The 57,262-nt window shown below is 54.6% G+C and carries 56 protein-coding genes and 2 tRNA genes (1 of these 58 cut by a window edge); 22 read left to right on the plus strand and 36 right to left on the minus strand.

Annotated elements, in window-relative coordinates; genetic code table 11:
* The first annotated feature begins 135 nt into the window (after positions 1-135).
* Positions 136-438 carry a hypothetical protein gene (locus C6A40_RS22655; protein ID WP_047363209.1) on the plus strand — a complete coding sequence of 101 codons (303 nt, stop codon included), beginning with the start codon at positions 136-138 and terminating at the stop codon, positions 436-438.
* 37 nt (positions 439-475) lie between these two features.
* On the opposite strand, the gene C6A40_RS22660 is transcribed toward C6A40_RS22655, so the two are convergent.
* The 7 genes from C6A40_RS22660 to C6A40_RS22695 form a co-directional block, all read right to left on the minus strand.
* Positions 476-3,319, minus strand: coding sequence for an ATP-binding protein (locus tag C6A40_RS22660; protein ID WP_114191418.1), 2,844 nt, complete (start codon positions 3,317-3,319; stop codon positions 476-478).
* Positions 3,320-3,427: 108 nt separating this feature from the next.
* Positions 3,428-6,358: a DUF1156 domain-containing protein gene (locus tag C6A40_RS22665; RefSeq protein WP_047363206.1), complete on the minus strand. Its 2,931-nt coding sequence runs from the start codon at positions 6,356-6,358 to the stop codon at positions 3,428-3,430.
* Positions 6,359-6,371: 13 nt separating this feature from the next.
* Positions 6,372-6,821 (minus strand): AAA family ATPase, encoded by a 450-nt coding sequence (locus C6A40_RS25360; RefSeq protein ID WP_073970868.1) that lies wholly within the window; start codon positions 6,819-6,821, stop codon positions 6,372-6,374.
* A complete protein-coding gene (locus tag C6A40_RS22675; protein ID WP_114191419.1) occupies positions 6,818-10,360 on the minus strand; it encodes a helicase-related protein in 3,543 nt (1,180 codons plus the stop codon). The genes C6A40_RS25360 and C6A40_RS22675 overlap by 4 nt, the downstream gene beginning before the upstream one ends.
* Before the next feature lie 56 nt (positions 10,361-10,416).
* Entirely contained in the window at positions 10,417-10,656 is a 240-nt protein-coding gene (locus C6A40_RS22680; RefSeq protein ID WP_008325051.1) for an HTH-like domain-containing protein, read from the minus strand.
* A 521-nt stretch (positions 10,657-11,177) separates the two neighbouring features.
* Entirely contained in the window at positions 11,178-11,789 is a 612-nt protein-coding gene (locus tag C6A40_RS22685) for an inovirus Gp2 family protein (RefSeq protein WP_008325050.1), read from the minus strand.
* 404 nt (positions 11,790-12,193) lie between these two features.
* Positions 12,194-12,400 carry a helix-turn-helix transcriptional regulator gene (locus C6A40_RS22695; RefSeq protein ID WP_001547758.1) on the minus strand — a complete coding sequence of 69 codons (207 nt, stop codon included), beginning with the start codon at positions 12,398-12,400 and terminating at the stop codon, positions 12,194-12,196.
* A 437-nt stretch (positions 12,401-12,837) separates the two neighbouring features.
* On the opposite strand from C6A40_RS22695, the gene C6A40_RS22700 reads away from it, so the two are divergent.
* The 13 genes from C6A40_RS22700 (at position 12,838) to ykfI (ending at position 20,064) form a co-directional block, all read left to right on the plus strand.
* Complete coding sequence (locus tag C6A40_RS22700) at positions 12,838-13,764, plus strand: hypothetical protein (protein ID WP_047363202.1); 927 nt, start codon at positions 12,838-12,840, stop codon at positions 13,762-13,764.
* 106 nt (positions 13,765-13,870) lie between these two features.
* Positions 13,871-14,734, plus strand: coding sequence for a GTPase family protein (locus C6A40_RS22705; protein ID WP_001548935.1), 864 nt, complete (start codon positions 13,871-13,873; stop codon positions 14,732-14,734).
* A gap of 91 nt (positions 14,735-14,825) precedes the next feature.
* Positions 14,826-15,647 carry a DUF932 domain-containing protein gene (locus tag C6A40_RS22710; RefSeq protein WP_001548934.1) on the plus strand — a complete coding sequence of 274 codons (822 nt, stop codon included), beginning with the start codon at positions 14,826-14,828 and terminating at the stop codon, positions 15,645-15,647.
* 217 nt (positions 15,648-15,864) lie between these two features.
* Positions 15,865-16,566: a DeoR family transcriptional regulator gene (locus C6A40_RS22715; RefSeq protein ID WP_008324530.1), complete on the plus strand. Its 702-nt coding sequence runs from the start codon at positions 15,865-15,867 to the stop codon at positions 16,564-16,566.
* Positions 16,567-16,602: 36 nt separating this feature from the next.
* On the plus strand, positions 16,603-16,839 hold the full coding sequence (gene ypjK, locus C6A40_RS22720) for a protein YpjK (protein ID WP_001115854.1): 237 nt from the start codon (positions 16,603-16,605) through the stop codon (positions 16,837-16,839).
* Positions 16,839-17,282 (plus strand): YfjS/YafY family lipoprotein, encoded by a 444-nt coding sequence (locus C6A40_RS22725; RefSeq protein ID WP_008324520.1) that lies wholly within the window; start codon positions 16,839-16,841, stop codon positions 17,280-17,282. Before ypjK ends, C6A40_RS22725 begins: the two co-directional genes overlap by 1 nt.
* 22 nt (positions 17,283-17,304) lie before the next feature.
* Positions 17,305-17,772, plus strand: coding sequence for a protein YkfB (gene ykfB, locus C6A40_RS22730; RefSeq protein WP_001547765.1), 468 nt, complete (start codon positions 17,305-17,307; stop codon positions 17,770-17,772).
* Between the two features lie 76 nt (positions 17,773-17,848).
* Positions 17,849-18,088: a DUF905 domain-containing protein gene (locus tag C6A40_RS22735; RefSeq protein ID WP_000194654.1), complete on the plus strand. Its 240-nt coding sequence runs from the start codon at positions 17,849-17,851 to the stop codon at positions 18,086-18,088.
* A gap of 97 nt (positions 18,089-18,185) precedes the next feature.
* Positions 18,186-18,644, plus strand: a complete 459-nt coding sequence (locus C6A40_RS22740) for an antirestriction protein (RefSeq protein ID WP_000211838.1) — start codon at positions 18,186-18,188, stop codon at positions 18,642-18,644.
* Positions 18,645-18,659: 15 nt separating this feature from the next.
* Positions 18,660-19,136: a JAB domain-containing protein gene (locus tag C6A40_RS22745; RefSeq protein WP_000811693.1), complete on the plus strand. Its 477-nt coding sequence runs from the start codon at positions 18,660-18,662 to the stop codon at positions 19,134-19,136.
* Positions 19,137-19,144: 8 nt separating this feature from the next.
* Positions 19,145-19,372 carry a DUF987 domain-containing protein gene (locus tag C6A40_RS22750; protein WP_008324517.1) on the plus strand — a complete coding sequence of 76 codons (228 nt, stop codon included), beginning with the start codon at positions 19,145-19,147 and terminating at the stop codon, positions 19,370-19,372.
* A gap of 12 nt (positions 19,373-19,384) precedes the next feature.
* A complete protein-coding gene (locus C6A40_RS22755) occupies positions 19,385-19,702 on the plus strand; it encodes a type IV toxin-antitoxin system YeeU family antitoxin (protein WP_008324516.1) in 318 nt (105 codons plus the stop codon).
* Between the two features lie 20 nt (positions 19,703-19,722).
* Positions 19,723-20,064, plus strand: a complete 342-nt coding sequence (gene ykfI, locus C6A40_RS22760; RefSeq protein WP_008324514.1) for a type IV toxin-antitoxin system toxin YkfI — start codon at positions 19,723-19,725, stop codon at positions 20,062-20,064.
* 381 nt (positions 20,065-20,445) lie between these two features.
* Here ykfI and C6A40_RS22765 read toward each other — a convergent pair.
* The 3 genes from C6A40_RS22765 to proB all read right to left on the minus strand — a co-directional run bounded on the left by C6A40_RS22765 (position 20,446) and on the right by proB (position 23,001).
* Positions 20,446-20,521 (minus strand) — tRNA-Thr (locus C6A40_RS22765).
* A 111-nt stretch (positions 20,522-20,632) separates the two neighbouring features.
* Positions 20,633-21,886, minus strand: coding sequence for a glutamate-5-semialdehyde dehydrogenase (gene proA, locus C6A40_RS22770; protein ID WP_045335365.1), 1,254 nt, complete (start codon positions 21,884-21,886; stop codon positions 20,633-20,635).
* An 11-nt stretch (positions 21,887-21,897) separates the two neighbouring features.
* On the minus strand, positions 21,898-23,001 hold the full coding sequence (gene proB / locus C6A40_RS22775; protein WP_021242883.1) for a glutamate 5-kinase: 1,104 nt from the start codon (positions 22,999-23,001) through the stop codon (positions 21,898-21,900).
* A gap of 304 nt (positions 23,002-23,305) precedes the next feature.
* Between proB and phoE the strand changes: the two genes are divergently transcribed.
* The gene (gene phoE / locus C6A40_RS22780; RefSeq protein WP_008501878.1) at positions 23,306-24,358 is read left to right on the plus strand and encodes a phosphoporin PhoE; all 1,053 of its coding nucleotides are present in this window, start codon (positions 23,306-23,308) and stop codon (positions 24,356-24,358) included.
* A gap of 136 nt (positions 24,359-24,494) precedes the next feature.
* Here phoE and crl read toward each other — a convergent pair whose 3' ends face one another.
* From crl to gpt, 3 genes are all read right to left on the minus strand, one after another.
* The gene (gene crl, locus C6A40_RS22785; protein ID WP_008500249.1) at positions 24,495-24,896 is read right to left on the minus strand and encodes a sigma factor-binding protein Crl; all 402 of its coding nucleotides are present in this window, start codon (positions 24,894-24,896) and stop codon (positions 24,495-24,497) included.
* A 57-nt stretch (positions 24,897-24,953) separates the two neighbouring features.
* A complete protein-coding gene (gene frsA, locus C6A40_RS22790) occupies positions 24,954-26,198 on the minus strand; it encodes an esterase FrsA (RefSeq protein ID WP_008500250.1) in 1,245 nt (414 codons plus the stop codon).
* Between the two features lie 106 nt (positions 26,199-26,304).
* The gene (gene gpt, locus C6A40_RS22795) at positions 26,305-26,763 is read right to left on the minus strand and encodes a xanthine phosphoribosyltransferase (protein ID WP_003863205.1); all 459 of its coding nucleotides are present in this window, start codon (positions 26,761-26,763) and stop codon (positions 26,305-26,307) included.
* Positions 26,764-27,023: 260 nt separating this feature from the next.
* Between gpt and pepD the strand changes: the two genes are divergently transcribed.
* Complete coding sequence (gene pepD, locus C6A40_RS22800; RefSeq protein ID WP_045335364.1) at positions 27,024-28,481, plus strand: cytosol nonspecific dipeptidase; 1,458 nt, start codon at positions 27,024-27,026, stop codon at positions 28,479-28,481.
* 76 nt (positions 28,482-28,557) lie between these two features.
* Here pepD and dinB read toward each other — a convergent pair whose 3' ends face one another.
* The 8 genes from dinB to C6A40_RS22840 all read right to left on the minus strand — a co-directional run bounded on the left by dinB (position 28,558) and on the right by C6A40_RS22840 (position 35,765).
* Positions 28,558-29,616: a DNA polymerase IV gene (gene dinB, locus C6A40_RS22805; protein ID WP_008500252.1), complete on the minus strand. Its 1,059-nt coding sequence runs from the start codon at positions 29,614-29,616 to the stop codon at positions 28,558-28,560.
* Between the two features lie 108 nt (positions 29,617-29,724).
* Positions 29,725-29,928, minus strand: coding sequence for a (Na+)-NQR maturation NqrM (nqrM, locus tag C6A40_RS22810; protein ID WP_032664049.1), 204 nt, complete (start codon positions 29,926-29,928; stop codon positions 29,725-29,727).
* A complete protein-coding gene (gene nqrF / locus C6A40_RS22815; RefSeq protein ID WP_045335363.1) occupies positions 29,928-31,151 on the minus strand; it encodes an NADH:ubiquinone reductase (Na(+)-transporting) subunit F in 1,224 nt (407 codons plus the stop codon). Before nqrF ends, nqrM begins: the two co-directional genes overlap by 1 nt.
* 10 nt (positions 31,152-31,161) lie before the next feature.
* A complete protein-coding gene (nqrE, locus tag C6A40_RS22820; protein WP_008500255.1) occupies positions 31,162-31,758 on the minus strand; it encodes an NADH:ubiquinone reductase (Na(+)-transporting) subunit E in 597 nt (198 codons plus the stop codon).
* Between the two features lie 6 nt (positions 31,759-31,764).
* Positions 31,765-32,403, minus strand: a complete 639-nt coding sequence (locus C6A40_RS22825) for an NADH:ubiquinone reductase (Na(+)-transporting) subunit D (RefSeq protein ID WP_045335362.1) — start codon at positions 32,401-32,403, stop codon at positions 31,765-31,767.
* Positions 32,396-33,190: a Na(+)-translocating NADH-quinone reductase subunit C gene (locus C6A40_RS22830; protein ID WP_023293210.1), complete on the minus strand. Its 795-nt coding sequence runs from the start codon at positions 33,188-33,190 to the stop codon at positions 32,396-32,398. The genes C6A40_RS22825 and C6A40_RS22830 overlap by 8 nt, the downstream gene beginning before the upstream one ends.
* A complete protein-coding gene (locus C6A40_RS22835) occupies positions 33,183-34,418 on the minus strand; it encodes an NADH:ubiquinone reductase (Na(+)-transporting) subunit B (RefSeq protein WP_045335361.1) in 1,236 nt (411 codons plus the stop codon). Before C6A40_RS22835 ends, C6A40_RS22830 begins: the two co-directional genes overlap by 8 nt.
* A 3-nt stretch (positions 34,419-34,421) precedes the next feature.
* Positions 34,422-35,765: a Na(+)-translocating NADH-quinone reductase subunit A gene (locus C6A40_RS22840; RefSeq protein WP_023326742.1), complete on the minus strand. Its 1,344-nt coding sequence runs from the start codon at positions 35,763-35,765 to the stop codon at positions 34,422-34,424.
* A 298-nt stretch (positions 35,766-36,063) separates the two neighbouring features.
* On the opposite strand from C6A40_RS22840, the gene dpaA reads away from it, so the two are divergent.
* Positions 36,064-36,804, plus strand: a complete 741-nt coding sequence (dpaA, locus tag C6A40_RS22845) for a peptidoglycan meso-diaminopimelic acid protein amidase (protein ID WP_008500261.1) — start codon at positions 36,064-36,066, stop codon at positions 36,802-36,804.
* On the opposite strand, the gene C6A40_RS22850 is transcribed toward dpaA, so the two are convergent.
* Both C6A40_RS22850 and lpcA read right to left on the minus strand, forming a co-directional pair.
* Positions 36,775-37,542 (minus strand): class II glutamine amidotransferase, encoded by a 768-nt coding sequence (locus tag C6A40_RS22850; protein WP_008500262.1) that lies wholly within the window; start codon positions 37,540-37,542, stop codon positions 36,775-36,777. The two genes, dpaA and C6A40_RS22850, sit on opposite strands and share 30 nt — an antisense overlap.
* A gap of 46 nt (positions 37,543-37,588) precedes the next feature.
* Positions 37,589-38,167, minus strand: coding sequence for a D-sedoheptulose 7-phosphate isomerase (lpcA, locus tag C6A40_RS22855; protein WP_008500263.1), 579 nt, complete (start codon positions 38,165-38,167; stop codon positions 37,589-37,591).
* Between the two features lie 239 nt (positions 38,168-38,406).
* Here lpcA and fadE point away from each other — a divergent pair, with 239 nt between their 5' ends.
* Together fadE and C6A40_RS22865 are read left to right on the plus strand one after the other, a co-directional pair.
* Positions 38,407-40,851 (plus strand): acyl-CoA dehydrogenase FadE, encoded by a 2,445-nt coding sequence (fadE, locus tag C6A40_RS22860; protein ID WP_008500264.1) that lies wholly within the window; start codon positions 38,407-38,409, stop codon positions 40,849-40,851.
* A 108-nt stretch (positions 40,852-40,959) separates the two neighbouring features.
* Entirely contained in the window at positions 40,960-41,730 is a 771-nt protein-coding gene (locus C6A40_RS22865; protein WP_045335360.1) for an amidohydrolase, read from the plus strand.
* A 56-nt stretch (positions 41,731-41,786) separates the two neighbouring features.
* Here the strand turns inward: C6A40_RS22865 and C6A40_RS22870 are convergent, their stop codons facing one another.
* The 9 genes from C6A40_RS22870 to dnaQ form a co-directional block, all read right to left on the minus strand.
* The gene (locus C6A40_RS22870; protein WP_045335359.1) at positions 41,787-43,388 is read right to left on the minus strand and encodes a gamma-glutamyltransferase family protein; all 1,602 of its coding nucleotides are present in this window, start codon (positions 43,386-43,388) and stop codon (positions 41,787-41,789) included.
* 9 nt (positions 43,389-43,397) lie between these two features.
* The gene (locus C6A40_RS22875; protein WP_021242873.1) at positions 43,398-44,273 is read right to left on the minus strand and encodes an ABC transporter permease; all 876 of its coding nucleotides are present in this window, start codon (positions 44,271-44,273) and stop codon (positions 43,398-43,400) included.
* Positions 44,274-44,275: 2 nt separating this feature from the next.
* Entirely contained in the window at positions 44,276-45,217 is a 942-nt protein-coding gene (locus C6A40_RS22880; RefSeq protein WP_008500268.1) for an ABC transporter permease, read from the minus strand.
* 18 nt (positions 45,218-45,235) lie between these two features.
* The gene (locus C6A40_RS22885) at positions 45,236-46,750 is read right to left on the minus strand and encodes an ABC transporter substrate-binding protein (protein WP_023343412.1); all 1,515 of its coding nucleotides are present in this window, start codon (positions 46,748-46,750) and stop codon (positions 45,236-45,238) included.
* 2 nt (positions 46,751-46,752) lie between these two features.
* Entirely contained in the window at positions 46,753-47,835 is a 1,083-nt protein-coding gene (locus tag C6A40_RS22890) for an ABC transporter ATP-binding protein (protein ID WP_031275319.1), read from the minus strand.
* A complete protein-coding gene (locus tag C6A40_RS22895) occupies positions 47,832-48,845 on the minus strand; it encodes an ABC transporter ATP-binding protein (protein WP_045335358.1) in 1,014 nt (337 codons plus the stop codon). The genes C6A40_RS22890 and C6A40_RS22895 overlap by 4 nt, the downstream gene beginning before the upstream one ends.
* The gene (locus tag C6A40_RS22900; RefSeq protein WP_021242871.1) at positions 48,842-49,561 is read right to left on the minus strand and encodes a FadR/GntR family transcriptional regulator; all 720 of its coding nucleotides are present in this window, start codon (positions 49,559-49,561) and stop codon (positions 48,842-48,844) included. Before C6A40_RS22900 ends, C6A40_RS22895 begins: the two co-directional genes overlap by 4 nt.
* 386 nt (positions 49,562-49,947) lie before the next feature.
* Positions 49,948-50,024, minus strand: a tRNA-Asp gene (locus tag C6A40_RS22905).
* A 132-nt stretch (positions 50,025-50,156) separates the two neighbouring features.
* Positions 50,157-50,888: a DNA polymerase III subunit epsilon gene (dnaQ, locus tag C6A40_RS22910; RefSeq protein ID WP_025912581.1), complete on the minus strand. Its 732-nt coding sequence runs from the start codon at positions 50,886-50,888 to the stop codon at positions 50,157-50,159.
* Positions 50,889-50,952: 64 nt separating this feature from the next.
* On the opposite strand from dnaQ, the gene rnhA reads away from it, so the two are divergent.
* The gene (gene rnhA / locus C6A40_RS22915) at positions 50,953-51,420 is read left to right on the plus strand and encodes a ribonuclease HI (protein ID WP_008500276.1); all 468 of its coding nucleotides are present in this window, start codon (positions 50,953-50,955) and stop codon (positions 51,418-51,420) included.
* Here rnhA and C6A40_RS22920 read toward each other — a convergent pair whose 3' ends face one another.
* Positions 51,421-52,137: a class I SAM-dependent methyltransferase gene (locus C6A40_RS22920; protein ID WP_008500277.1), complete on the minus strand. Its 717-nt coding sequence runs from the start codon at positions 52,135-52,137 to the stop codon at positions 51,421-51,423. It abuts the gene before it with no gap.
* A gap of 32 nt (positions 52,138-52,169) precedes the next feature.
* Here C6A40_RS22920 and gloB point away from each other — a divergent pair, with 32 nt between their 5' ends.
* On the plus strand, positions 52,170-52,928 hold the full coding sequence (gene gloB, locus C6A40_RS22925) for a hydroxyacylglutathione hydrolase (protein WP_023343408.1): 759 nt from the start codon (positions 52,170-52,172) through the stop codon (positions 52,926-52,928).
* Between the two features lie 68 nt (positions 52,929-52,996).
* On the plus strand, positions 52,997-54,361 hold the full coding sequence (mltD, locus tag C6A40_RS22930) for a murein transglycosylase D (protein WP_023293221.1): 1,365 nt from the start codon (positions 52,997-52,999) through the stop codon (positions 54,359-54,361).
* A gap of 52 nt (positions 54,362-54,413) precedes the next feature.
* On the opposite strand, the gene C6A40_RS22935 is transcribed toward mltD, so the two are convergent.
* The 3 genes from C6A40_RS22935 to C6A40_RS22945 all read right to left on the minus strand — a co-directional run.
* Positions 54,414-55,187 (minus strand): class I SAM-dependent methyltransferase, encoded by a 774-nt coding sequence (locus tag C6A40_RS22935; RefSeq protein WP_045335357.1) that lies wholly within the window; start codon positions 55,185-55,187, stop codon positions 54,414-54,416.
* Between the two features lie 76 nt (positions 55,188-55,263).
* Positions 55,264-56,064 (minus strand): endonuclease/exonuclease/phosphatase family protein, encoded by an 801-nt coding sequence (locus C6A40_RS22940; protein WP_025912579.1) that lies wholly within the window; start codon positions 56,062-56,064, stop codon positions 55,264-55,266.
* Between the two features lie 136 nt (positions 56,065-56,200).
* On the minus strand, positions 56,201-57,262 hold the 3' portion of the coding sequence (locus C6A40_RS22945; RefSeq protein WP_045335356.1) for an MFS transporter. Its footprint extends 114 nt past the window's final position; the window shows 1,062 of its 1,176 coding nt (coding positions 115-1,176); its start codon lies beyond the right edge, outside the window; the stop codon is at positions 56,201-56,203.

The raw sequence follows: 57,262 nt of genomic DNA on the forward strand, positions 1-57,262 counted from the left end.
GCTCTGCTCCCGTGGCGGGTTACTCTGCCTGCCTGACCAGCTTCACTTCGTCAATACGGTTCTCACTGCACGCTTACAGTTAAGTCAACATTTTTGCTAGAATCTGCAGCTTAAATTATGCCAGAAAATCCGACAATGAAACTGCTAAACACCTATGATGACAAAAATGAAGCCGAAGAAGCACTGACGAAGCTCCTCGGTGAAAAACGCCTGGCCAGTGAACGAGATAGCACAGTGGTGATCTACAACCTATTTGGCCAACCTACTTGGGGTAACTTCCATCGTCTTGGCATGTTTAACTTGCCGGAGCTGCAGAAGATGTTGGAGCAGCGCAAGGCCGGGCATGTCATTGACAAAGCCAGACACAGTGAAATTTTGAGTATGCTGCGCTATGCCGCACAATCCTTCGAACTCACTATTCCGCAGCATTGGATGTGAAAAAGGCCGGAAAATCCGGCCTTCATTTTTTTGCGTTTTACTCTTCAAATTCAGCATTACCGAATTTCAGCATACTGCAGTTTTCTTTGATAGCTCGCTGTAAATTTGCATCAAACCCTTTCTCAGAGCGGGCATTAATCTCAATGGAGATCTCTACCTCAACACCGTATTGGCTGGCAAAATTTTGCACCACCTCGTCCATGATATTAGCAAAATCCATTTTGGCTCTGATGGCATCAAGTCGTACTGAACCATAAAACCGTGTTTTCTGGCTCTCTGTTATAATCACTTGACCAGTTCCAGAACCTGTATCCGTGTCCTTGCCGTCACCCGATTCGTCCTTATCGGTCCCATCGTGGCCGTCTTTATCCGGATCAACCCTCTTACGCTCTTCTTCACTCTTTTCACGGGCTTCTTGCTCCAACTTGGCTTGATAGCGCAGCGCAGCATCCCGGCTAATCAGAACGCTGTTCTCATCCAAAAACACGGTGGATGATTTGCCAAAAGCAAACCCTTCAAAGCGATCGTCACGTATACCGGACGCAAAAGCGAAGAAATCGGTACTCTTGACAGCCTCTTCTACAGTTCGACGCAATATTTGGTCATTAACTAAACGAGGCATATAGAGGTACTGACAGGCATCCTGCCAGACCTTCACTGCACTGACTGACTCTGCCCCGTTGGCAAAATAGTACTTTTCCAACAAATTACGCAGATGAACCGGTGACCACTCCTTGATCAACCACTCCTCTTCAGCCAGTTTACTTTCAATTTCCTGAATTAATTTAGGTGAGCTGGAAGAGATTTGCGACACCTCCCACTCTAGCTGCTGACCGGGATCCTGCAGCGGCGCCAGTAGCCACTTATAAGTGTCGCGGACCAAGCTATCAAACTGCTTCTTCGCCGTATCGCGATTACCCTTGGCTTGGGTCAAATGCGCCAGATCCTGATTCAACACTCCGTTTTCGATATCGGTAACGATAGAGTGCCAGGCCAGATACGTTCTCCCCTGATCTTTCAAACGATTCAGACTGTCATAATCGGCAGCGAGAAAGAACAGCCGATTTTGTTTCACACGTGGTTGCTCACCACGTTTAAACAAGATCACTTCGGCTGCTTTGAATGCCTGATTAGTACTGCTACTACGGCTATAAGCAGAAAATGCCGACGGCTCCAGTACCACCAAACGCGGTCCATTGCCGTATTCATCAAGCACATCGCTGGAAGGTGTGAAAACATGTATCCCGGCAAAACAGTGCTGGGAGCCAAAACACGCAGTCACTGACTTCTTAAGCAGCGGCGTCAACTCTTCACGTTCACTGACTTTACTCTTACGGGTTTCCATTTCCCGACGCAGATTAGGCTTAGTATCCAGCCAAAAACGATCTTTATCGCCATAAAGGTAGGTCAGACGATCACGCAGCCGAACCAACACATCCTTAAAGGTGGCCACTGTTTGCCCGGGCGAGCAGGCGCCCAGCATAATCCGCTCAGCCAGCAGGCCGCGATGCATCTGATCGCCTGTACTGGGTGCACTACCCAAAAACAGGGTACGCATCACCCTGCGAGCGGCGTGGAATTGGCCAAAACGGGTATCTTGATTATCGATATCTGCCGCTTCAGAGCGCGAGCCATCCACCTCTTTTTCTATGACCGGTTCCCAGCCTTGTGGCAAATAATGAATGCTCTTGCCACGCACATTGCTGTCATCAAGGGGCAACGACCCCGGCATGATCAGTGCATCGCGGTTATCCGCGACCCACAAGCGATGGATCACTATCGCCATATATTGCAACACCCCACGGGTGCGCTGAAACTTATCCAGCGTCGACCAGTCCTCATAAAGCCGGTCAAATACCTCCGGGTGGATCGGGTATGACTTGCACAGTCGGTCGTAATAGTGGCTGGATTGTGTTTCGTTCGGAAACTCCTGCGCATGCTGGCGATAGAAATCAGCATACTGCTGCGCAATACCCTGCACCTGAGCGGCATCACCAGCCGACTCAAACAAACGACGGCGCACAATCTCAAAGGCCTCTTCAGTGGCTACCGGCTTCCATACCGACTCAACCCGAGCAAAATATTTCTCCAGCGAATCCAGCGCCTTCTGCCCCATAGTGCCACCCACTTCCAAGGCCGACTCAGGCAAAGAAGCCAACAACATGGCATTGGGTACCGACTTCATCGCTTCAGTCAGCGCCTGAATAAAGGTGATATTGGAGTCGAAGGTTCCGGCATTAAACTGCTTGCCCACTTCCAACTGGCGCAAAAAAGCCACCAGCTCATCCATCAACACCACACAGGGTGCCGCCTTGGTCAGCAATTTGACTAACTGCTCTTTGCCTGGTGATGTGCCGTCGCGGTCACTGTCCGCCACTAGCTCATAGCCTTCATCGCCCAAAAGTTGCCAGGCTAACTCCCCCCACAGAGTATTGGCATGGATCACACCGTGCGTACGCGCTTGGCTCACCGACAGGTTAATCCCATCGATCACCGCCACTCGGGCACCAGGTAAGTCATGAATTCCTGCCGCATCCAAAATCGGCGGAATACCCTGCAAGCGATCCGTGGTCACTGTGCGTGAGGCTAAGTGATAGACCGCAAGCATGGTGTGAGTTTTACCGCCACCAAAAGCCGTTTGCAGTTGGATCACCGGGTCGCCGCCCTTGCCTGCCAGCCGCTCGGCGACCGACCCCAATAACAAGCGCATCCCTTCTGTGATAAAGGTGCGCGCAAAAAACTGCTCAGCATCCTGATATTCTGCTGGTGCAGAGCCATTAGCGACCTGAGTAATATCTGCCGCAAATTCCGACTGTTTAAAGGTGCCTTCCAGTACATCGCGATGCGGGCGCGCAATCTCGCGCCAAGGTTTCAGACTCATAATTTCATTATCCGTTTCAATCCAATTCAATATTGGCTTGGGGCTCCAAATTTATTGAGCAAAGAGGTGTCGTTGCCTCTCTGCTCAGGAACCTTCGGCTCCTCGTCTTTAGAGATCCAGGCTATAGCTTTCCCCCACTTGCCCACTGTCGGACATGGCGCTTTGCATCGCATCCCACGCGGTGACGAGTTCGTTATAGGCGCGGGCATCTTGGGCCCAACCTTTACGCTCGCAGAGGGTATAAAGGCGATAAGCCAGGGAGCGGATCGCATCGCTCTTGTCTGAGAGTCTCCCCAGCATGGCACCGGCGCCGCTGGCACCTTCGCTGTTGAGGATACGAATAAGCTGGTGCAGTCCTTCCCATACCGGAGTACGGTTATCGCGCTCTGGCGCCCAGTCAGTGGGCAATTCGGCCCATTTGAGTAGTTGCACCTCACCCTGGCCGCTACTTATCACTCCGGCCTCTTGCAAGCCTGCCACGCTGGTGCCCTTGGCGCGGGCTAATACGTCGGCTTCACCGAACTTACCCACGCGCCAGCCCTGCTGTTCAAACCAGTGCAGGCAGAATTGGGTATCGTTGTCAAAGTCATCTTCGGCCAAGAAGCGGTTAATCAGTTGCAGTGCTGTCTTCACGCTCATCTTGCTGCCATCAGCTTCGAGCACCGCGGAATATTTACTGAAGATGCCCATACCGGGGCCAATAATGGCTTGCGACAAGTCCACCGGCGCCACCGCTGATTGGCTTATCCCCAGGGCATCGATACTGCCCTGGGTCATTTCATCCAGCGCCTCAGGCAATACCCGGTTAAGTTCGCGGATAAACTGACGGCGGCTGATGCTGTCGGCATTCGCCGCGCGCTTATTGCACACCAGCACCACGCTGGAGGCCAACGCATTAGTGCCAGATGCAATCATTCGGTTAGCAAGTTCAGTTCGTATCGGCCAAGTACCGGAGATAGAGAAACCGGCATCGATCACTGCCTGTAAGAAGGTCTCCCAACCGGCGCTGGACGTGCCGTCCACCTTGGTCTCGGACTGTTTAAAGGCGTAATAAATGGTGACCGGAAATGCCGGGTGTGCCTGCTCGGCTAGTTGGCGAATAGCCTTACCCATGCCATCCAGAAAGAAGGCCTCGGCACCGGCTTTGCTGCCATGGCGATAGGGGGTCGCCACCAGTTCCTCAGCTTTAGGTACCGCCATGGTGGCATAGAGCCCGGGGAAGATCGGGCGCAGTGATTTGCGCAGCCAGATATAGAAAAAGTCCGACAAATCGGCATAACCGATATTGTCGTAGTACGGAGGATCGGTTGAGATTACTTTATCACGACTCACTGTCTGGTTTTGGGCATCAGCTTGTTTAGAATACCCTCCAATTCTCACCCCTAGTGGAAATGTTGCACAGAGATTATCTGCTGAATATTTAATGGCATTAATAAAACAGATTGACTTATCAATCATAAAGTTAGACTCAGGGAAATCCCACGTCATCGGCAATGCCTGACGCTTATAAGTCTGCATAACTTGCTCACCAGAGGGCTTCCAGGTCGCAATCGAACTACCGTAGTCTGCTAGACGATCTATTGCAAAAGCCAGATAAACGCCAACAGCCTGTGAATAAGCCGTTGCACCAGAACCGCCAGAATCGAGCCCGACACCATCATCCGCCATCCCAGCAGAAAGAGCATCTTCGCGGCAGCGAGTAATGGCTTCACTCACCAGCTCGGAGAAGGTGTTCAATGCCACCAATTGTCGGGCAGTGAACAAATCGCCGAATTTATCCAAACCGTAATTAGGTGTTTTAAAATCACGGGGGTTATTGGGCAAGGCCATTTCGGGTGACCATTCAGGTCTTGCTTGCAGTGCAACAGCAAGGTGTTCATCGGTCGGAGAGAGATACACTCGTCCCTTTTTACCTTCCGCGATAATCGCCATAAGTCGCTGTCCCATGCGCCCGGCGCGACCTTCACTGCGAATATATTTGTAATCGATAGGCGAGCCAGACATCAGGCAGATAAAAGCCGCCCGCTTGCCCGCGGTGGTGCCGCCTTTAGCCGATTCAGGTGGTGTACCGATCTTAACGGTAAAGTGGTAGCGATCCCCCTGCACCACCGGCTCAACATAGGCCTCTTTACCGGCTTTAGATGACAAAATAAAGGTGGAGGCAAGCGGCACCTCGACATGGGCAAAGGCCGGGCTCGGGCTCTTCACTGTGCGCGCCCACAGCCAGGCAATCACTGTCAACTCATCACCTTGGTAAGGCGCCAGATCCGGGCGCTCGGCGACTATCGCCTCGGTGATCAGCATCTTAGGGTAGAGATGGCCGATGCGCGCTTGCGCCTGCTCGCGCATCCAGACGCCATAGCGGCGCACATCTTCCGCCAGCCCCTTGGCACCAGACCAGTCTTCAAAGGCATCCTGAGTCGCTTTTTTCTTGCTGGTCTTATCGCTTGGCACGTCTGGCCCCACTGGCTTACGGCCAGCAAACTTGGGCGGGATTTCTATCATGGCTTTGTTAATCGTGACCGCCACCGGATTTAGGTCGGAGGCATAGGACTCAAGTCCCAAACGCTGGGCCTCCAACGGCAGCGCGCCGCCGCCAGCGAAGGGGTCGTGAAAGCCGGGCAATTTATCGGGGTTAAACAGTTTGGCCGCATCTGGGTGGTCTTTATTAAGAGCACAGATTTCGCGCCAGCTCTCCATGATGGCCGCGCGCGCCTGATTAAGTACCGCTTCGTTATTGGTGTTTTCCCACTTCACCAGCTCGCGCAGGATATTAAACAGCTTTTCACGCTTCTTGGCGGCTTCTTGCTTGTTAACCCCATACTTAAACCCCGCCCCTTGCTGATAACCGGGGTCGTTAACCATCTGGGCAAAGATGACCGCCCGTGCGGCAGGCAAAGGACGACGCGCCCACCAAAGGTGGAGGCCTCTAGGATGAGAACCTATACCTGGTTGTTTTTCATGAGCGCAGGCTGCATTGATATCATCGAGCGGCAGCGCCACCTCAATCAGTTTTTTGGGGGATTTGATGGGTGTCATGATTTTTCCAACATTAAATGGATGCAGCAATCAGCGCGCGAAAAGGCGATGACTGCAAAAATTGATCAAAATCGTCTGGCGCCGTTTTTAGCATAGTTACAGCTTGGGTGAACCATTTTTTCCGTTCAATGACCAGATTTGGATCCTTATTCAACCCCAGCATGTCACGTATTTGTACAACTGGGTGACGCTGCCTTCTGGTCAGTGTGGGTAATATCGGTTCCATTTCTTGCCCGCGGCGTTCAATACGCATATCTTCAATCTGAATGGCGGCCGACTTGCCTGTTTGGCTACCTAGATCAAAGCCTTTGACAAAGGTCCATAGCGCAATGCGTACTGCATCAAGGATCGTAGTTTTACCCGTACCATTGGGGGCGATTAACACAGTCAACTGCGGGTGGAAAGTCACATCGAGCTGCTCAAAACATCGAAAGTTTTTTAAGCTAACTTGTTCAATTTTCATAAGCTTCCTTCAGCATCGGTGGATCGTGCCAGCAAATCCGCTAAGTCGTAATTGATGCTCGCCACTCCCAGATCGGGTTCTTTGGTGAAAGGTTGGCGAAGGTAGTACGGGCCTTCAGCCTTGTCCCCCTCTACCAGTACGATGGCCAGCAAAAATTTGTCTGCCTGATTGAGGGCATAGAGGATCTCATTACGACTGACGGTGATGGTCGTCTGTCCTTTGCTGCGGCCTTTCACTTCAATGTGACGATCTTGTGGCAAGGAGCCATCACTTTTGAGTGGCGGGCGCGCGGTGAGATCCCATCCACATTTATCCGCTGCTACATCAATAACCATGTGGCCTAACGCTTGTTCCGCATCGGTTACCGCCTGCATCGCGGCCCGTTCTATATGGGCGCGGCTAGCCGCATCGGGGCTAAACATGACCTCCCCCTTACGTTTGGCCAATAGCCCCTGCGGGATCACCAGAGCACTACCAATGACCACCGGGGTGCTGGAGACCACCTGCTTGAGCGCAGTGAGTTCAGCTGTGCGCTGCTGTAAACGGGCGGTAAGTTCATCAACGCGCCGACGCGCGTTTTCTGGCTGCATTCTGGGCTGCTTGCCAGACTTCACATCATCACTAAGTTTGAGATAGCGGTCTTGCCAATAGTTGATTTCTTTGATCAAGCGCTCATGTACTGCTGCCAAAGTTTTGTCTGCCTGCAGCTCACGCCGGTTTTTTACTTCAGCAAAATGCTCTGGCACCAGTTTTTCAGAGGCCAGCTGCAGTGCCAGTGGTTCCAGTGGTTGGGATAACCAAGGGGAGCAGAGAATATCTTGTACTAGTGCCAAGTCCCCCTCGCTGATGGGCACTAAGTCCAAGTGTGGCGCCCAGCCTGCATAACTGGCCTGACAGGCCCTATCTATCGCAACAAATTGCAAGCGGCGGGAGGCGATACTTTTTGCTTGTTCCGCCGTTTCTCTGACCGTGTGTTCCAACATAATGATCAGGTGGGGTTCATTACCATCATCAGCCGGATCAACCAACACGGCGCCCTGTTTCAGTTTGCCGCGATGGGCTTGCAAGGTAAGGTCCAGCACGGAATGCATCAGAGGATGCACCGGATGCAACAGCTCAGCTAACACCTTGCCAGTAGGACGAGTTAACTGCTTTTCGAAGCAGACCCGCTCGTAACGCGGTAGTACCGGCGTACGGCTTTCCCCTATGGTGCGATCTCGCTCGCGGATAACAGCTGGGACATGCCTGATCTCGTATCGGCCTTGTTCGCGCTCGCGCAAATCGCCCCCCAACCTTTGGAAGGCCTCCTGAAAGAAGGCTCGGATAAAAAAGGGCTGCAAACGGCGCGCTTCGGCTTTTTCCATCTGCTCTTTGATGGCGTACAGCCCTTCCATTCCCATGTGGGATTCCACCAGGGCGTTGCGGCGCATGATCTCCTTGAGGTGGTCGCTGTCCAGTGCCCCCTCAATTGCTTGGTCCATTCTGGCGCGCACAGCAGGATCTTCTCCATAGCGAATGGCATCCATTAGCAACTGTTTGAGTGAAACGTTATCGAACGCCTCCCCCAAGATATCGAATACTTTGCCGCCAAGTGCTTGTTTCTCAATTTCTAACTTGGCGAACAGTTTTTGGAATACTTCACCTTCACGGGTTTCATTGGCGACAATGTTCCACAGGTGGCACACCTCTTTTTGGCCAATTCGGTGAATCCTGCCAAAGCGCTGTTCCAGTCGATTGGGGTTCCATGGCAGGTCATAGTTGACCATCAAGTTGGCGTTTTGCAGGTTGACACCTTCACCCGCAGCGTCGGTGGCAATGAGCACCAACACTGTGGGGTCACTGCGAAACTCACTCTGGATTTTACGCCGCTCATCACGGTTGGTTCCGCCGTAAATCACCCTGACAGCATTTGACTGGCCAAGCAGATCACCGACTCGTTGACGCAAGTAATTGAGCGTGTCTTTATGCTCGGTAAAGATGATCAGTTTGCGACGACTACCATCGCGGTTTTTCATTTCCGGCGAGTCTTGCAGTAAAGCGGATAGCTGTTCCCACTTTTTATCATTACCTGATTGCACCAACAGCAGTGCTTGTTTTTCCAGATCCTTGAGTGACAGGATTTCGGCGTCGAGCTCTAATATGGTCTCGGCTGCAGTAGCCTGATCTGCTACTTGCTCAGCATAGAGTTCGTACTCTTCGGCGCTTAAGTCTTCATCCAGTTCGTCCCAATTATCCGGTAAATCGAGCTGTTTAGTCACTGTATAGCTACCCAGCGTTTCAGCCACACCTGTTTGTTTCGCCTTCTGGCCACGGGCCAACAGCTTCATTTCTGCAAGCTTGTCTTTAAGACGATTACGACGTCGTTTTAACGATTGATAGATCGCCTCCGGGCTGGATGCCAATCGTCGTTGCAATTGTGTTAGTGCAAAGCCAACTGTGTTTTTTTTCTTGTTGTCGAGTTTGTCGGCTCGATTCATCTCTTCTCTTACATACGTGGTGACCTGCTCATAAAGACTTGCTTCGAGAGGAGAAAGATCATAGTTGGCTGTATAGGCTCGACGCTCAGGAAATAACGGTGTGCCATCAAAGGTCAATAGCTCTTCTTTCACCATTCTGCGCATCATGTCAGTAATATCGACTTTATGGGCGCCTTCGCGAAACTTGCCATAGAATCGATCACTATCGAGCAGTGACATCCAGACCTGAAAGTCTTCTTCCTTGCCGTTGTGTGGCGTGGCTGTCATCAACAAAAAATGGCGGCAAATAGATCCAAGCAGCTCTCCCAGTGTGAAGCGCTTGGTTTTATTGATTTTGTTACCAAAATAGTTCGCTGAGAGTTTGTGCGCTTCGTCGACGATGATCAAATCCCAGTCGGTATTACGCAGCTTTTCTTGTAGCTCTTCGCTACGGGAAAGCTGATCCAGACGGCAAATCAGGCGATCTGTTTCGGTAAAGAAATTGCCCGTTGCACACTGTTCCTGCTTTTCTTTGCTGAAGATTTCAAATTGCAGGCCAAACTTTTCAAATAGTTCGTCTTGCCATTGTTCGGTCAGTGAGCCAGGCGATACCACCATAATCCGTCTGGCATCAGCTCGCAGCAGCAGCTCAGAAATGAACAAGCCAGCCATAATCGTTTTGCCCGCGCCAGGATCATCGGCCAAGACATAGCGCAGCGGCTGCTTAGGTAGCATATATTCGTAAACAGCTGAAATTTGGTGCGGCAAGGGGTCAACATTGGCCATGTTGACAGCCATCATCGGATCAAACAGAGCTGCCTGTGATATCCGATATGCTTCCAGCCCCAGTTTGAAATCGCCTCCGTCAGCATCAAAAGCCCATGCTCGGCCCACTGTCGCGAGCTCAAGCGCCATCTCATCACTTCGAAACAACATGCGTTCTGCCAATACGCCCTTACTGTCTTTGTAGTAAACAGTCAGAGCGTGCTCACCGATCTGCTCCACTGTCACCACGCGAACCACTTGCCCTTCGACAATGCCGCGGACCTGAGCATCTTTCTTGATCTCTTCGAGCTTGAGCATGTTGTTCCTTAATAACTTGCTGGTTTATAAACCGGTTTTCGCGAAGTTGAACGATATTAGAGCTTGTAGGTATCGAGCCCAGCAAGCTTTAGTCGAGTAGTCAGATTACGCATCTTGCTGAATTCGGTACCAAGGCTCTCTTTGAGCCCAACCCCTTCACAAAACTCCCGCGAAGTCACGTGTTTAAGCTCATCTGCATATTTGAGCATTTGCAGATGTAGCTCGACTGTATATTGGTTGCGAGGTGCAACTGACAAGGCATGCTTGATCTGCTGATAGATCTCTTGTTCAGACACTAATGACTCCAAGTAAATTAATACAGCTAATTTAGCTAAATTAGCTACTGAATACCGTCAGTGCAAGCATCATCAACCTTTGGCGTTACTCAACTGACTATTTTTTGTTCTGCCGATTATTCATTACTCGGTAAACATTCGTACCTTCCCTAAACCTCGCGCAAATCAAGTGATCATTTCCCCATCAACCACGAGGGAGGTCTACTATCATCGGCACGCTTCAGACAGGCCAACGTATCGATTCTGCAAACTGTACCGTCAGACGTTCGCAGACTACCTAGGCTAACCCCATGCCAGGTCACCTGCACTCCGGTTTTCGGGTTGCTATCCGCACATTGCCCAGCGCAACCTCACTGTAAGTCGTGCTATCACTACTCTTGATGTTACCCAAGGGATTGCAGTGCCAAGTGGCCCCAGTGACCCCACAGGCAATTGTCTGAAGCCTTAAAGACTCAAAAGCAGGTATTAGAGCCAAGCTAAGGGGCTGGCTCTAATACCTAGGCTGGGCAGCAGGATTTATATCAGGACTGACTGCAGCCAAACGAGCGTTCATCTCGGCTGTATGACTTGGTCCGTTCCTTCGCAAAGTAGCTCAGACGGAAAGTGAGCTTATCGTAAACCGCACGATAGTCTGTGGCGTTGGCATCCAGATAATACAGGGGATTATCTGGGATGTGGACCAACGTTCGGTATTCGGGGTAAGGGCCTAGTTGCAAAGCGCTCAGCCAGGCTTCACGTATCAGGCTGGCTAATCCCGTTCCCCCTTCTCCATAGCTCCCAAGTCCATTGAATGTGTCTTTGTTCACGAAAAGTACCATGTGGTAATGGGACTTCTCGTTTATTTCTCCCACTTCCCGAACCCAGGCGTAACGCAACTGGCATGGGTAGCTCCTGATGCCATTCTTTATTTTATTTCGGTACCGAGCATCGATTTTTGCATTAAGCGATTCAATGAAACGGGATATCAGACCACTATTCCTATTACAGTTGTCATCAGGCAGACGTAGATCGACACGGACAGCCATTGTCCTTGGGTGTTGTGCTATAGCGTTATCAATTACACCCAGCATCCGTTGCAAATACGTTGTATTGAATGGGGCATGACGTTGGTCAAGATAAATATCATTAAGCATAATAGATTCCTGTGATCTGAATATCGGGCAGGACGGAACCTTACCCGCGATGGTTGAGGTAATTAGGTGGTATCAAATCTGGCTTATTGAGTTTGTGTTGGATGTTAGTTGGGTGATGCTGACTAAATTGCTTGGTGTGTATTGCGTAGGTGTGTATTACTGGAATATTGGGGTTTATGTACTGATATATATTAACAATCCGTCACGTATTAATACTCAACATTCAGGCCAGATGCGGTTTGATATTTCATTGTGTTAAATTATTTACTCCGAAGTTAATGTCGTCTGAAAAAAATGATTAAGGGGTGGCTATAACTTATTTCAATCACGGTGCATGATCAGAGTGTCATTTAAAATTAAGCAGCAAAAAGGGCATGGAATTTGATAAACACAGTCCAAAATATTTAATTTCTGGAATCATTAATTTTAGCCTGCAACCACTCCTCCAGGTCGCTTTTTAACCAGCGAGAAGCTCTACCCATCTTAATGGGTTTCGGAAATACCCCTTCCTGTATCAACTTATAGAACCATTTATCACTCAGGCCAGTAAGGCGTGTGATAAACTTCATATCGATGAACTCATCTTCCAGTAGTGCAGGTTTCGTTTTCATGCTGAGTGTCCCGTTGCGAGAAGAGCACCGGAGCAGGCGATAACTAATTGTTCACGCCTTCTCCTCCACATGAATGGGGTGTGACGTAAAAAAGATCGGGAGAGAACCGTGGAACCACCCGACTGAGAATGAATAGATACGGAAAACCTCGTGTAACGCTGTTCTCTGACCGTTACAATTTGACGGATGTCGAAACTTTGTAGAGTGCAACCATGAAAATTATTCAGAGTGGTGAGTTGATCAGTACTCTCCCCCAATTTACCAGAGGCAGAAAAATCACAGGAGAAAACCAGCCATTAATCACTTACTAATCAGTCAGTAATCACTACTTTATCATTAAAAAATCAGTCAACAGTCACCTTGCAGATGCCAAATCATCATGGTTCATTTATACTTTTGAAAGCATCGGACAGATGTGATATCACACTGGAGGGTACATGCTTAGGTATGACGAAGTGAGAGAGGAGTTCTTTTCCCTTTACGTTCTGAGTCTGTATTACAACGAAGATTACATTAAGCAGGCGAGTAATTTTGACACGCCTGAGGAATTTCAAAAACTCATTAATCATATATTGAACACTAAATTCCCATTCAATAATGAAGCAATACAAAGTGCGTGTGCTTACTTGAAAAAACAGTTCCATTACAAAATCATTGACAAAGAGAAGTTCGATTGTTTCAAAGGTTCTGATAGAGGATCGTGGTTTGCCTTAATGTATATATATAACAACAGAATCAGTCCTGAAACCTCCTCGAACGTGAATATCTTTGCACAAGATAATATTTACAACCCAAACTCAACTTCTGCATCCTTTTTTGAATTTGAAAACATTGATGAAATTAAAAATTTCTCACTTGATGAAGCGCAAGCCGAAATGCAGGTGGGCATTTCTCCTAGCAAAAAAGGAAAGGATAGAGACATACCGGAAAAATATACGCGTGACTTTTACTTTTCACTTGGCGCAGACCCCAAAGAATACAGCCCAAACACAACATCTGAACAAGAGCGAATTTGTATCCTGATGAGGTTTATCGATTTTGCACCTGCAAGCTTAAAGAAGAAAATTTCTTATTTTCGCAAGTTGCATGATAAATGGTTAAATCAATATAATACATTCCTTACTGATTATGACTGGTTAGATAAAAAAGATGAAGAACAAGCCATCTATTGCTGGGAGTATCTGAGAAATAAAAACATGATCCCCCTCTATTTAAAACCATATAACACTGCAATGAGAATACAGATGATCATTGCATGCATGGATAGTTGGGACACTGGAGTTGAAGAAAAATATTTCTTTATTCAGAAAATGAAGCATGCTTGGCAGCAGGCTGTTTCATCACGTAAAAAAGACAAAAAGTAGATCAAGTTAATAATTTTCAGATATATATCATCCCTTTGAACATACCAGATTAACGGTGGAATCTCACGATTCTGCCGTTTTTGTATTATTTTTCAGAGGAGTAGTAATGAACAATTCTGAAGGATTGAAGCCGTTTCAGCAATCGCTCGCTGGTCTGCCACAGTGGGTGTCTGAACGTATATTGCAGCAGATAAATCAGTTAACCCGCTACGAGCCAGTGATCGGCATTATGGGTAAAACCGGTGTTGGGAAGAGCAGTCTGTGCAATGCCCTGTTTGCCGGAGATATATCACCGGTCAGCGATGTGGCTGCATGTACCCGTGAGCCACTGCGCTTTCGCCTGCAAGTCGGCGACCGCTATATGACGCTGGTGGACCTGCCCGGCGTGGGCGAAAGTGGTGCTCGCGATACCGAGTATGCTGCGATGTACCGCGAACAACTCCCCCGGCTCGACCTGGTTCTGTGGCTGATTAAGGCCGATGACCGGGCGCTGGCGGTGGATGAACATTTTTATCATCAGGTGATTGGAGAGGTATACCGGCATAAGGTGCTGTTTGTTATCAGCCAGTCGGATAAGGCCGAACCCACCAGCGGTGGGGGACCGTTGTCCACGGCGCAGAAGCAGAATATCAGCCGCAAAATCTGTCTGCTGCATGAGCTGTTCCAGCCCGTACATCCGGTGTGTGCCGTGTCGGTCCGTCTTCAGTGGGGACTGCGGGTGATGGCCGAGCGAATGATTAAGTGCCTGCCACGTGAGGCCACCAGCCCGGTGGTGTCGCAACTCCAGTCTTCCTTTCGCACGACGGTAGTCCGGGAACAGGCTCGTAGCGATTTTGGTGAAACCGTCGGGGCCGTACTCGATAGCATCAGTGCCTTTCCCCTGATACCCGCCCCGGTACGGGCTGTCATTCAGGCCGTGCGCACCACGGTGGTGTCAGTGGCCCGCGCCGTCTGGGATTTCTTCTTCTGAGTATTTAACCCATCCCTGTTACTTCCCTGCCCCTGTCGCAGATGCGACGGGGATCCCTTTTATTTGTTTTCCCGTTATGAGGAGTCTGCTTATGACCCGTCTGGCTTCGCGCTTTGGCGCAGCAAATCTTATCCGTCGCGACCGTCCGTTAACCCGCGAAGAGCTGTTTCGCGTGGTGCCCAGTGTATTCAGTGAGGACAAACATGAATCCCGTAGTGAACGCTACACCTATATACCCACCATCTCCTTGCTGGACAGCCTTCAGCGCGAAGGCTTCCAGCCGTTCTTTGCCTGTCAGACCCGGGTACGCGACCCGGGTCGACGCGAGCACACAAAACACATGCTACGCCTTCGTCGGGAGGGGCAGATTACCGGTAAACAGGTACCAGAAATTATCCTGCTCAACTCCCATGATGGCACCAGTTCGTACCAGATGTTGCCGGGTTTATTTCGTGCGGTTTGTCAGAACGGGCTCGTCTGCGGTGAGTCATTTGGCGAGGTGCGTGTGCCGCACAAAGGCGATGTAGTGAGTCAGGTGATTGAGGGGGCCTATGAAGTGCTGGGCATTTTTGACCGTGTGGAGGAGAAGCGGGATGCGATGCAGTCGTTGCTGTTGCCACCACCTGCGCAGCAGGCACTGGCAAAAGCCGCGCTGACGTACCGCTTTGGTGAGGACCACCAGCCGGTGACTGAGTCGCAGATCCTCTCCCCGCGCCGCTGGCAAGATGAGAGTAGCGACCTGTGGACCACGTACCAGCGTATTCAGGAGAACCTGATTAAGGGTGGGCTCAGTGGCCGTAATGCCAAAGGAGGACGGTCACATACCCGTGCCGTTCGCGGTATCGACGGGGACGTGAAACTTAACCGGGCACTGTGGGTGATGGCGGAAGCGATGCTCACGCAACTGCAGTGACCGTTTAATGTTGCCGCTTTGTTAATATCGGACACCACCTGTCCGCATCGCACCGTGCTGGCGGTCCTCACTCACTGAGTGAATGGCCTGTAACCCCCGCTGCCTCTGGCTTTTGCAGAAATGAAAAATAGTTTCTGTGATGTCCATACCCTGTCCGACCCCCTCTTTAAAGTAATCACATCATTTTCAGTCAGTTAACTTTCACGGAGAACGTCTCATGACACAGGCAGAACGCCGCCATGACCGGCTGGCTGTCAGGCTGTCACTGATAATCAGCCGTCTGGTGGCAGGGGAAACACTGAGTGTGCGTAAGCTGGCCGCTGAGTTTGGTGTGTCGGTGCGCACGCTGCGGCGTGATTTTCGTGAGCGGCTGATGTATCTGGACCTGGAGTATCAGTCCGGATATTGCCGCTTACGTACTGCGGGCAGTGAGACGCAGATGGTGCCCGACGTGCTTATCTTTGCCCACCGCAGCGGGATGGCCGGTCTTTTCCCTGGCTTTGACCGTCGTCTGGTAAACGCACTGCTGATGTGCGATGAGTCTCCCTGCGTAATCGCACCCGCCAGTCCGGCTCCTTCGCCATCAGGCGCATTGTCTTTCTGGCGACTGATTCAGGCCATTACCGGGCGCAGGCGGGTGACGCTGATTGCCGAGGGGCAGCGCTGTGAGCGGCTGGCTCCCTGCCGGTTACTTATCCACCAGCAGGCCTGGTATCTGGTGGCAGAGCACGACGGACATATCGCCGTATTCACCCTGAATGAAATCCATCTGGTTCAACCCCTGCAGGAGTCTTTTCGCCGCAACGACAGTCTGTGCAGTCTGGTTGAAGACCCGGTGTTTATTCAGGCCTTACCCCATTTTCGCTTTATCCAGCAGTCGCTGCTTGCGTTTGTTCCGGCCGACAGCCCACCGGAATAGTGCAGGTCTATCTCAACTCATCCGCAGGGAGAGCCTATGCCATTTATTGCCATTATCGCCATTGTTGTCATCGTCATCATTCTGAACAAAACCGGGGTGTCCGACAGCCTCACGGCCCTGACCCTTGCCACCGTTGCCGCACTGCTGACGGGCGGAGGGGCAGCCGGTGCGGCCAGTGTCGCACTGACACCGTTCGTCGGCGTGCCGGTGGGTATTTTCGTCGGCATTTATGTCTTTGCCAAAGTGGTTCGTCTGATTTCAGGAAAAAAATAATGAAACGTAAAACACTGCCTCTGCTGGTGCTGGTTGCCACCACGCTGTTTCTCAGCGCATGCGATAACAGAAGTGATGACCTGAAGGCCATCAGCAAATTTAAGGATCTAACCCCACCGCGTTTCAGTGATGTGGTCAGCCACCAGGATGATGTCAGCGAAGAATGGTCACAGGTTGACTACTTATCCGGTCCCACCTTGCAGGTTTTACGTACCCACCAGTCGCCCGATGGCTGCGAGGATGGCAGTTACTACTACCTCGTGGATATGCAGGAAAAAACCGTCCAGCCACTGATGAATGCGCTGTGTATTGCCGATAACATCAAACTGGAATACCAGGAGGTGACGGACCCGTATACCAAAGAAAAATACTTTGAGTACGCCCATGACGGCAAACTGATGGGGCGACTGCTGATACCCTCAAACCCTGAGAACCAGGAATAAAACAACGACAAAGGAGACAAGAATGACAATACTTTCACTAAGTCGGTTTATGCTGGCGGGTGTACTGCTCGCGAGCTTTAATGCCTCTGCTATCCCGGGGTTCTGGCAGCAGGGTTACGGTCAGGGCAATACGGAATACAGCGTGACCGAAGCCAGCGGAAAGACGTTTACCATCAACTGCACAGGGAACCCGGACCAGAATGGTTTCTATCAGCATTCAGTCTTTCTTACCCTTGCCGATGACAAGATGGTCAGTTCGCACGATGACGACACTACTATCACCGTAGTGATGGATCACCAGCAGTACATTATTCCGTCCAGCCTGGGCTGGCGTAACGGCGATAACGCCTGGTTTGACTTCATCAGCAATATCTCTGAGGCCGGGCAGTTCGACGTCTACGTCAATGACCACAAAGCAGGGACCTTCACTGCGGACCGGAAGAACGCTGAGAAAGTTCTGTCCACTCTCGGAGACTGCAGCAACGACTGATAGTAGTATCTTCCCCAGCAAATCCACCCCGACAGCTAGCAGGCTGCCGGGGTTTTCTTTTATCAGGAGCCCGAAAATGACCCAATCCGTGTTGCTGCCACCGGGGCCTTTCACCCGGAGACAAGCGCAAGCGGTCACTACCACGTACAGCAATATCACACTCGAAGACGACCAGGGCAGTCACTTCCGTCTGGTGGTTCGTGATACTGAAGGCCGGATGGTCTGGCGGGCATGGAACTTTGAGCCGGATGCCGGTGAAGGTCTTAACCGCTATATCCGCACCTCAGGCATCCGTACAGACACGGCCACCCGCTGATCGCGAAGCATTTACCCGCATTCACCTCCCCGAACACACTTTATATCCCCATACGCCAGCCATCGCCGCTGGCGTTTTTATTGACGGAGACATACCCATGACAACACAGACGCAGCACGACCTCGCACCCGCTAACCAACCCGAATTTGAACTGACCGTCACGCCGGTCCCCGATGAACAGCGTATCGATTTCTGGCCACAGTACTTTGGCGCTATCCCGCAGTGGCTACTCCTGGAGCCGCATATCTTCGCCTGGATGGACCGCTTCTGTGAGGGCTACAGCGGTGGTATCTGGTCGTTCTACACCCTCAGCAATGGCGGCGCATTTATGTCCCCCGAGCCTGACAACGATGAGACATGGCGTCTGTTTAACTGCCTGAACGGTAACGATGCCCAAATGAGTGCAGAAGCAGCAGGTATTGCTGTCTGCCTGATTGCGTATAGCCACCATGCCTGCCGTACAGAATGTGACGCGATGACCGCACACTATTACCGCCTGCGGGAGTATGCCATGCAACATCCAGAGGCTCACGCCATTCTGCGTATTATCGACTGACCGAAGGAGCAACAGATGAAACAGCTTTCCTTTTTACCCGGCGAGATGACGCCACAGGACCGGCGTCTCATTCAGCGAGCGCTCAGGGCTCTGGACCGCCACCTGCATGAGCCCGGCGTAGCCTTCACCTCTACCCACGCCGTACGTGAATGGCTGCGACTGCATATGGCCGCGCTTGAGCGGGAAGAGTTCCGGGTGTTGTATCTGGACAACCAGAATCAGTTGATTGCCCATGAAACGCTCTTCACCGGCACGATTAACCGCACCGAGGTGCATCCCCGGGAGGTGGTCAAACGTGCTCTGCACTTCAACGCGGCGGCGGTGATACTCGCGCATAACCATCCTTCCGGCGAGACGACACCTAGCCAGGCCGACAAAACCCTCACGCAGCGACTGGTTCAGGTGCTTCAGCTGGTGGATATCCGTGTCCCTGACCATCTGATTGTCGGTGGCAGGCAAATCTATTCGTTCGCAGAACACGGTCTGTTGTGAGGTATGACATGAAAATTATCAGTAAACGCCGGGCAATGACGATATACCGCCAGCATCCTGAGTCCCGGATCTTTCGCTACTGCACCGGCAAATACCAGTGGCACGGTAGCGTCTGTCATTACACCGGCAGGGACGTTCCGGATATCGCCGGAGTCCTCGCGGTATACGCCGAACGCCGCCAGGACCGCAATGGGCCCTATACCTGCCTGATGAGCATCACCCTGAACTGGCAATAGTGGAGAACTGTAATGAGCAACCCTACCAGGGGCCTGCAGCGGGCTATCACGCCGCGCCTGGGAGCCCGTCTGGTGCAGGAGGGTAACCGACTGCACTATCTGGCTGACAGGGCCAGCATCACCGGCAGGTTCAGTGACACCGAATGCCGGAAGCTGGATGAAACATGCCCGCACTTTATCCGCCATATGGAGTCGATGCTAACCACCGGTGAACTCAGTCCCCAACACGCCCACTGCGTCACCCTGTACCACAACGGTTTCACCTGCGAAGCCGATACTCTTGGCAGTTGCGGCTACGTATACATCGCCATTTACCCCACTCAGAGTTAATTACCTTCACGAGAGTAAACATGAAAACTTTACCTGCAACAACTCAGCGGGCGGCGAAGCCCTGCCTGTCACCCGTGGCTGTCTGGCAAATGTTACTGACACGTCTGCTGGAACAGCACTATGGTCTGACAATAAACGACACGCCATTCTGCAATGAGGCTGTGATTAAGGAACACATCGATGCCGGTATCACCCTAGCCGATGCCGTGAATTTTCTGGTGGAAAAATACGAACTGGTGCGTATCGACAGGAAGGGATTTAACTGGCAGGAACAATCCCCTTATCTCCGGGCTGTAGACATTCTGCGAGCACGGCAGGCAACTGGCTTGTTGCGGCAAAGCCGTAACAACGTAGTACGATGAACATTGCGTACAACCTTCCCGATTTACATTTCTGAACTTCCTCCCTTGTTTACCTATTGCGTAATGCGCCTGCTACTACCCGGCAGGCGCGTTATCTTTTTACGGACAAACAATCATGCAACCAGAAGTTGAAGTATTAACCGATCATAATGAGCTAATTTGTTCGAGCTTTATTGAACACATTGCCAACACATTAAATTTAGGAGTAGTGTACAACTAAACCTGCAGCCAAGGATGTATAGTGAGCGAAGCCCTATCAGGCCTTTTTGGTCAGTAGATAAGATTGATCTTCGTTGATAGAATTTACTTACACCAGCTGTTACATTAAGATAATTTTTTGGTGGGAGAATGATAAGATCTTACGTAACAATTTGATTTTAATGGTGCCGATAATAGGAGTCGAACCTACGACCTTCGCATTACGAATGCGCTGCTCTACCAACTGAGCTATATCGGCCCTGAGAGGCCGGTTACGAGTGTAACCACGGGGCAAAAGGTTAGATCTATCCGGGTGATGCGTCAATGCCCTTTTGAATCAAACGGCTATTTTTGCATCACCCGTGATTATTTACGCACGAATCGTATCGTCGCCGAAGCCGATCCACTTGTACGTGGTCAGCGCTTCCAGCCCCATCGGACCGCGCGCGTGCAGTTTCTGCGTGCTGACCGCTACCTCAGCGCCGAGGCCGAACTGGCCGCCGTCGGTGAAGCGGGTGGAGGCATTCACATACACCGCAGAGGAATCCACTTCGTTCACGAAGCGATCGGCATTGCGCATGGTGCGCGTCAGGATGGCGTCAGAATGCTGCGTGCCATGCTCACGGATGTGCGCAATCGCGTCGTCAAGATCGCTCACGATTTTCACGTTCAGATCCAGTGACAGGAACTCGTCGTCGTACTGCTCCGCGTTGACGGGAACGACGTTAGCCGGGCCATCCTGCAGCAGCGCGAGCGCACTGGCGTCAGCATGCAGCGTCACGCCGCTCTCGGCCATCTGCTTGCTCAGGGCTGGCAGGAAGGTGTTTGCGATGCCCTGATGCACCAGCAGCGTTTCCACGGTGTTACAGGTGCTTGGACGCTGGGTCTTCGCGTTCACGATAATCTTCAGCGCCGGTGCAATCTCAGCGCTGTCGTCTACCACGATATGACACACGCCAATACCGCCGGTGATCACCGGGATCGTCGACTGCTCGCGGCACAGCTTGTGCAGGCCCGCGCCGCCGCGTGGGATCAGCATGTCGATGTATTTGTCCATGCGCAGCATTTCGTTGACCAGCGCGCGGTCCGGGCTCTCAATTGCCTGCACGGCACCCGCCGGTAAGCCACACTCTTCCAGCGCCTGCTGAATGACTTTCACCGTCGCGGCGTTGGTGCGCCAGGTCTCTTTCCCACCGCGCAGAATGGCGGCGTTGCCGGTTTTCAGGCACAGGGAGGCGACATCCACCGTCACGTTTGGACGGGCTTCATAAATAACGCCGATAACGCCGAGCGGCACGCGACGACGCTCCAGGCGCAAACCGCTGTCCAGCAGCCCACCGTCAATCACCTGCCCTACCGGATCGGCCAGATTGCAGACCTGACGAACATCGTCGGCGATGCCTTTCAGGCGGGCCGGGGTCAATGCCAGGCGGTCGAGCATCGCTTCGCTCAGACCGTTGCGACGCGCTTCCAGTAAATCCTGCTCGTTGGCGAGCAAAATCTCCTGGGACTGAGATTCCAGATAATCAGCGATTTTTTCCAGCACGCGGTTTTTCTCGCGGCTGGAAAGGAGCGCCAGTTTGTAAGAGGCGGCCTTCGCGGCGACGCCCATTTGTTCCAGCATGTTCTGGCTCCTTAACGAATAATCATGTCATCGCGATGCACGGCAACCGGGCCATATTCATAGCCCAGAATGGCGTCGATCTGCTGCGAATGGTGACCCGCGATGCGGCGCAGGGCATCGCTGTTATAGCGGCTTACGCCGTGGGCGATGTCGCGGCCTTCGAGGTTACGGATGCGGATCACTTCACCACGGGAGAAGTTGCCTGTCACGCTTTTAATTCCTTTAGGAAGTAATGAACTTCCTCGTTCCAGAATCGCGGCGGTCGCCCCTTCATCAACGACGAGTTCGCCCGCAGGCGGCGCGCCAAATATCCAGCGTTTACGGTTTTCCAGCGGAGATTCCTGGGCGTGGAAGCGGGTGCCAACGGAGATGCCTTCCATCACGTCGCCAATCACGCCAGGGCGGCTGCCCGCGGCAATGATGGTGTCGATACCGGCGCGGCACGCCACGTCGGCGGCCTGTAGCTTGGTCCCCATACCGCCCGTTCCGAGGCCGGACACGCTGTCACCGGCGATGGCGCGCAGCGCATCGTCGATGCCGTGAACGTCGGTAATCAGCTCGGCTTCCGGGTTAGCGCGCGGATCGGCGGTGAACAGCCCCTGCTGATCGGTCAGAAGCAGTAATTTATCGGCGCCAGCCAGAATGGCGGCCAGCGCAGAGAGGTTATCGTTATCACCCACTTTGATTTCAGCGGTAGCAACGGCATCGTTCTCGTTAATGACCGGAACGATATTGTTGTCCAGCAGCGCACGCAGGGTATCGCGGGCGTTCAGGAAGCGCTCTCTGTCTTCCATATCCGCACGCGTCAGCAGCATCTGCCCGACGTGGATGCCATAGATAGAGAACAGCTGTTCCCAGAGTTGAATGAGTCGGCTTTGTCCCACGGCGGCCAGCAGCTGTTTGGAGGCGATCGTCGCGGGGAGTTCGGGGTAACCCAGGTGTTCACGCCCGGCGGCAATCGCCCCGGAGGTCACAATCACAATACGATGCCCTGCGGCATGTAACTGAGCGCACTGACGTACAAGCTCAACAATGTGGGCGCGATTTAGGCGGCGCGATCCGCCTGTTAACACACTGGTACCGAGTTTTACCACCAGCGTCTGGCTGTCACTCATGATTCTCTGCCGTTCAACGATAAGGGAAAGTAATGTCGAACGAACGTTTTAGCAGGAGTCAGCCCCGTTGCCAACTGCCTTAGCACATCGCGAAACACTTTGTTGCGCGGGATCAGGAAGCGTAGCGGGAGAATTTGACACTTTTATTACCGAAATAATAAATCACAGTTTTTTAAAATTATTCTTAGTTTGTCATAAAAGTTTCATTCCAGAACGATAAAACCCTTCCTGTTTTTTCACGGGACTTAAGCATGAGCTTATCGTCCAGCGAATTTTTTAGCGCGTTTATAAGACAGGATCGAAAATGAAAAAGAGCACTCTGGCATTAATGGTTATGGGCGTAGTGGCTTCTGCATCCGTTCACGCAGCTGAAGTTTATAATAAAGATGGTAATAAGCTGGACGTGTACGGCAAAGTGAAAGCCATGCACTACATCAGCGATGATGCCACCAAAGATGGCGATCAGACTTACGTTCGTTTCGGTTTTAAAGGCGAAACCCAGATTAACGATCAGCTGACGGGCTATGGTCGTTGGGAATCTGAATTTGCGGGTAACAAAGCCGAGAGCGACTCCTCTCAGAAAACCCGTCTGGCGTTCGCGGGCCTGAAGCTGAAAAACTTTGGCTCTCTGGATTACGGTCGTAACCTGGGTGCGCTGTATGACGTCGAAGCATGGACCGACATGTTCCCTGAGTTCGGCGGCGACTCTTCCGCGCAGACCGATAACTTCATGACCAAGCGTGCGACCGGTCTTGCCACCTACCGCAACACCGACTTCTTCGGCGCGGTTGACGGCCTGGACATGACCCTGCAGTACCAGGGTAAAAACGAAAACCGTGACGCCAAGAAGCAGAACGGTGACGGTTTTGGTACCTCTCTGAGCTATGACTTCGGCGGCAGCGATTTTGCCGTCAGCGGTGCTTACACTAACTCTGACCGCACCAACGCGCAGAACCTGCTGGCGCGTGGTCAGGGGCAGAAAGCCGAAGCCTGGGCTACTGGTCTGAAATATGACGCGAACGATATTTATCTGGCAGCGATGTATTCAGAAACCCGTAATATGACGCCAATTTCTGGCGGATTTGCCAATAAGGCACAGAACTTTGAAGTCGTCGCACAATATCAGTTCGACTTCGGTCTGCGTCCGTCCCTGGGTTATGTCCAGTCTAAAGGCAAAGATATCGAAGGTATTGGTGACGAAGATCTGGTGAAATATATTGACGTTGGCGCGACCTATTACTTCAACAAAAATATGTCCGCGTTTGTTGATTATAAAATTAACCAGATTGACGACGATAATAAACTGGGCGTGAGCAGCGATGATATCGTTGCCCTGGGTATGACCTACCAGTTCTAAGATTATCCAAATAAGAAAATCCCGGCAGATAAGCCGGGATTTTTTTTGCCCGGTGGCGCTGCGCTTACCGGGCCTACGGGATAGTGCATTTTGTTGGCCGGGTAAGGCGAAGCCGCCACCCGGCACTGTGACGCTATCAGGCAGTCAGCTTCACCGCTTCGCTGGAAAAATCATCCGCTGGCTCGAACTTAAGGTCCAGGGTGGCCAGCAGTGCGCTCGCTTTGTCGTGAAACTCTTTCAGGGTATATTCCAGGCGATCGATCACTTCCTGATCTTTAATGGTGGTGGCCTGCCAGTTACCGTCTTTATTAAACAGGCCAAACTGGTAGCTATACGTAAAGCGTTTTTCCTCTGCTTCCATTTCCATCCACCAGCCCCAGAATTCACGTTTTTCGGGTGCAGGCTTCACGTTGACGCATACAGCCAGGCAATCGAAAAAAAAGCGATTCTCTTCACACTGCTCTTCTCGAATATACGGGCCAAGAGCCATGAACTTCTTAATCAATCTACTTTTCGGGTGTCCACTCGGTAACGTCATTGCGATCTCCTTTTGTGAAGCCACTGTTTTACCAAACCAGCGAAATTTAGCAATCTATTAACACAATCTCTGAGCGATCCAGCGCGTAATCTCCTTCAGAGCTTTATCGAAATTCTGATAGACCGGGCTGAACGGCACCTCAAGCAATTTGCCATCCGCAGATGACGACGTGATTAAGCGCGACTCTTCTTCCGGACTGAACGGATCGTTTTTCCAGAACCCCGACAGCATCGGCGTCGGGCAGCGACGTCCCAGCAACCCTTGCGTTTTTAACGAGTAGCGATTGAGCTCAACGCGCAGCGCTTCGTCTGATGCATCATGCATGCCAAGACGGCTGGCCAGCACATCAAGGTACATTTCGGGCACGCTCCCCTGGCGTGCGGGATCGCTGAGCAGGGCGTGAACGACCGGTCCAAGGCAGGCGACAGCTTTCAGGCGGGAGGATTCAAGGTAAGCCAGACGCACCGCGACGTTTGCGCCAAAGCGGAAGCCAAATGCCGCCACGCGGGTGTGGTCAACCCACGGAATGTTTTCCAGCGCTTTTAGCGCATGCTGGTGCAGCAGGCTGGAATCCTGAGTCAGTTTCCATTTGGAGGAGAAGCCAATTGAGGGCATATCCAGCGTCAGCATCGCGATCCCTTTTGGTGCGAAGTAGCGCTCATACAGGCTGTAATAGTCAATTTGCAGAGAGTCCAGCCCGCCGCACATCAGCACGGTTGGGAACGGGCCTTCACCTTCGGGCATATGCAGGAACCCGGTAACGGGCGCCCCGCCCGGAACAGCGAACTCAAGCTCGCGCATCTGGCCCGGCAGGCGTTGAGCCGCCTCTTCGTAGGCGCGATTCGCCAGCGCCTGCGCCTGTTCAGCCAGCTCATCGCCTTTTAAATGCGGGTAGGCGGCAATGGCATAGAGGTTGGCCGCATGCAGCCAGTGTTTGCCGCTGCGCGTGGCATCCTCTTCCTGGCTGGCTTTTTGCTGCCAGAGCATCGCCTGTTTAGACCACTCGTAGATCCAGTTTCCGCCACGGTAGCCCACTACCGTATCATAGAGTTCGCTGTCGGTACGCTCGGCTTCACTCATCACGATACGTGCCTGCACATCAAGGATTTCACGGGGATCGATACCGCGCCAGATCCACATCAGGCGGTTAATCATGCGATACCAGTGAGGCACGTTTTTACCGTCTAACGCAGACTGGACGGCAGGCTGAGTACCCGGATTGAAGCGACGCACCAGCGTCGACGTTTCAGGGTGTTTGAAACGGGGTTTGAAGAGAGTCTCGGTGAGATTCGCCTGCGTCATTGCATTGCCTCCATGAATACGTCGTATAGAGACTATTGTAACGCGCGCCAGACTAAAAAAAACAACGCCCGGCATCACCGGGCGTTAAATTAATTGCGGAACGTGATTAACGACCCGAGATTGGCGGTACGAAGACCACGCCCATATCCCATGGTTGTTCAATCCAGGTATCCTGCGGAATATCAATCACGTAATCGTCAACCAGCGGGCGGCCAGCAGGCTTCGCGAAGATAGTGACGAAATGTGCTTTCGGATACATTTCACGGATAGCCACCGCGGTACCGCCGGTATCCACCAGGTCATCAATAACGATGAAGCCTTCACCGTCGCCTTCCGCGCGTTTCAGCACTTTCAGCTCGCGCTGGTTGTCATGGTCATAGCTGGAGATGCAAACGGTATCGACATGACGAATACCCAGCTCACGTGCCAGCAGCGCCCCCGGTACCAGACCGCCACGGCTGACGGCAATAATGCCTTTCCACTGTTCGGAAGGCATCAGACGCGCAGCCAGTTTGCGTGCGTGAATCTGCAACATGTCCCAGGTGACGACGTATTTTTCGCTCATGTGAAGTGTCCCAGCCTGTTTTTATACGGCTTAAAAAGTGTTCGAGGGGGAAATAGGTTGCGCGAGATTATAGAGATCTGACGCACTAAAAACCAGTGTTTAGCGCCCTCTGCCTGAGTTTTTACATGCTTTATGCTACCAGCCAGCAGAGAAAGTGGTATTCTCAGTTCCATCTCGCAAGCCTGACTTGTGGTAACTATTAACCTGCTAACCCTGTGACCTGCAACCCTGTTTGCAGCGCCTCGACAAGGAGACTTATCGTGTCTGAACTGTCTCAACTATCTCCGCAGCCGCTGTGGGATATTTTTGCCAAAATCTGCTCCATTCCACACCCTTCCTACCATGAAGAACAGCTTGCCGAACATATTATGGGCTGGGCGAAGGAAAAAGGTCTGCATGCGGAACGTGACCAGGTTGGCAACATTCTGATCCGCAAACCCGCCACCGCAGGCATGGAAAACCGTAAACCGGTTGTGCTGCAGGCGCACCTGGACATGGTGCCACAGAAGAACAACGACACCGTTCACGACTTCACCAAAGACCCGATTCAGCCGTACATCGACGGCGACTGGGTGAAAGCGCGCGGCACCACCCTGGGTGCGGATAACGGCATCGGTATGGCCTCTGCGCTGGCCGTGCTGGCTGACGACAGCGTTGAGCACGGTCCACTGGAAGTGCTGCTGACCATGACCGAAGAAGCGGGCATGGACGGGGCGTTCGGTCTGCAGGCGAACTGGCTGCAGGCGGATATCCTGATCAACACCGACTCCGAAGAAGAAGGCGAGATCTACATGGGCTGCGCGGGCGGGATTGATTTCATCTCTACCCTGCCGCTGTCACGCGAAGCGATTCCTGCCGGTTTCCAGACCTTCAAGCTGACGCTGAAAGGGCTGAAAGGCGGCCACTCCGGCGGTGATATTCATCTGGGTCTGGGTAACGCCAACAAGCTGCTGGCACGCTTCCTGGCAGGCCATGCGGCCGAGCTAGATCTGCGTCTGGTAGACTTCAACGGCGGTACCCTGCGCAACGCGATCCCGCGCGAAGCCTTCGCCACCGTGGCAGTGCCAGCGGCAAAAGCGGACGAACTGAAAAAACTCTCCAGCGTGTACCTGGATATCCTGAAAAACGAACTGTCGGCGAAAGAGAAAAACCTGACCGTGGTGCTGGAATCCGTCTCCACGGATAAAGCCGCGCTGACCGCGAAGTCTCGTGACACCTTCGTTCAGCTGCTGAACGCGACGCCAAACGGCGTGATCCGCAACTCTGACGTGGCGAAAGGCGTGGTGGAGACCTCACTGAACGTGGGCGTGGTAACCATGAGCGACGACAGCGCGGAGATCATCTGCCTGATCCGTTCCCTTATCGACAGCGGTAAAGAGTATGTGGTGAGCATGCTGGAATCTCTGGGCACGCTGGCGGGCGCAAAAACCTCCGCCAAAGGCAGCTACCCGGGCTGGCAGCCGGATGCGAGCTCTCCGGTGATGGCACTGGTGCGTGAAACCTACCAGCGTCTGTTCAACAGCACGCCGAACATTCAGGTGATCCACGCGGGTCTGGAATGCGGTCTGTTCAAGAAACCGTATCCGGATATGGATATGGTGTCCATCGGGCCAACCATTACCGGCCCGCACTCGCCGGATGAGCAGGTTCATATCGAAAGCGTCGGTCATTACTGGACGCTGCTGACTGAACTGCTTAAGGCGATCCCAGTTAAGTAATACCCTCATCCCAGCCCTCTCCCACAGCGAGAGGGTGAAAAACCCAGGCCCGGTAAGCGTAGCGCACCGGGCTTTTTTACAATCCTAATACCAGCTGTCGCTCTAACTGCGGATCCAGCAGCGTGACGTGCAATCCCACCAGCCTCACCCCTCGCCCTCCTCGTCGCTCTTCCCATGCCTTTTTTGCCGTCGCGATAAGATCGTCTTTATTCAGACGCGGCCAGACATGTTCCTGCGTGGTCTGCTGAAAATCGTTGAATTTGAGCTTGATGCCCTGACGGGCAATCAGCAGGTCCGGTTTTACCTTGCTTAAGCGTCGTTCCAGCTCAGGATAAAGCTGTTCCGTGATAATGGTTTCGCATTCGGACCAGTCATGAATATCTTCAATGAGGGTTCGCTCGACGCCGACGGATTTCCGCAGCCGTTCGCTGTTCACATCGCGATCGTCAATCCCCTGGCTGCGCTCCCACAGCACGCGGCCAAACTTCCCGAAGCGCTTGAGCAGCATGGCGAGGTCGCTTCGCTGCACGTCTTCGCAGGTGCGTAATCCCATGCTTTCCAGCTTTGCGGCGGAGACTTTCCCGACGCCGGGGATTTTGCCAAGCGGCAGCGTTTTTAAAAATGCAGGCACCTCTTCCGGCGTAATGACGTACTGGCCGTTGGGCTTATTTAAATCCGAAGCGATTTTGGCAAGGAATTTAACGGGCGCGACCCCCGCAGATGCCGTCAGGTTCAGCTCGTTGAAAATCGTCTGGCGGATCTCCTGCGCCATCAGCGTGGCGGAGCCGTGGCAATGCACGCTGTCGGTCACATCGAGATAGGCTTCGTCCAGCGACAGCGGTTCTATCAAAGAGGTATAGCGGGAGAAGATTTCCCGAATATGAAGGGAAGCCTCTTTATAGGCGTCGAACCGCCCGGGCAGAAGCGTGAGATGAGGGCAAAGCTTTAAGGCCATCGCCGTCGGCATAGCGCTACGCACGCCAAATTTGCGCGCAGGGTAGTTGGCGGTGCTGATAACGCCACGCTGAACGCGGCTGCCGCCAATGGCGATGGGAATATCCCGCAGCGCCGGGTTGTCTCGCATCTCCACTGCGGCAAAAAAGCAGTCCATATCAACATGGATTATTTTGCGCATAGTAAGCCCTCACTCATCACTGGATAAGTATACAGTAAATAAATGAGGATTGAGAAGCAGATGTAAGAATGCCGGGTGGCGGCGTTGCCTTACCCGGCCTACAAAAACTTAAATAATGCGCTGCTGCTCGCGCGCCATGCGTTTTTTGCGGGCCTCGCACGGTTCCGGGCAGTCGCAGACCTTCTCCATACCAATGGAGGAAATACCGCCGCAGCTGCCCTGAATGCTTTTCCGCTTAACGATCCAGCCTAACGACATGCCGAAAATGACAAGCACAAAAACCACAAAGGTTGCCAGAAACGTCAGCATCATCAGCCTCCAAAGTCATCGAGCATGATGTTCTCATCTTCGACGCCGAGATCTTTCAGCATCTTAATCACGGCGGCGTTCATCATCGGCGGACCACACATATAGAACTCGCAGTCCTCAGGAGCCGGGTGCTGCTTGAGGTAGTTTTCATACAGCACGTTGTGGATGAACCCCGTATAGCCCGTCCAGTTATCTTCCGGCTGCGGATCGGAGAGCGCCACGTGGAAGGTAAAGTTCGGGTTTTCACGCGCCAGCTGTTCAAATTCATCATCGTAGAACATCTCACGCAGCGAACGCGCCCCGTACCAGAAGCTGATTTTACGCTTGCTGCCGAGCCGCTTGAACTGGTCAAAGATGTGCGAGCGCATCGGGGCCATGCCGGCACCGCCGCCGATAAAGACCATTTCCGCGTCGGTATCTTTCGCGAAGAACTCCCCGAACGGGCCGGAGATGGTCACCTTATCGCCCGGCTTCAGGGACCAGATGTATGATGACATCACGCCCGGCGGCGCATCCGGCACATTCGGTGGCGGCGTGGCGATACGCACGTTGAGCATGATAATGCCCTTCTCTTCCGGGTAGTTGGCCATCGAGTAGGCGCGCAGCGTCGGCTCTTTCACTTCAGATACAAAGCGGAAGAGATTGAATTTGTCCCAGTCGGCGCGGTACGCCTGCGGAACGTCAAAGTCCGCATACGCCACGGTATGCTCAGGGCACTCAATCTGAATGTATCCTCCGGCGCGGAACGGGACATCTTCCCCTTCCGGCACCCGCAGCTTCAGCTCTTTGATAAAGGTAGCTTTGTTATCATTAGAGATAACTTCACATTCCCATTTTTTGACGCCGAAAATCTCTTCCGGCAGTTCAATCTTCATGTTCTGACGCACTGCGACCTGACAGGCCAGACGGCAGCCCTCTTTTGCCTCACGCTTTGTGATATGCGACAGCTCGGTGGGCAGAATATCGCCGCCACCCTCTTTTACCGTCACGCGGCACTGTCCGCAGGAGCCGCCGCCGCCGCAGGCCGAGGAGACAAAAATTCCGTTACCGGAGAGCGTGTTGAGCAGTTTATCTCCCGCAGGCGTGCGGATCTGATTCTGCGGATCGTCGTTAATATCAATCACCACGTCGCCGGAATTCACCAGCTTCGCCCGCGCCGCCAGAATGAGCCCTGACAGCACCAGTACAATCAGCGTGAACATCACCACGCCAAGAATAATTTCCATCTGTAAGCCCTTATAGCTGCACGCCGGAGAAGGACATAAAGCCCAGTGCCATCAACCCGGTGGTAATAAAGGTGATCCCTAAGCCACGCAGGCCTGCAGGCACGTTGGCATATTTCATTTTTTCGCGGATCCCCGCCATGGTGACAATCGCCAGCATCCAGCCGATGCCGGAGCCGAAACCGTACACCACGGATTCACTGAAGTTGTAATCACGCTGAACCATAAACGAGACGCCGCCGAAGATGGCGCAGTTCACCGCGATCAGCGGCAGGAAGATCCCCAGCGCGTTGTACAGCGACGGGAAGTACTTATCGAGGATCATCTCCAGGATTTGCACCAGCGCGGCAATCACGCCAATAAAGGTGATGAAGTTCAGGAAGCTGAGGTCAACCCCTTCCACCAGCGCGCCGTCCCGCAGCACAAAGTTGTAGACCAGATTGTTAATCGGTACAGATAAGCCAAGCACCACGGTGACCGCGATACCCAGCCCAAATGCCGTCGACACTTTTTTGGACACCGCAAGGAACGTACACATGCCGAGGAAAAACGCGAGCGCCATGTTTTCAACAAACACCGCGCGCACAAACAAACTCAGGTAATGAGCCATCGTCGGTTACTCCTTTTCCTGCTGTTCTGGTCTCAAGGTACGAATCAGCCAGATCAACAAACCGATAATGAAAAATGCGCTGGGAGCCAGCAGGAACAGGCCGTTTGGCAGATACCATCCACCGTTTTGCACCGTGTTCAGCACCGTGATGCCAAACAGCTTACCGCTGCCAATCAGCTCACGCAGGAAGCCAACGGTCAGCAGGATCACACCGTAGCCGAGGCCGTTACCGATTCCGTCCATAAAACTCGCCAGCGGCGGCATTTTCATGGCGTAGGCTTCCGCACGCCCCATCACAATACAGTTGGTGATGATCAGCCCGACAAACACCGAGAGCTGTTTGGAGGTTTCATAGGCGAAGGCGCGCAGCAGCTGATCGACCACGATCACCAGCGAGGCGATGATCGCCATCTGCACGATGATCCTCACGCTGTTGGGAATGTGGTGGCGGATCATCGAGATAAACATGCTCGAAAATGCCGTGACCAGCGTGACCGCCAGCGTCATCACCACCGCCGTTTCCAGCTTGGTCGTCACCGCCAGGGCTGAACAGACGCCCAGCACCTGCAGCGTGATCGGGTTATTGGCCAGCAATGGGCCAATGAGCACCTTTTTGACTTCTTTCAGTTCACCGGTATCAGCCATTGTTCAGCGCTCCTTCACGTACGTTTTTCAGGAAAGGACCAAAACCCAGCTCGCCCATCCAGAAATCAAAACTGTGCTGCACGCCTTTGGAGGTGAGCGTGGCGCCGGACAGCCCGTCGACGGCGTAGTCGTCACCGGGACGTGCCGCCCCTTTCATCACCTTCAGCGCAGGCAGACCGTTATCGTCGAGCACTTTCTTACCGATAAACTGTGCCCGCCAGTTCGGGTTTTCTACTTCGCCACCCAGCCCCGGCGTTTCGCCCTGGTCGTAATACGTAATGCCTTTTACGGTACGGCCATCCGTATCAAGCGCCACAAAGGCATACATCATTGACCACAGGCCGTTGCCGTAGACAGGAAGCACCACTTCCTGAATGCGTTTTTGGGGGTCACGCACCAGATAAATTTCGGCGAGATTGCTGCGGCGCTTAATCCCGGCGGGATCTTGCGATGCCTCGAGCGTCAGGCTCATCTGCGGATCTTTCAGCGCCAGCGCCTGGTTATACTTCGCCGGATCTTTATCCAACAACTGGCCGGTTTTCAAATCCACCAGACGCGGTGAAATACGCTCCGCAAATACCGCCGAGACGTCGTCTGCACTCATCCCTTCCTGCATCAACCCGGCCACGGCCAGTATGTTGCGCTGTTTATCCAGCGCACGTTGCGCCTGCTGCAGGGGTTTTAACCCCACGGCAGAGCCGGCCACGACAATCGAACAGACCAGACAGAGCACCAGCACCACCAGCAGCGTTTTGCTGATACTGTCGTTATTTTTAACTTCAGCCACGCGCCTTCCTCCGCTTAATGTTGGCCCGCACCACCAGGTAATCGAAGAGTGGCGCAAACAGGTTGGCAAAAAGAATGGCCAGCATCATTCCTTCCGGGTACGCCGGGTTGACCACGCGGATCAGGACACACATCGCGCCAATGAGCACGCCATAGCTCCATTTACCTTTGTCCGTAAACGAGGCTGAGACGGGGTCGGTTGCCATGAACATCATGCCAAACGCGAAGCCACCCAGTACCAGATGCCAGTACCAGGGCATGGAGAACATTGGGTTTGTGGTCGAACCGATAACGTTGAACATCGTTGCGGTCAGCACCATGCCGATCATCACGCCCGCCACAATTCGCCAGGAGGCCACGCGCCCAAACAGGATGATCGCTCCACCAATCAAAATCATCAGCGTTGAAACTTCACCAATGGAACCCGGAATATTGCCAATAAAGGCATCAAACCAGGTTACAGGCTGACCCGTCGCGTTGTTCACCAGCGTTTCGCCGCCGTGTGCCGCCCACTGTGAAAGCGGCGTCGCGCCGGAAAAACCGTCAGCCGCCGTCCAGACCAGGTCGCCGGAGATTTGCGCCGGATAGGCAAAGAAGAGGAACGCACGCCCCGCCAGCGCCGGGTTAAGGAAGTTCCGCCCGGTGCCGCCGAAGATCTCTTTAGCAATGACCACGCCAAAGCTGATGCCCAGCGCTGCCTGCCAGAGCGGTATCGTCGGGGGAACAATCAGGGCAAACAGAATAGAGGTCACGAAGAAGCCTTCGTTGATCTCATGTTTACGGATGATGGCAAACAGCACTTCCCAGAAGCCGCCCACGATAAAGACCGTGATGTAAATCGGCAGGAAGAACACCGCCCCCAGCGTCATCATGCTCACCCAGCCCGCGTCTGGCGCAAAGCTCACCCCTAACGACTGGGCCAGACGGTAGTGCCAGTCAGACTGAAGCACCTGCGCCAGCTGCTGCGCATCGTACATGTGGTGCAGCGCCGGAATGGTCTGCAGACCGACGTTGTACATCCCCCAGAACATCGCCGGGAAGACCGCAAACCACACCAGGATCATCATCCGCTTAAGGTCGATGGCGTCACGGACGTGCGCCGCTCCTTTCGTCACCAGCCCCGGCGTGTAGAAAATGGTCGCCGTGGCTTCATACAGCGGGTAGTACTTTTTGAGCTTCCCTTCGGTAAAGTGCGGCTCAATTTTTTCAAAGAGGTGTTTTAAGCCCATCGGTTATCCTTCCTGCTCAATGCGGGTTAACACCTCGCGCAATACCGGTCCATATTCGTATTTTCCCGGACAGACATAGGTACAGAGCGCCAGATCTTCTTCGTCCAGTTCCAGACAGCCCAGCGCCTGCGCGCTGTCGGTATCGCCAGCGAGCAGATCGCGCAACAGCATGGTCGGCAGAATATCCAGCGGCATGACGCGCTCGTAGTTGCCAATCGGGACCATAGCGCGCTCGCCGCCGTGCGTACTGGTCGAGAAGCTAAACAGCTTATTACGCAGGAAGTGCCCCAGCGTGGTACGGGTGACGGAGTATTTTTCCGCACCGGGCAGCACCCAGCCGAACAGCTCTTTCTCGCGGCCTTCCTGCACAATGCTGACCTGCAAATGGAAACGTCCCAGATAGGCGTGCGCCTGCACGGCATGGCGGCCACTGAGGACCGAACCGGAAATCAGCCGGTTTTCGCCTGCCTTGGTTTCTTCGTTCAGCAGTTCATTGATATCCGCGCCAATCAGCGTCTTCACCAGACGCGGGTTTGCAGCCTGCGGCCCACCGATGGCGATGATGCGTTCCGCGCACAGCTCTCCGGAGGTGAAGAGCGTACCGATGGCGATGACGTCCTGATAATTAAGATGCCAGACCTGTTTCGTCAGGCTCACCGGCTCAAGGAAATGGATGTGCGTCCCGACCAGACCCGCCGGATGCGGGCCAGCAAACTCATTAAACGTGACCTGCCCCTGAGGATGACCGCCAAGCTTGCCGCCACCGGCCTGGCAAACGTGGACTTTTCCCGACGTCAGACGGGTTAAAACGGTAAGCCCGGCATCAAAGGCTTTGCGCTGTGCCAGGATAACCGGCTGCGGATCCACGCTGAGCGGATTGGTATCCATTGCCGTGACGAAAATCGCGGCCGGTTCCGTGCCGGGAACCGGGGATTTACTGAAGGGACGCGTGCGAAGCGCGGTCCATAAACCGGACGCCAGAAGCTGAGCCTGAACAGCCTCACGGCTCAGCGACGCGAGGTCTGCGGCATCGTAACGGGCGAATTCACGCTGTTCATCGCCTTCAATGCGGATCACCACCGACTGCAGAACGCGCCGTTCGCCACGGTTGATCGCCACAACGGTGCCGCTCGCGGGGGCTGTAAACATCACGCCGGGATTTTTTTTGTCCTCAAAGAGCGCCTGGCCTTTGATCACGCGATCGCCTTCCTGTACCAACATCGAAGGACGCATTCCCAGGTAGTCGTCGCCCACAATGGCGACATGACGGACACTTGCGCCTGTCGAAACGTGCTGCGCGGGCACGCCTGCAATCGGCAGATCAAGTCCTTTTTTGATTTTAAACATGTGGTTAGCAGGTTTCCATGAACAACAATCCAGTGGCCGCGAAGTGTAACATTTTCCCCTTCTCGCGGGCAGCGAATCCGCCGTCGCGCGCGCCAAATTGCGAACTAATGCGCAAAGTTCCTGGAGCTATCGCGATTTTGATGGTTTATAAAGTAAAACTAATTTGTAAACTCACCGCCCGGCTCTTGCGAAAATCTATAGCGGTGCTAATGTGAGCGCTCCTAACAGAATAATCTGATTTCGGGTCTCTTTTGCCGTCCTGGCAAGTTGGTCATGGTTTTATCAAGGAACTAGTAGTATGCGTAAAATCGCATTGTTCATTGCGATGCTTCTGATTCCGTGCATGTCGTTTGCCGGACTGCTCAGCAGTAATAGCTCAACGACGCCGATCAGCAAAGAATATAAACAGCAGTTAATGGGATCGCCGGTTTATATTCAGATCTTCAAGGAAGAACGCACTCTCGATCTGTTTGTAAAAATGGGTGAGACGTATCAGCTGCTTGATAGCTACAAAATATGTAACTACTCCGGTGGATTAGGGCCAAAACAGCGTCAGGGCGATTTCAAAAGTCCGGAAGGGTTTTACAACGTTCAGCGTAGCCAGCTCAAACCAGACAGCCGTTTCTATAAAGCCATCAATATCGGTTTCCCGAATGCCTATGACCGTGCACACGGTTATGAAGGTAAATACCTGATGATCCACGGTGCCTGCGTGTCTATCGGCTGCTACGCGATGACCGATTCCGGCATTGATGAGATTTTCCAGTTTGTCACCGGCGCGTTGGTCTTTGGTCAGCCAAACGTTCAGGTCAGCATCTATCCGTTCCGCATGACGGATGCCAACATGGCGCGTCACAAGTATTCGTACTACGCGGATTTCTGGAAACAGCTGAAACCCGGCTATGACTACTTCGAGCAGACTCACAAGCCGCCTGTTGTCTCGGTTGTGGATGGCCGTTACGTGGTCAGCAAGCCGCTGAGCCACGAAGTTGTCCATCCACAGCTGGCGTCAAATTACACGGTCCCCGAGACAAAATAGCACCCACTCGCCTGGCATAATCTTTTGCCAGGTTTCGTTGCCCGTCAGCGGCTGCGTTGCAATAACAGTGACCACATCGTTCGGTGTGGTCTCCTTCTGAAAGTCTATCTCCACATCCTGATCGAGCAGCGTTGCCACGCCAAACGGCGCACGGCGGGTGATCCAGAACAAATTCGTCGAGCAGAACGCCATCACATAGCGGCCATCAGAGAGCAGCATGTTGAACACGCCTTTTTCGCGTAGCTCGGTCGCCAGCGTTGCGATGTATTTAAACACGGCAGCCATGTTGCCTGGCGTGCGGGGATAGCGCTCCGTCAGCTTGTGCAGCAGCCAGCAAAAGGCTTTTTCACTGTCGGTTTCGCCTACCGGGCGGAAATTGCCCGTCTCCAGCGACTTATAGCCCGTAAGTTGCCCGTTGTGCGCGTAGGTCCAGTTTCGGCCCCACAGTTCCCGGGTAAACGGATGGGTATTTTCCAGCGCCACTTCGCCACGGTTAGCCTGGCGAATATGGGCGATCACCGAGCGGGACTTGATAGGATAGTCCTGCACCAGTTTGGCAATCGGTGAGTTAAAGCTGGGCTGTGGATCTTTGAACGTGCGACACCCTTTACCTTCGTAGAAGGTGATGCCCCAGCCGTCTTTATGCGGCCCGGTTCCTCCACCGCGCTGCACCAGCCCGGTGAAACTAAAGCAGATATCGGTTGGCACATTGGCGCTCATCCCGAGCAGTTCGCACATACAACACCTCCACAACAGCGGGGGCAAGAATGCCCCCAGCGAAGTCTTACTTAGCCATCTCTTTTTCGATCAGCTGGATCAGGATGTGGATCACTTTGATGTGAATTTCCTGAATGCGGTCAGCATAACCGAAGTGCGGAACGCGAATTTCAACATCCGCCGTACCGTCCATCTTACCGCCATCTTTGCCCGTCAGGGTGATGACTTTCATCCCTTTTTCACGTGCAGCAGTAATCGCTTTGATCACGTTGCCGGAGTTGCCGGAGGTAGAGATCCCCAGCAGCACATCGCCTTCACGGCCTACCGCTTCAACGTAGCGGGAGAAGATGTGGTCGTAACCGAAGTCGTTGCCTACGCAGGAGATGTGGCTCACGTCGGAAATCGCAATCGCCGGGTAGCCAGGACGGTTTTCGCGATAGCGTCCGGTCAGCTCTTCTGCGAAGTGCATCGCGTCACAGTGAGAGCCGCCGTTACCGCAGGAGAGCACTTTGCCACCCGCTTTGAAGCTGTCGGCCAGCAGGACCGCCGCGCGCTGAATAGCGTGAATATTGGCATCATCTTTCAGAAAGTTCGCCAGCGTTTCCGCCGCTTCGTTCAGTTCGTTACGAATAAGATCCTGGTACATGAGGATAATCCTTCAGTATTGATGAAATAACACAGTGGAGTGTACCGGATAGCGGGAAAAGCGAGAAGCTAAAGCCATGCGAAACGTCCGGCGTTTTGCTTTTTCGTGCCGGGTAAAACGCGAACAATGTGAACCAGGTTGTAATTATTTTGTAAACACATTGCTAAAGGAAATAACATCAACTACAACCATATCATCACAAGTGGTCAGACCTCCTACAAGCAAGGGAGCTTTTCTTTATGATGATTTTGAGCATTCTCGCAACCGTTGTTCTGCTCGGTGTGTTGTTCTATCACCGCGTAAGTTTATTCCTGAGCAGCCTGATTCTTCTGGCCTGGACGGCTGCGCTTGGCGTCGCAGGTCTCTGGACTATCTGGCTTTTAGTCCCTCTTGCCATCATCCTTCTGCCGTTTAACTTTGCCCCGATGCGTAAATCAATGATTTCTGCACCGGTGTTCAAAGGCTTCCGCAAGGTGATGCCGCCCATGTCGCGTACTGAAAAAGAGGCGATTGATGCGGGCACCACCTGGTGGGAAGGCGACCTGTTCCAGGGCAATCCGGACTGGAAAAAGCTGCATAACTACCCGCAGCCGCGTCTGACCGCGGAAGAACAGGCGTTTATTGACGGCCCGGTAGAAGAAGCCTGCCGTATGGCGAACGACTTTGCCATCACCCATGAAATGGCCGACCTGCCGCCAGAGCTGTGGGCGTACCTGAAAGAGCATCGCTTCTTCGCGATGATCATTAAGAAAGAGTACGGCGGTCTGGAGTTCTCCGCCTACGCTCAGGCTCGCGTCCTGCAAAAGCTGGCAGGCGTTTCCGGCATCCTGGCGATTACCGTTGGCGTGCCTAACTCCTTAGGCCCGGGCGAACTGCTGCAGCATTACGGTACCGAAGAGCAAAAAGATCACTACCTGCCGCGTCTGGCACGCGGTCAGGAAATCCCTTGCTTCGCGCTGACCAGCCCGGAAGCAGGCTCCGATGCGGGCGCGATTCCGGATACCGGCGTGGTCTGCATGGGCGAGTGGCAGGGCGAGCAGGTGCTGGGCATGCGCCTGACCTGGAACAAGCGTTATATCACGCTGGCCCCTATCGCCACCGTGCTGGGTCTGGCCTTTAAGCTCTCTGACCCGGAAAGACTGCTGGGCGGCGAAGAAGATCTGGGCATTACCTGTGCGCTGATCCCAACCTCCACCCCAGGCGTTGAGATTGGTCGTCGTCACTTCCCATTGAACGTGCCGTTCCAGAACGGTCCAACCCGCGGCCAGGATATCTTTGTGCCGATTGATTACATCATCGGTGGTCCAAAAATGGCCGGTCAGGGCTGGCGTATGCTGGTGGAATGTCTGTCGGTGGGCCGCGGCATTACCCTGCCGTCGAACTCAACCGGCGGTCTGAAGTCGGTGGCGATGGGGATTGGTGCCTACGCGCACATCCGCCGTCAGTTCAAAATCTCCATCGGCAAGATGGAAGGTATCGAAGAGCCGCTGGCGCGTATCGCGGGCAACGCCTACGTAATGGACGCTGCCGCCACGCTGATTACCTACGGTATTATGCTGGGCGAAAAACCGGCCGTACTGTCGGCCATTGTGAAGTACCACTGTACCCACCGCGCGCAGCAGTCAATTATTGACGCGATGGATATCGCGGGCGGTAAAGGCATTATGCTCGGCGAAGGTAACTTCCTGGCGCGCGGCTATCAGGGCGCACCGATTGCCATCACCGTGGAAGGGGCAAACATCCTGACCCGCAGCATGATGATCTTCGGTCAGGGCGCAATTCGCTGCCATCCATACGTGCTGGAAGAGATGGCCGCGGCGCAGAACAACGACGTGGATGCCTTCGATAAGCTGCTGTTCAAACATATCGGTCACGTGGGCAGCAACAAGGTGCGCAGCTTCTGGCTGGGCCTGACGCGCGGCCTTACCAGCGCCACGCCGACCGGCGATGCAACCAAACGTTATTATCAGCATCTGAACCGTCTGAGCGCCAACCTGGCCCTGCTGTCCGACGTTTCCATGGCGGTACTGGGCGGCAGCCTGAAGCGTCGCGAACGTATCTCTGCCCGTCTGGGCGATGTGCTGAGCCAGATCTTCCTGGCCTCTGCGGTCCTGAAACGTTACGACGATGAAGGCCGTCAGGAAGCGGATCTGCCCCTGGTGCACTGGGGCGTACAGGATGCGTTGTATCAGGCTGAACAGGCGATTGACGATCTGCTGGCAAACTTCCCGAACCGCTTCGTGGCAGGCGCCCTGCGCGTGGTGATCTTCCCGACCGGTCGTCACCATCTGGCACCGTCCGACAGGCTGGACCACAAAGTGGCGAAGATCCTGCAGGTTCCGAGCGCAACCCGTTCCCGTATCGGTCGCGGTCAGTACCTGGCACCGACGCCGCATAACCCGGTGGGTCTGCTGGAAGAGGCACTGCTTGACGTGATGGCCGCCGATCCGATTCACCAGAAGATCTGTAAACAGCTGGGCAAAAACCTGCCGTTTACCCGTCTGGACGAACTGGCAAAACAGGCGCTGGCCGGTGGCATTATCAGTAAAGATGAGGCCGCTCTGCTGGTGAAAGCCGAAGAGAGCCGTCTGCGCAGCATTAACGTGGATGATTTCGAACCGGACGAGCTGGCGACGCAGCCGGTAAAGCTGCCGGAGAAGCACCGTAAACCTGAAGCGGCATAACGCGTTCCGCTTACCTAAACCCCGCCTCGCGCGGGGTTTTTTATTGCCACATTTTCTCGTTATGTCGTGCTACAGTGTCAAAAAGTGGTCGTTTGAGGAGCCTGTATCGTGCCTGGTCTGAAGATTTCTATTTTGCAGCAACCTTTAGTGTGGATGGATGGCCCCGCCAACCTGCGCCACTTCGATCGTCAACTCGAAGACATTACCGGGCGTGATGTGATTGTCCTGCCGGAAATGTTCACCACTGGCTTCGCCATGGAAGCGGCAAAACAGTCAATGCCGCAGGATGAGGTGGTCGCCTGGATGCATGCCAAAGCGCAGCAGACCAACGCGCTGATTGCCGGTAGCGCCGCGCTGCAAACGGAGCGCGGCCCGGTGAACCGCTTCCTGCTGGTCGAGCCGGAAGGAAAGGTGCATTTCTACGACAAGCGTCACCTGTTCCGTATGGCTGATGAGCACCACCACTATGAAGCCGGTAACGAACGCGTGGTGTTCGAGTGGCGCGGCTGGCGTATTCTGCCGCTGGTCTGCTACGACCTGCGCTTCCCGGTGTGGTCGCGTAACCGCAACGATTACGACCTTGCGCTGTATGTTGCCAACTGGCCTGCACCGCGCTCCCTGCACTGGCAGTCGCTGCTCGTGGCGCGCGCGATTGAGAACCAGGCGTACGTGGTGGGCTGCAACCGCGTGGGGACGGACGGCAACGGGCATCACTATCGCGGCGACAGCCGGGTGGTGAATCCGCAGGGCGAGATCATCGCCACCGCCGAGCCGCATCAGGCGACGCGCATTGATGCGGAGCTTTCGTTAACGGCGCTGAAGGAGTACCGGGAGAAGTTTCCGGCATGGCAGGATGCGGATCCTTTTAGCATTGGATGAATAAAAGCCGGGTGGCGGCTACGCCTTACCCGGCCTACCAATGTTGCTCGCTTCTTTTAACTCACCAACGCCTGCCCGTCTTTGCGGCTTTCCGTCGCGGCCACGTAGTGTCCTTCCGGCAGGCGGTAAATCACCTGCGCACCACCGAAGTTGTAATCCTGAAGGGGATCTTCCACCACAATTTGATGCCCGCGCTCGCGCAGCGCGGCAATCGTGTTGCGATCGAACGTCGATTCAACGATCACCTCCCTGCCCTGCACCACGCGCCAGCGCGGCGCATCGATTGCCGCCTGCGGGTTTTGCCCGTGCAGCATGATGCGCAGCGCCATCTGCATGTGCCCCTGCGCCTGCATCGGGCCGCCCATCACGCCGAAGGACATCAGCGGCTTGCCGTTGCCGTCCATCGCAAAGCCCGGAATGATGGTGTGGAACGGGCGCTTGCTCCCCGCCAGCGCGTTCGGGTGCTTCGGATCCAGCACAAAGCCGCAGCCCCGGTTTTGCAGGCTGATCCCGGTATCCGGCACCACAATGCCTGAACCGAAGCCCATATAGTTGGACTGAATAAACGAGACCATCATCCCGCTGGCGTCCGCGGTACTGATGTAGACCGTGCCGCTCTGCGTCGGGGAACCGTAGACAAAATCGGACGCGCTGTCGTGGTTGATCAGCGCCGCGCGTGACTTCAGGTAATGGTCGCTCAGCAGCTCTTTCGCCGCGAACGCCATGTGCTCTTCGTCTGCCACGTAGCGGTCGAGATCCGCCAGCGCCAGCTTCATTGCCTCGATAGAGAGATGCAGAGACTGCACGGAATCCGGATGATGCTTCTCAATGCCGCACTGCTCAAGAATGCCGAGCGCAATCAGCGTGGCGATCCCCTGCCCGTTTGGCGGCAGCTCCTGCACCGAGCCGCCCGCAAAGTCGCGTGACAGCAGTTCTACCCAGTCCACGCGGTGGTTGGCCAGATCCTCGGCCGTCAGGTGCGCGCCATGCTCTCTGGCGAAGGCGGCAATTTTCTGCGCCAGCTCACCGCGGTAAAAGGCTTCGCCGTTGGTGCGGGCAATCAGCTCAAGCGAGTTCGCCTGCGCCGGGTTACGGAAGATCTCCCCCACGCGCGGGGCGCGGCCTTCCGGCGCGAAGCAGGCGCTGAAGCCCGGCTGATCTTTCAGCTTGCTATAGCCGCGCTGCCAGAGATGCCCAATCAGCGGGGAGACCGGGAAGCCGTTGCGCGCGTAGTCAATGGCGGGCTGCGCCAGGGTGGTCAACGGCAGCGTGCCGAAGCGTTCCGCCAGGGCGACCCAGCCGGATACCGCCCCCGGCACGGTTACCGCGTCCCAGCCGATTTCCGGCACCGCGGTTTTTCCGGCAAACAGATCCGCGTGCCAGCTTGCAGGCGAACGACCTGAGGCGTTCAGGCCGTGCAGCTTTTCACCGTCCCAGACGATAGCAAAGGCGTCGCTGCCGATCCCGTTGCCGGTCGGCTCGACTACCGTCAGCGCCATCGCGGCGGCAATGGCGGCATCCACGGCATTTCCCCCCAGCTGCAGCATTTTCATTCCCGCCTGCGCCGCCAGCGGCTGAGACGTCGCAACGGCGTTATGGCCCAGCATCGGCGGGCGGCGTGAAGCGTAACCGGACGTAAAATCTAGCGCTTTGGTCATCATGACTCCTTAGTCATGGCGCGGATCGAGCGCATCGCGCAGCCCGTCGCCGAGTAAATTGAAGCCCTGCACGGCAAGGAAAATCGCCACGCCGGGGAAAATGGACATCCACGGGGCCTGCTCAAGAAAACCTTTGGCGGTGTTGAGCATGGAGCCCCAGGACGGATTGGGCGGCTGCTGTCCCAGCCCCAAAAACGACAGGCTGGCTTCAGCGATTATCGCCGAGGCAATCGCCAACGTGGCCTGCACCAGAATCGGCGACATCACGTTGGGCAGAACGTATTTGATGATGATCCAGCGATCCGGCAGGCCAATTGCCCGCGCGCCGTCGATGTACTCTTCGTTGCGAATGGCGATCACCTGGCCGCGCGTCAGGCGGGCGAAGATCGGCATCGCGGAAAGGCCGATGGCGATCATCGCGTTCGTCAGGCTCGGGCCCAAAAACGCCCCCAGCGCGATCGCCATGATCAGGAACGGGCAGGCCAGCAGCGCCTCGATCACGCGCGAGATGACGCCGTCCCACATCTTCTGGAAGTAACCCGCCACCAGCCCCAGCGGTACGCCGATAACCACGGCAATCACCACAGACATACAGCCCGCCATCAGCGAGGTGCGCGCCCCCCAGATAATGCGGGATAGGATGTCTCGCCCCAGCTCGTCGGTGCCGAACCAGTACATCGCCGACGGCGCTTTGCGCACCGCCAGGAAGTTGGCTTTGACCGGGTCGAACGGGGCGATCCACGGCGCCAGCAGCGCCACCAGCACAAAGAATCCCACCACTGCCGCGCCAATGACCGCGCTTTTATTGGCGAGGAATTTTTTCAATACCCGGTTTTGCGCCCGCGGCAGTGCGGGCGCAACGGTTTGTGTCGTCAGTTCCGCCATCGTTAGCCTCGCATTTTCGGGTTGATAAGGACGTAAAGCACGTCGGCCAGCAGGTTGAGCATCAGGAAGCCGATGGCGACGATCAGCACCACGCCCTGCACCACCGCGTAATCACGGTTAAATACCGAATCGACGATCATCTTGCCGAAGCCCGGAATGGTGAACACCTGCTCGGTCAGCACCGCGCCGCCCAGCAGTTCGCCAAACAGCAGCGTGGTGAGGGTAATCACCGGCACCAGCGCGTTACGAAAGGCGTGCTTTAAGATCACCGCCTTCGGCAGCAGCCCTTTCGCCCGCGCGGTGCGGATGTAGTCCGCCTTCAGTACCGCAATCATCGAGGCGCGGGTGTGGCGCATCAGCGTTGCCGCCAGGCCCGTTCCGAGCACGGACGCGGGCAGCAGCAGCGTGCGCAGGTTCTGGAGCGGATCTTCACTGAACGGCACGTAGCCGGACGCAGGGAGCCACTGCAGGTTTACCGAAAAGACCAGAATCAACAGGATCCCCAGCCAGAAGTGCGGGATCGAGATCCCCGAGATCGCCACGAAGTTCGCCCCGTGATCGACCCAGCTGTTTTTGTTCACCGCCGCGAGGATCCCCATGCTGATGCCAAACACCAGCGCGATAATCATCGCCAGCAGCGACAGCTCAAGCGTCACCGGTAGCTTGCTGGCAATCAGCTGCGTCACCGGCTCGTGCGTGCGTAAGGAGACGCCCAGATCGCCCTGCAGCGCCCGCGTCAGCCAGTGGAAATACTGCACCGGGATCGGGGCATCGAGGTTCAGCTCCGCACGCAGCTGAGCGATGACCGCCGGGTCGCGCTCCTCGCCTGCCATGGCGATCAGCGGGTCGCCGGGCAGCAGCTTTTGCAGCCCAAACACCATCATGCTCACCAGCAACAGCGTCGGGACGGCCAGCAGCAGACGTTTGCAAATAAGTTCCAGCATGGGCTCTCCTCAGGACACTTATTTCGCAAGCGTCAAACCGGCCAGACGCACGATGCCGTCCGGGTACGGCTTAAAGCCCTGCACGCTTTTATTCAGGCCAAAAATACGCGGCTCGAAGTAGAGGTAGGCAATCGGCATGTCGGTTTGCAGCTGCTTCACCACCTTGTCGTACAGCGGCTGGCGCGCGGCCTGGTCGGTACTCTGGCGCGCCTGGGTCAGCCACTCATCGACCTGCGCGTTGCTGTAGCGGCCGTCGTTCAGGGTGCCTTTGCTGTTGATAAAGCCGTAGATGCTGCCGTCCGGATCCGGGCGCCCCGACCAGCCGGAGAAGCTCAGCTGATAGTCCCCGCTCTGCTGGCGGTCCAGCAGCGTGGCGAATTCGGTCATCTGCAGGTTCAGGTTAAAGCCCGCCTCGGCGACCATCGCCTGCAGCACCTGCCCCACCTGCTGCGAGGTTGGGTTGTTCGGCACCAGCAGGTTGACGGTCAGCGGCGCGGTGACGCCTGCTGCTTTGAGCAGGGCTTTGGCTTTATCGACGTCACGCGGCGGGACCGGCAGGTTGACGTGATACGGACTCACCGTGGAAAACGCCTGGTTGGCTGGCGTATACAACCCTTCAAAGACCACCTGGTTTAGCGCATCGCGGTCGATGGCCTGAGAAAACGCCTCGCGTACTCGAGCGTCCTTGAACGGATCGTTGGCGGGCACCTTGCCGTTATTGATGTTGAAAGTGATGCCCTGATAGCCCAGACCGGTCACCTTCGCCAGCGCCAGCTTGCTGTCGGCTTCGACGGTTTTAACATCGCTGGCGGCGATGCCTTCGGTCAGATCAAGATCGCCCGCGCGCAGGTTCGCGAGGCGCACGGAGGCATCCGGGATCGGCAGATAGATAATTTTGTCGAAGTGGTAGGCGTCTTTGTTCCAGTAGTTGTCGAAGCGGGTCAGAACGATGCGGTCCTGGGACACGCGGCTGTCGAATTTATACGGGCCGGAACAGACCGGATGGGCGGCAAAGTCAGGCTTTTTTGCCGCTTCAGGGGCCATCATGGCGCCCGCGCGGTCGGTGAGCTGCATCAGCAGTGCCGCATCCGGCGTCTTCAGGTGCAGGGCAATCTGCATCGGACCGGTGACCTCGACCGATTCAACGGAGGAGATCTCGCTTTTACGCAGGGAGCCTTTTAAGGTCAGGGCGCGGTCGAGGTTGTATTTTGCCGCGGCGGCATCGAATTTCTCACCGTCGTGGAAGGTCACGCCTTCGCGCAGGTTGAGCGTCAGGGTTTTACCGTCGTCACTCCACGCCCAGTCTTTGGCCAGACCGGGGACGACCTTCAGGTTTTCATCCACATCCACCAGCCTGTCGCACAGGGAGGCAAAGACGAAGCGGCCATAGTAGGTGCGCGCCAGATGCGGGTCGAGCATGTCCGGGTCAGCCCCCAGGCCAATACGCAGCACGCTTTCAGAATGGGCGGGCAGCGCCGCGCCAAGCAACATAACACTTCCCAGTACGGTCAAAAGAGAATTACGCATTGTCATTATCATGAGTTCCTTGAAGGAAGGGACGAGTGGGTGGCCGCGTGTTCAAACAGCGCGCGGCGGCGCAGAAACGCAGCGGATGGCGGTGCGATCTGGATAACGCTGCGATCGCGGTTGATCTCCTGCCAGCGATGACAGGCAACCTGACGCCCGCCGTCGAGCACCTGACTAATCGGCTCGACCTGACGGCATTCGTCGGTGACGTACGGGCAGCGGGTGTGGAAACGGCAGCCGGACGGCGGACTGGCCGGGTTCGGTAAATCCCCCTGCAGCAGCGGCGCGTCGCGTTCAGCGCCCGGCTGCATCTGCGGCGCCGAGGCGATCAGCGCCTGGGTATAGGGGTGCAACGGTGCGTCAAAGATCTCATCGACGCTGGCAAGCTCGACGATTTGCCCGAGGTACATGACCGCCACGCGGTCGCTCATGTGGCGGATCACCGCCAGACCGTGGGCGACAATCACCATCGTCAGCCCCAGCTGGTGCTTCAGGCTTTCCAGTAAATTGACCACCTGCGCCTGCACCGACACATCCAGCGCGGATACCGGCTCATCGCCCAGCAGCAGCTTTGGTCCCGAGGCCAGCGCGCGCGCAATGCCGATACGCTGGCGCTGCCCGCCGGAAAACTCGTGCGGGTAGCGCCCGGCCCAGGCGGCGGGCAGGCCCACGGTCTTAAGCAGTTCGGCAACGCGGTACTGCCGGTCCCCTTTCTTCATGTTCTGGTGCAGCCACAGCGGCTCACCGACGATCTGCTCCACCGTCATGCGCGGGTTCAGGGAGGCAAAGGGATCCTGAAAGATGATCTGCAGCTCGCGGCGGAGCTGATTGAGCCGCGCGCCCGAGGCGTGGGTGATCTCTTCCCCCTGATAAAACACGCGCCCTTCGCTGGCGGCCAGCAGGCGCAGCAGCAGGCGGCCAAGCGTGGATTTTCCAGAACCGGACTCGCCGACAATCGCCAGCGTTTCGCCCGGCATCACGGCAAGCGACACGCGATCGACCGCCGTGACGAACCGGGCGGGGGTAAAGAGTTTTTTCGGGCCGGGGAACAGCTTGCTGAGGTCCCGAGCTTCCAGAATGGGCGTGGTCATGCGGTCTCTCCCAGGGCGATGTGGTGTTCGAGCGGCACGCGGAAGCAGGCAACCCGATGGCCCGCGCCGAGCGTGGCGAGCGGCGGTTTTTCATCATGGCAGCGCGACTGCGCAAACGGGCAGCGCGTTGCGAAACGGCAGCCTTGCGGCATGGATTCCGGCAGCGGGACCGATCCGGGAATAGTGGAAAGCGGGCCCTTGCGTGCGCCAAGGGAGGGGATCGAGCCCATCAGGCCGATGGTGTACGGGTGCTGCGGGTCGGCAAATATCGCCTCGACGCTTCCCTGCTCTACCACCTGTCCGGCATACATCACCGCCACCTGCTGCGCCACTTCGGCCACCACGCCTAAATCGTGGGTGATCATCAGCACCGCCGTGCCGGTTTCCTCTTTCAAGGTGTTGAGCAAGGCGAGGATTTGCGCCTGGATGGTGACGTCGAGCGCGGTGGTCGGCTCGTCGGCAATCAATAATTTAGGATGATTGATCAGCGCCATGGCTATCATCACGCGCTGGCGCATGCCGCCGGAAAGCTGGTGGGGATAGGCTTTCAATCGCATCTCTGCTGCCGGAATCTGCACTTTCTCAAGGATCTGCAGCGCGATCTTCATCGCCTCTGCGCGCGAGACGTCCTGATGACGCATAACCGCCTCGCTCAGCTGATCGCCCAGCGTAAACGCCGGATTGAGCGAGGTCATCGGCTCCTGGAAAATCATCGCCAGCTCGCTACCGCGCAGATCGGCATATTTCCGCGGCGAGAGCTTGCGCAGATCGTGGCGACGAAACTGCATCTCCCCGCTGACGATCCGTGCACTGGCGGGCAGTAACCCCATCAGCGCCAGGGAGGTGATACTTTTCCCACAGCCGGATTCTCCCACCAGCGCCAGCGTTTCGCCCGCCCTGACGGTCAACGAGATACCGTCAAGCACGCTTACCGGCGAGCCCGCGAACGTAACGTTGAGGTTTTTTACTTGCAATACGGGCGTGGCGTCCTTAAAGGGGATTGTCGTCATGGCGTGAAGTCGTCCTCGAGGTGGATCGCCTGAATCAGGGCGGTTTGCAGGCTGAGCAGGTGTTCGCGCATCGCGGTCGCGGCCTCGTTAGGCTGGCGATGGATAATGGCAGCCATGATCTTGTGATGGTGGTCGTTATAGCTATCGACACGCTCGGGGGTGCGTGCCAGCTCGCGCAGATGCTGCCAGCCCGGTTCACGCCGCACGGCATCAATGGCATCAAACAGGCCGAGCATCAGGCGGTTGCCAGCCGCTTCCGCAATGGCGCGATGAAAGGCGCTATCCCACAGTTCGTTGAGATCGCGGTCATCCGGGCTGACCTTGTCGATGCGTTCCAGCATGCGCTGCATGAGCGCAAGGTTTTCCCTGGTGGCACGCAGTGCCGCAAGCCGGGCTAAGCCGGGTTCCAGCTGCAGACGAGCTTCCATCACTTCCAGAAGGTTGGTTTGCTGAACCAATCCCTGAAGGGCCAGCGGTTCAACGGGTGCAGCCGGGCCGATAAAGGTCCCTTTGCCCTGCTTACGCCAGATGCGCCCCTCTTCTTCCAGCACGTCCAGCGCGCGACGCACTTCACGTCGTCCTACACCGAGTGTGTCCGACAGCTCACGTTCCGTGGGCAGCGGAGTGCCTGGTGTTGACTCGTGCTGGTTGATTAGCCCGCGCAGCTGTTCAAGCGCGGTGCTGGAATTTGCCAGAAACCGTGACGGTTTTTCTATATTGGTTCGCTCGCTTTCATCATTGCTTTATTTTTATTAACGATAAGTTATTGATATGGAATGACGCTTATCGTGCTAATGATTAAGCAATAACCAAACCAATCTGCAATTGGTTCAGTAATTTTTTGCATAGCGGGTTATAAGCAGATGATTCTGTATGAATTCTTTTTTACAGAGAGACACAATCTGACTCGTGCCTGAATAGCCGGCGGTGGAAAAATGCACAACAACAGTGCAAAGAATGCACTAATGGTGTGCAATTGTTAATTAATTGCACTATTGATATTAACTTTTTGTTAACTACAAGTCAGAAGAGAGGGAATGGAATCACAGCTTGCTGAAACGACGAAGGCCTGAATCATTTCTGATTCAGGCCTTCTGAATAGTGGCGGAACGGACGGGACTCGAACCCGCGACCCCCTGCGTGACAGGCAGGTATTCTAACCGACTGAACTACCGCTCCACTGTTCCCGTTTGGGGAACGAGGCGCATATTACGGTGCGCCTCCGATCTCGTCAACGCTTTTTCTCGCGTTTTGAATCGTTTGCTGCAAAAATCGCCCAAACGATGATTTTACAGGCATTCCGGCGTTTTTTCAGGCACGCCACAGGCAGCTGCCGCCCTTCTTCTGCACCAGATCAAGACGGGATTCGTGGTTAAGCAGCTCTTCATCACTGGCTAAAACAACCCGCAGCCGGCTTGCCTGACGGACGACACGCTGAATACCCGCTTCGCCCTGCGTTTGCTGCGACTCATTTTCCATACTGAACTTCATAGACGTCTGCCCACCGGTCATCGTCAGATAGACATCGGCGAGGATCTGGGCATCGAGCAACGCCCCGTGGAGCGTTCGTTTGGTATTATCTATCTCGTAGCGCGAACACAGTGCATCCAGGCTGTTACGCTTGCCGGGGAACATTTTCCTCGCCAGCGCCAGACTGTCTGTCACCTTACAGAAGGTGTTCGTCTTCGGGATATCACGATTAAGCTTGCTGAATTCATAATCCATAAAGCCGATATCGAACGAGGCGTTGTGGATAACAAGCTCAGCGCCCCTGATGTATTCCAGGAATTCGTCAGCCACGTCCGCAAAAGTCGGCTTATCCAGCAAGAACTCATCGGCAATACCGTGAACGCCGAACGCTTCGGGATCCACCAGCCGATCGGGCTTGAGATAGACGTGGAAGTTGTTCCCCGTAAGACGACGGTTCACCACTTCAACGGCGCCGATCTCAATGATCTTATGCCCTTCGTAGTGCGCGCCGATCTGGTTCATACCGGTGGTTTCGGTATCGAGGACGATCTGGCGAGTAATTGCAGTGCTCATAGCGGTCATTTATGTCAGACTTATCGTTTAACTGAACGTTTCAAATACAGGAAGTCTACCAGAGATGCGTAAACAGGTAGAAATTTTCACCGATGGATCTTGTCTCGGCAACCCGGGTCCCGGCGGCTACGGCGCGATTATGCGTTATCGCCAGCATGAAAAAACTTTTAGCGAAGGCTATTTTCTGACCACCAACAACCGGATGGAGCTCATGGCGGCCATTGTGGCGCTGGAGGCACTAAAAGAACATTGTGACGTGGTGTTAAGTACCGACAGCCAGTACGTTCGTCAGGGAATTACCCAGTGGATCCATAACTGGAAAAAACGCGGCTGGAAGACTGCCGATAAGAAACCGGTCAAGAACGTCGATCTCTGGAAACGGCTTGATGCCGCCCTGGGCCAGCACCAGATTAAGTGGGAGTGGGTTAAAGGGCACGCCGGTCATCCGGAAAACGAACGCTGTGACGAACTGGCGCGTGCGGCAGCCGCTAACCCTGCGCATGAGGACGCGGGCTATCAGCCTGAATCCTGATCAGGGCTTTCTGTACTGCCGCGTGGCGCCAACGGTCTGGCGGATCGGCGTTTTCGATTTGCTCTGCTTCATGGGATTAAGCGTAAGGGGAATGGTTCGCTTACGCGCGACGATAAACTGCATGCAGCCTAAGGCAGGCAAATGCGTGCTCAACAAGACGCCCCCCTGCCGTGCCCAGGGCAGCACCTGAAAGCCGCCGTAGCAGAGCACTTCGAAGTTAAGCAGTGACAGCCAGTCGAGCTGGCGCATCATGGTGAACATCCGGCTGTTGTAAGGCGGCGTCCGGCGCAGCACCGGTACCAGCTTTCGCAGGCCCATCAGGCTCAGCGGATTGAATCCGCTCAGCACCAGCCAGCCGTCATCAATCAGCACGCGATCGGCTTCGCGAAGCAGACGGTGCGGATCGCTGCACCAGGGTAACGTATGTGCGAGCAAACACGCATCAACGGATTTTTCCGCAAACGGCAGATGTAACGGGTCTGCTTTCACCTGAACCGGCGATCCGCCGAGAGAGACGTTCACCTGATGCGAGATAGCGCAGCTTTCGGTATTGATTTCCGCGCTGAGATTGCCAATCTTAAGCAGGTGAAAGCCATACATTTTCGCGAGCCAGGGCTTCAGCTGTTGCTCTAACGCCTCGCGATAATATTCACCCCAGGGCAGTTCCGCCCAACGTTCCGGTGCTGCGACAGTCTGAGGTATCCTTGCCGGTTTCATCAACACACCCGCCACGCTATAAGAGGTAATGTATGAATCTTATCAGTATTTCTGCTTTTGAGGACAATTACATCTGGGTTTTGGTTGACGATGAACGTCGATGCGTCATTGTCGATCCCGGAGAATCCGCCCCCGTATTGCGCGCAATAGAAGAGAACGGCTGGCAGCCGGAAGCCATTCTGTTGACGCATCACCATAACGATCATACGGGCGGTGTACCTGAACTGCGTACCCATTTTCCGCATGTTGTGGTTTACGGACCGTCAGAGGCACAAGATAAGGGTGTCACGCAAGTAGTCGAAGAAGGCGAAAAAATCCTCATACGCGAGTGGGAGTTTTCCGTATTTGCCACACCGGGTCACACTTTGGGACATCTGTGTTTCTACAGTAAGCCTTATCTTTTTTGCGGTGACACGCTGTTCTCAGGGGGCTGCGGAAGGCTGTTTGAAGGAACACCAGCGCAAATGTATCAGTCTTTACAGAAGATTAACGCATTACCCGATGACACCGTTATTTGTTGCGCGCATGAGTATACATTAGGGAATATGAAGTTTGCCGTCAGCCTGTTGCCTGAGGATCGGGCGATTAAGGATTATTATCACAAAGTGAAGGAGTTACGTGCAAAAAACCAAAACACACTCCCCGTAATTCTGAAAAACGAGCGCCAAATTAATTTATTTTTGCGAACAGATGATATTGATTTAATTAGCAAAATTAACCAAGAAACAAATTTGCAACAACCAGAACAGCGATTTGCATGGTTAAGGTCAAAGAAAGATAACTTCAGATAATTGCTGGTTGCCTTTTCAAAAATTCGCCGTTATCATCGCTCGTCTTTTAAGCAACTATTGACACACACATGAAGGCAAAAGCGATATTACTCGCCTCTGTCCTGCTTGTAGGTTGCCAGTCGCAGAACGGCAGCAACGTACAACAGCACGCACAGAGCCTTTCTGCAGCTGGTCAAGGGGAAGCAGGGAAGTTTACAAGTTCGGCGCGCTGGATGGACGATGGGACATCTTTCGCGCAGGAGCAAGACTTGTGGACCTCTATTGGCGACGAGCTAAAGATGGGAATTCCGGAAAACAGCCGGATTCGCGAACAGAAACAGAAGTATTTAAGTAATAAGAGCTATCTCCACGATGTAACGTTACGGGCAGAGCCGTATATGTACTGGATAGCCGGGCAAGTTAAGAAACGTAACATGCCTATGGAGCTGGTACTCCTACCCATAGTGGAGAGCGCTTTTGACCCACACGCGACGTCTGGCGCCAATGCTGCAGGCATTTGGCAGATCATTCCGAGCACCGGGCGAAACTATGGTCTGAAACAGACCCGCAACTATGATGCGCGTCGCGATGTTGTCGCTTCAACGACAGCCGCTCTCGACATGATGCAACGTCTGAACAAGATGTTTGACGGCGACTGGCTGTTAACGGTCGCAGCGTACAATAGCGGCGAAGGTCGTGTACTGAAGGCAATGAAAGCGAATAAAGCACGGGGTAAATCCACCGATTTTTGGTCGCTCTCACTGCCACAGGAAACAAAGATTTACGTACCGAAAATGCTGGCTTTGAGCGATATTCTCAAGAACAGCAAGCGTTACGGTGTACAACTGCCAACACCAGACGAAAGTCGTGCACTGGCGCGCGTTCGCCTCAGCAATCCGGTTGATATTCAACAGGTTGCTGATATGACGGGTATGTCGGTAAGTAAATTGAAAACCTTTAATGCTGGCGTTAAAGGCTCAACGCTGGGGGCGAGTGGCCCGCAGTATGTAATGGTTCCGCAGAAACATGCTGAGCAGTTACGTGAGTCTTTAGCTTCGGGTGAAATCGCCGCCGTTCAGTCAACGCTGATCGCGGATGCATCATCAGTTAACAGCCGCAGCTATAAGGTTCGTTCAGGTGATACGCTTTCGGGCATTGCGTCACGTCTTGGCGTGAATGCGAAAGATCTGCAGCAGTGGAATAACCTGCGCAGTTCAGGCCTGAAAGTGGGTCAAACTCTGACGGTGGGTGCAGGTAGCAGCGCACAGCGTCTCGCCAGCAACAGCGATAGCATAACCTATCGCGTGCGTAAGGGTGATTCGCTGTCCAGTATCGCAAAACGTCACGGCGTGAACATCAAAGATGTGATGCGCTGGAACAACGATACTGACAATCTGAAACCGGGCGACCAGCTAACGCTGTTTGTGAAGAACAGCGCGACGCCAGACTCCTGATAACACGACCGAAAGATAAAAAGGCACCGATTCCCCTCGGTGCCTTTTTTGTTTATCCCTCTTTTTGCGCTTCCGCCATGATGGTATCGCTGGTAAATGAACCATCGTCCTGCAGTTTAAAGTACGCCTTCACCTCTGCCGACGCACTCTCCTGATACAGCCTGATAGCCTGGCTTAATGCTTCCGGGGTGCGCATACGCGCTATCCACGAGCTAAACTCCAGCGGTAAACGGTCTGTGATTAACGAACGCGCGATCAGCCCCGCTTCCGTGAGCAGCGATAACCACTCTCCGCTGGCGTAGTTTTGCACATGGGAGGTGTCGCGCAGCGCTTCCACCGTCTGCAGCCAGATATTACGTACCGGATGCCCAGGCGACATGATATCCATAATAATGAAGATGCCACCCGGCTTCAGAACGCGTTTGACTTCGCGTAATGCCTGGCCAACATCATGCCAGTGGTGCGCGGAATAACGGCTGATCACCACCTCAAACGAGGCATCATCAAAAGGTAAGGATTCGGCATAGCCCTGGCGCGTATCGATGTTGCCCAGTCCCTTCGCTTTCGCCGCTTCAGCAACCACCTCCAGCATCTGGCTGGATAAGTCATATGCGGTTACGTGCGCCACCTGCTGCGCAGCCGTGAAGCTGGCATGCCCTGCCCCGCAGCCTAAATCCAGCACGTGCGCCTGCGGGAATGCCGACAGACGTTCACCGAGACGCACCAGATCGCGACCTGAAGCGTGCACGGCGCTGCTCAGATAGGCATTTGCCTGAGAACCAAACTGTTTTTCTACGTTGTCATGATGGGAGTGTGTTGTTGTCATCGTACTGTCCTTGGTGGGTTAAAAATAGAAGGGCAGCACCCGCGCAGGTCTGCCCCACGGCAGACCTGACACACCATTATTTATCAGGTTTGCCGGGACTGAATTCGACTAGTAGAGGGTTATGATCGGAGGCCCGCGTCACCAGCACAGAGGCGTCGTGTACGCTTAAACCACGGTAGAAGACAAAATCGAGAGGACGACCAAAGGCTTTTTTGCGCTGGTCATCGCTAAAACGAACTTCACGCAGCGACATTTCGCGCGCAAAGCGGTACAGCGCATTCATGCGCGGGCGGCTCCAGGCATTGAAATCACCGGCCATAATGATCGGCCCACTGTGATGCGCAATCTGATCGCCGATCGGAAGTAACTGCTTGCTATAAACATCCACGCCCAGGCTGAAGTTTACCGCGTGGATATTCACGACCATCAGCATACGGGTATCCGGCAGTGGATAGACCGTCACCAGTGCCGATTTCGCCAGACGCAGGATAGGCTCGCGTTCGCGCAATGGACAACAATAAACCGGATGTGCTGCTGAAAGCGTCATCACCCCCGAGGGGTGCTGAGGCAGAACAAAGGCCGGTACCTGGTCGGCGGCAAGATAGTGAGTGGTGGCAAACCGGACCAGCTCAGGGGTGGTTTGCGCCTCCTGGAGCAGAACCAGATGGGCATCTTTGCCAAAATTCTTGAGTACCGATAACCACTCCGCACGCTGCTGCTTAAAGATATTCCACACCAGTACGCGGATTTTTTCATCGCTGCTTAACGGTGTGCCGGCGGGTAATGCCTGACTGATGCTCGCAAACGACCCCGGAGGCAAGATCCTCTCCGCGGGCATTCCGGCAACATAACGCATGGCATAGGTATTTTTTCGCACTTTTGGAAACAGCCTCTGTAACATGAACCAGTCCGGAAAACGGACTGGTTCTAATGTTATAGGGACTTTAGGTCACACTTTCAACGCAATTTCTGAGAAACCGCTTTCCAGTTTTGTAAGCCAGCGCTTACTGATGTTACCCCAGCGCAACGCGGGCTGGCTTATCCAGACGTCCGCTCAGGCCAATCAGCAGGAAGGCGATCAGGACAATCACCGCGCCAATCCACGGGGTCTGGGTCAATCCGAAGTGCTCGACGGTTTGTCCGCCAATAATTGAACCCAGCGCAATACCAATATTAAATGCGGCAATGTTCAACCCCGATGCCACGTCCACCGCATTTGGCGTATAAAGCTCGGCTTTCTGTACAACGTAGACCTGAAGCCCTGGCACATTACCAAAAGCGAAGATCCCCATGACCAGTACCGTGACCAGCGCGGCGTACTGTATCGAGGCGGTGAACTGGAAAATCATTAGCAGAACAACCAGCGCGGCGAAGATGAATTTCAGCGCCGGTACCGCACCATGCTTATCCGCAAGCTTGCCGCCCCAGATATTGCCAATCGCAACGGAAATACCGTACCCCAGCAAGATCCAGCTCACGGCGTTGGGAGAGAAGCCCGCCAGGTCCTGCATCATCGGTGCCAGGAAGGTAAAAGCAGTGAATACGCCACCATAGCCCAGTGCCGTAACCGCGTAGATGATCAGCAAACGCGGATGCGTAAGTACCTTCAGCTGATCGCTCAAGCTAGCGCTGGCCCGGCCTGGACTATTCGACGGCACCAGCAGCAGGCTGGTCACCAGGGCAATGACGCCCAGTAGGGAGACGGCCAGGAACGTTTCACGCCAGCCGAAGTGTTGTCCGATAAACGTGCCCAACGGTACGCCCGTAACGAGTGCAACGGTCAACCCACCGAACATGATCGCAATGGCGGATGCCGCTTTCTCTTTGGGTACCAGGCTGGTTGCAATAGTAGAACCAATCGAGAAGAACACCCCGTGAGCAAGGCCGGTCAACAGCCGAGCGATGACCAGCGTGGTGTAGTCCGGCGCCTGCCAGGCCAGCACGTTGCCGGCGGTGAACAGCACCATCAGTGCAACTAACAGCTGCTTACGCGGGAAACGTCCTGTCAGGGCCGTCAGGACTGGCGCACCGACGGCAACGCCCAGGGCATAGATAGACACCAGCAATCCGGCGGA

The sequence above is a fragment of the Enterobacter sp. GER_MD16_1505_Eko_090 genome (genome assembly GCF_003331015.1).
GTDB lineage: Bacteria > Pseudomonadota > Gammaproteobacteria > Enterobacterales > Enterobacteriaceae > Enterobacter > Enterobacter roggenkampii.

Excerpts from the sequence above, each read along its gene's own strand:
- ykfI (WP_008324514.1), top strand. The coding sequence starts at position 19,723 with ATGAAAACTTTACCTGCAACAACTCAGCGGGCGGCGAAGCCCTGCCTG.
- C6A40_RS22685 (WP_008325050.1), bottom strand. The coding sequence starts at position 11,789 with ATGCTTAATGATATTTATCTTGACCAACGTCATGCCCCATTCAATACA.
- C6A40_RS22735 (WP_000194654.1), top strand. The coding sequence starts at position 17,849 with ATGACCCAATCCGTGTTGCTGCCACCGGGGCCTTTCACCCGGAGACAA.
- C6A40_RS22715 (WP_008324530.1), top strand. The coding sequence starts at position 15,865 with ATGACACAGGCAGAACGCCGCCATGACCGGCTGGCTGTCAGGCTGTCA.
- C6A40_RS22880 (WP_008500268.1), bottom strand. The coding sequence starts at position 45,217 with ATGCTGGAACTTATTTGCAAACGTCTGCTGCTGGCCGTCCCGACGCTG.
- gloB (WP_023343408.1), top strand. The coding sequence starts at position 52,170 with ATGAATCTTATCAGTATTTCTGCTTTTGAGGACAATTACATCTGGGTT.
- fadE (WP_008500264.1), top strand. The coding sequence starts at position 38,407 with ATGATGATTTTGAGCATTCTCGCAACCGTTGTTCTGCTCGGTGTGTTG.
- gpt (WP_003863205.1), bottom strand. The coding sequence starts at position 26,763 with ATGAGCGAAAAATACGTCGTCACCTGGGACATGTTGCAGATTCACGCA.
- C6A40_RS22885 (WP_023343412.1), bottom strand. The coding sequence starts at position 46,750 with ATGACAATGCGTAATTCTCTTTTGACCGTACTGGGAAGTGTTATGTTG.
- C6A40_RS22870 (WP_045335359.1), bottom strand. The coding sequence starts at position 43,388 with ATGACCAAAGCGCTAGATTTTACGTCCGGTTACGCTTCACGCCGCCCG.
- dnaQ (WP_025912581.1), bottom strand. The coding sequence starts at position 50,888 with ATGAGCACTGCAATTACTCGCCAGATCGTCCTCGATACCGAAACCACC.
- C6A40_RS22745 (WP_000811693.1), top strand. The coding sequence starts at position 18,660 with ATGAAACAGCTTTCCTTTTTACCCGGCGAGATGACGCCACAGGACCGG.
- mltD (WP_023293221.1), top strand. The coding sequence starts at position 52,997 with ATGAAGGCAAAAGCGATATTACTCGCCTCTGTCCTGCTTGTAGGTTGC.
- C6A40_RS22675 (WP_114191419.1), bottom strand. The coding sequence starts at position 10,360 with ATGCTCAAGCTCGAAGAGATCAAGAAAGATGCTCAGGTCCGCGGCATT.
- C6A40_RS22740 (WP_000211838.1), top strand. The coding sequence starts at position 18,186 with ATGACAACACAGACGCAGCACGACCTCGCACCCGCTAACCAACCCGAA.
- C6A40_RS22665 (WP_047363206.1), bottom strand. The coding sequence starts at position 6,358 with ATGACACCCATCAAATCCCCCAAAAAACTGATTGAGGTGGCGCTGCCG.
- proB (WP_021242883.1), bottom strand. The coding sequence starts at position 23,001 with ATGAGTGACAGCCAGACGCTGGTGGTAAAACTCGGTACCAGTGTGTTA.
- C6A40_RS22705 (WP_001548935.1), top strand. The coding sequence starts at position 13,871 with ATGAACAATTCTGAAGGATTGAAGCCGTTTCAGCAATCGCTCGCTGGT.
- C6A40_RS22755 (WP_008324516.1), top strand. The coding sequence starts at position 19,385 with ATGAGCAACCCTACCAGGGGCCTGCAGCGGGCTATCACGCCGCGCCTG.
- ypjK (WP_001115854.1), top strand. The coding sequence starts at position 16,603 with ATGCCATTTATTGCCATTATCGCCATTGTTGTCATCGTCATCATTCTG.
- C6A40_RS22935 (WP_045335357.1), bottom strand. The coding sequence starts at position 55,187 with ATGACAACAACACACTCCCATCATGACAACGTAGAAAAACAGTTTGGT.
- C6A40_RS22695 (WP_001547758.1), bottom strand. The coding sequence starts at position 12,400 with ATGAAAACGAAACCTGCACTACTGGAAGATGAGTTCATCGATATGAAG.
- C6A40_RS22875 (WP_021242873.1), bottom strand. The coding sequence starts at position 44,273 with ATGGCGGAACTGACGACACAAACCGTTGCGCCCGCACTGCCGCGGGCG.
- C6A40_RS22920 (WP_008500277.1), bottom strand. The coding sequence starts at position 52,137 with ATGAAACCGGCAAGGATACCTCAGACTGTCGCAGCACCGGAACGTTGG.
- frsA (WP_008500250.1), bottom strand. The coding sequence starts at position 26,198 with ATGACGCAGGCGAATCTCACCGAGACTCTCTTCAAACCCCGTTTCAAA.
- C6A40_RS22700 (WP_047363202.1), top strand. The coding sequence starts at position 12,838 with ATGCTTAGGTATGACGAAGTGAGAGAGGAGTTCTTTTCCCTTTACGTT.
- proA (WP_045335365.1), bottom strand. The coding sequence starts at position 21,886 with ATGCTGGAACAAATGGGCGTCGCCGCGAAGGCCGCCTCTTACAAACTG.
- C6A40_RS22890 (WP_031275319.1), bottom strand. The coding sequence starts at position 47,835 with ATGACCACGCCCATTCTGGAAGCTCGGGACCTCAGCAAGCTGTTCCCC.
- C6A40_RS25360 (WP_073970868.1), bottom strand. The coding sequence starts at position 6,821 with ATGAAAATTGAACAAGTTAGCTTAAAAAACTTTCGATGTTTTGAGCAG.
- C6A40_RS22895 (WP_045335358.1), bottom strand. The coding sequence starts at position 48,845 with ATGACGACAATCCCCTTTAAGGACGCCACGCCCGTATTGCAAGTAAAA.
- C6A40_RS22660 (WP_114191418.1), bottom strand. The coding sequence starts at position 3,319 with ATGAGTCTGAAACCTTGGCGCGAGATTGCGCGCCCGCATCGCGATGTA.
- C6A40_RS22655 (WP_047363209.1), top strand. The coding sequence starts at position 136 with ATGAAACTGCTAAACACCTATGATGACAAAAATGAAGCCGAAGAAGCA.
- lpcA (WP_008500263.1), bottom strand. The coding sequence starts at position 38,167 with ATGTACCAGGATCTTATTCGTAACGAACTGAACGAAGCGGCGGAAACG.
- nqrE (WP_008500255.1), bottom strand. The coding sequence starts at position 31,758 with ATGGCTCATTACCTGAGTTTGTTTGTGCGCGCGGTGTTTGTTGAAAAC.
- dpaA (WP_008500261.1), top strand. The coding sequence starts at position 36,064 with ATGCGTAAAATCGCATTGTTCATTGCGATGCTTCTGATTCCGTGCATG.
- C6A40_RS22710 (WP_001548934.1), top strand. The coding sequence starts at position 14,826 with ATGACCCGTCTGGCTTCGCGCTTTGGCGCAGCAAATCTTATCCGTCGC.
- C6A40_RS22835 (WP_045335361.1), bottom strand. The coding sequence starts at position 34,418 with ATGGGCTTAAAACACCTCTTTGAAAAAATTGAGCCGCACTTTACCGAA.
- phoE (WP_008501878.1), top strand. The coding sequence starts at position 23,306 with ATGAAAAAGAGCACTCTGGCATTAATGGTTATGGGCGTAGTGGCTTCT.
- C6A40_RS22840 (WP_023326742.1), bottom strand. The coding sequence starts at position 35,765 with ATGTTTAAAATCAAAAAAGGACTTGATCTGCCGATTGCAGGCGTGCCC.
- C6A40_RS22750 (WP_008324517.1), top strand. The coding sequence starts at position 19,145 with ATGAAAATTATCAGTAAACGCCGGGCAATGACGATATACCGCCAGCAT.
- C6A40_RS22825 (WP_045335362.1), bottom strand. The coding sequence starts at position 32,403 with ATGGCTGATACCGGTGAACTGAAAGAAGTCAAAAAGGTGCTCATTGGC.
- C6A40_RS22725 (WP_008324520.1), top strand. The coding sequence starts at position 16,839 with ATGAAACGTAAAACACTGCCTCTGCTGGTGCTGGTTGCCACCACGCTG.
- nqrF (WP_045335363.1), bottom strand. The coding sequence starts at position 31,151 with ATGGAAATTATTCTTGGCGTGGTGATGTTCACGCTGATTGTACTGGTG.
- crl (WP_008500249.1), bottom strand. The coding sequence starts at position 24,896 with ATGACGTTACCGAGTGGACACCCGAAAAGTAGATTGATTAAGAAGTTC.
- rnhA (WP_008500276.1), top strand. The coding sequence starts at position 50,953 with ATGCGTAAACAGGTAGAAATTTTCACCGATGGATCTTGTCTCGGCAAC.
- ykfB (WP_001547765.1), top strand. The coding sequence starts at position 17,305 with ATGACAATACTTTCACTAAGTCGGTTTATGCTGGCGGGTGTACTGCTC.
- nqrM (WP_032664049.1), bottom strand. The coding sequence starts at position 29,928 with ATGATGCTGACGTTTCTGGCAACCTTTGTGGTTTTTGTGCTTGTCATT.
- C6A40_RS22850 (WP_008500262.1), bottom strand. The coding sequence starts at position 37,542 with ATGTGCGAACTGCTCGGGATGAGCGCCAATGTGCCAACCGATATCTGC.
- dinB (WP_008500252.1), bottom strand. The coding sequence starts at position 29,616 with ATGCGCAAAATAATCCATGTTGATATGGACTGCTTTTTTGCCGCAGTG.